The sequence below is a fragment of the Paenibacillus sp. FSL R7-0273 genome (assembly GCF_000758625.1).
In the GTDB taxonomy this organism is placed as follows: domain Bacteria; phylum Bacillota; class Bacilli; order Paenibacillales; family Paenibacillaceae; genus Paenibacillus_AQ.
The window spans coordinates 1,738,282-1,795,952 of record NZ_CP009283.1 but is presented as its reverse complement, the minus strand read 5'-3'; the positions used below and the strand labels follow the sequence as shown (position 1 = coordinate 1,795,952).

The 57,671-nt window shown below is 53.4% G+C and carries 40 protein-coding genes (2 of these 40 only partly in view); 15 read left to right on the top strand and 25 right to left on the bottom strand.

The genetic code is table 11. From position 1 onward, the window contains the following. Positions 1-1,147, top strand: the end of a protein-coding gene (locus tag R70723_RS07745) for a M14 family metallopeptidase (protein WP_047171057.1). The gene continues 2,405 nt to the left of window position 1, outside the view; only the last 1,147 of its 3,552 coding nucleotides appear in the window; its start codon lies beyond the left edge, outside the window; it ends in the stop codon at positions 1,145-1,147. Positions 1,148-1,282: 135 nt separating this feature from the next. Here the strand turns inward: R70723_RS07745 and R70723_RS07740 are convergent, their stop codons facing one another. From R70723_RS07740 to R70723_RS31955, 4 genes are all read right to left on the bottom strand, one after another. Continuing rightward, positions 1,283-2,239 carry a glycoside hydrolase family 43 protein gene (locus tag R70723_RS07740; RefSeq protein ID WP_039871117.1) on the bottom strand — a complete coding sequence of 319 codons (957 nt, stop codon included), beginning with the start codon at positions 2,237-2,239 and terminating at the stop codon, positions 1,283-1,285. 56 nt (positions 2,240-2,295) lie between these two features. Beyond that, a complete protein-coding gene (locus R70723_RS07735) occupies positions 2,296-4,110 on the bottom strand; it encodes a glycoside hydrolase family 43 protein (protein WP_039871113.1) in 1,815 nt (604 codons plus the stop codon). A gap of 28 nt (positions 4,111-4,138) precedes the next feature. Beyond that, positions 4,139-6,523, bottom strand: coding sequence for an alpha-L-arabinofuranosidase C-terminal domain-containing protein (locus R70723_RS07730; protein WP_039871111.1), 2,385 nt, complete (start codon positions 6,521-6,523; stop codon positions 4,139-4,141). A 332-nt stretch (positions 6,524-6,855) separates the two neighbouring features. Further along, positions 6,856-8,055: a sensor histidine kinase gene (locus R70723_RS31955; protein ID WP_052421224.1), complete on the bottom strand. Its 1,200-nt coding sequence runs from the start codon at positions 8,053-8,055 to the stop codon at positions 6,856-6,858. A gap of 195 nt (positions 8,056-8,250) precedes the next feature. Here R70723_RS31955 and R70723_RS07720 point away from each other — a divergent pair, with 195 nt between their 5' ends. Further along, the gene (locus R70723_RS07720) at positions 8,251-9,111 is read left to right on the top strand and encodes an AraC family transcriptional regulator (protein ID WP_052421223.1); all 861 of its coding nucleotides are present in this window, start codon (positions 8,251-8,253) and stop codon (positions 9,109-9,111) included. 25 nt (positions 9,112-9,136) lie between these two features. Here R70723_RS07720 and R70723_RS07715 read toward each other — a convergent pair whose 3' ends face one another. Continuing rightward, positions 9,137-11,521, bottom strand: coding sequence for a glycoside hydrolase family 95 protein (locus R70723_RS07715; protein ID WP_039871109.1), 2,385 nt, complete (start codon positions 11,519-11,521; stop codon positions 9,137-9,139). Between the two features lie 114 nt (positions 11,522-11,635). Beyond that, on the bottom strand, positions 11,636-11,854 hold the full coding sequence (locus R70723_RS07710) for a hypothetical protein (RefSeq protein WP_039871107.1): 219 nt from the start codon (positions 11,852-11,854) through the stop codon (positions 11,636-11,638). A gap of 137 nt (positions 11,855-11,991) precedes the next feature. Between R70723_RS07710 and R70723_RS07705 the strand changes: the two genes are divergently transcribed. After that, positions 11,992-12,549, top strand: coding sequence for a DEAD/DEAH box helicase family protein (locus R70723_RS07705; RefSeq protein ID WP_039871104.1), 558 nt, complete (start codon positions 11,992-11,994; stop codon positions 12,547-12,549). 13 nt (positions 12,550-12,562) lie between these two features. Next, complete coding sequence (gene rarD / locus R70723_RS07700) at positions 12,563-13,441, top strand: EamA family transporter RarD (RefSeq protein ID WP_039871102.1); 879 nt, start codon at positions 12,563-12,565, stop codon at positions 13,439-13,441. A gap of 66 nt (positions 13,442-13,507) precedes the next feature. Here rarD and R70723_RS07695 read toward each other — a convergent pair whose 3' ends face one another. After that, complete coding sequence (locus tag R70723_RS07695) at positions 13,508-16,186, bottom strand: glycoside hydrolase family 78 protein (RefSeq protein WP_039871101.1); 2,679 nt, start codon at positions 16,184-16,186, stop codon at positions 13,508-13,510. Between the two features lie 209 nt (positions 16,187-16,395). Between R70723_RS07695 and R70723_RS07690 the strand changes: the two genes are divergently transcribed. From R70723_RS07690 to R70723_RS07670, 5 genes are all read left to right on the top strand, one after another. Continuing rightward, positions 16,396-17,277 (top strand): AraC family transcriptional regulator, encoded by an 882-nt coding sequence (locus R70723_RS07690; RefSeq protein ID WP_039871098.1) that lies wholly within the window; start codon positions 16,396-16,398, stop codon positions 17,275-17,277. Between the two features lie 690 nt (positions 17,278-17,967). Then, complete coding sequence (locus R70723_RS07685) at positions 17,968-18,177, top strand: hypothetical protein (protein WP_039871096.1); 210 nt, start codon at positions 17,968-17,970, stop codon at positions 18,175-18,177. A 621-nt stretch (positions 18,178-18,798) separates the two neighbouring features. Beyond that, a complete protein-coding gene (locus tag R70723_RS07680) occupies positions 18,799-21,465 on the top strand; it encodes a cation-translocating P-type ATPase (protein WP_039871095.1) in 2,667 nt (888 codons plus the stop codon). A 130-nt stretch (positions 21,466-21,595) separates the two neighbouring features. Next, positions 21,596-22,477 carry an AraC family transcriptional regulator gene (locus R70723_RS07675; RefSeq protein WP_039871094.1) on the top strand — a complete coding sequence of 294 codons (882 nt, stop codon included), beginning with the start codon at positions 21,596-21,598 and terminating at the stop codon, positions 22,475-22,477. Positions 22,478-22,592: 115 nt separating this feature from the next. After that, positions 22,593-23,870: a glycoside hydrolase family 27 protein gene (locus R70723_RS07670; protein WP_039871092.1), complete on the top strand. Its 1,278-nt coding sequence runs from the start codon at positions 22,593-22,595 to the stop codon at positions 23,868-23,870. 66 nt (positions 23,871-23,936) lie between these two features. On the opposite strand, the gene R70723_RS07665 is transcribed toward R70723_RS07670, so the two are convergent. Further along, complete coding sequence (locus tag R70723_RS07665) at positions 23,937-26,273, bottom strand: glycoside hydrolase family 2 TIM barrel-domain containing protein (RefSeq protein ID WP_256704607.1); 2,337 nt, start codon at positions 26,271-26,273, stop codon at positions 23,937-23,939. 110 nt (positions 26,274-26,383) lie between these two features. Between R70723_RS07665 and R70723_RS07660 the strand changes: the two genes are divergently transcribed. Next, on the top strand, positions 26,384-27,208 hold the full coding sequence (locus R70723_RS07660; protein ID WP_039871087.1) for an AraC family transcriptional regulator: 825 nt from the start codon (positions 26,384-26,386) through the stop codon (positions 27,206-27,208). A gap of 111 nt (positions 27,209-27,319) precedes the next feature. Here the strand turns inward: R70723_RS07660 and R70723_RS07655 are convergent, their stop codons facing one another. Next, on the bottom strand, positions 27,320-29,257 hold the full coding sequence (locus R70723_RS07655; protein WP_052421222.1) for a DCC1-like thiol-disulfide oxidoreductase family protein: 1,938 nt from the start codon (positions 29,255-29,257) through the stop codon (positions 27,320-27,322). 452 nt (positions 29,258-29,709) lie between these two features. Here R70723_RS07655 and R70723_RS07650 point away from each other — a divergent pair, with 452 nt between their 5' ends. Next, positions 29,710-30,591, top strand: coding sequence for a hypothetical protein (locus R70723_RS07650; RefSeq protein ID WP_039871086.1), 882 nt, complete (start codon positions 29,710-29,712; stop codon positions 30,589-30,591). A 62-nt stretch (positions 30,592-30,653) separates the two neighbouring features. On the opposite strand, the gene phnE (R70723_RS07645) is transcribed toward R70723_RS07650, so the two are convergent. The 4 genes from phnE (R70723_RS07645) to R70723_RS07630 all read right to left on the bottom strand — a co-directional run bounded on the left by phnE (R70723_RS07645) (position 30,654) and on the right by R70723_RS07630 (position 34,264). After that, positions 30,654-31,460 carry a phosphonate ABC transporter, permease protein PhnE gene (gene phnE / locus R70723_RS07645; RefSeq protein ID WP_039871084.1) on the bottom strand — a complete coding sequence of 269 codons (807 nt, stop codon included), beginning with the start codon at positions 31,458-31,460 and terminating at the stop codon, positions 30,654-30,656. A gap of 16 nt (positions 31,461-31,476) precedes the next feature. Continuing rightward, positions 31,477-32,292, bottom strand: a complete 816-nt coding sequence (phnE, locus tag R70723_RS07640; protein ID WP_039871080.1) for a phosphonate ABC transporter, permease protein PhnE — start codon at positions 32,290-32,292, stop codon at positions 31,477-31,479. Next, on the bottom strand, positions 32,285-33,067 hold the full coding sequence (phnC, locus tag R70723_RS07635; RefSeq protein ID WP_039871076.1) for a phosphonate ABC transporter ATP-binding protein: 783 nt from the start codon (positions 33,065-33,067) through the stop codon (positions 32,285-32,287). The genes phnE (R70723_RS07640) and phnC overlap by 8 nt, the downstream gene beginning before the upstream one ends. Before the next feature lie 105 nt (positions 33,068-33,172). Next, positions 33,173-34,264, bottom strand: coding sequence for a phosphate/phosphite/phosphonate ABC transporter substrate-binding protein (locus R70723_RS07630; protein WP_039871074.1), 1,092 nt, complete (start codon positions 34,262-34,264; stop codon positions 33,173-33,175). Positions 34,265-34,458: 194 nt separating this feature from the next. Between R70723_RS07630 and R70723_RS07625 the strand changes: the two genes are divergently transcribed. Beyond that, positions 34,459-36,060, top strand: coding sequence for a bifunctional metallophosphatase/5'-nucleotidase (locus R70723_RS07625; protein WP_039871073.1), 1,602 nt, complete (start codon positions 34,459-34,461; stop codon positions 36,058-36,060). Positions 36,061-36,134: 74 nt separating this feature from the next. Here R70723_RS07625 and R70723_RS07620 read toward each other — a convergent pair whose 3' ends face one another. Next, positions 36,135-36,434: a heme biosynthesis protein HemY gene (locus R70723_RS07620; RefSeq protein ID WP_039871071.1), complete on the bottom strand. Its 300-nt coding sequence runs from the start codon at positions 36,432-36,434 to the stop codon at positions 36,135-36,137. Between the two features lie 325 nt (positions 36,435-36,759). Here R70723_RS07620 and R70723_RS07615 point away from each other — a divergent pair, with 325 nt between their 5' ends. The 3 genes from R70723_RS07615 (at position 36,760) to R70723_RS07605 (ending at position 40,131) form a co-directional block, all read left to right on the top strand. Next, positions 36,760-38,547 carry an alpha-glycosidase gene (locus tag R70723_RS07615; RefSeq protein ID WP_081957287.1) on the top strand — a complete coding sequence of 596 codons (1,788 nt, stop codon included), beginning with the start codon at positions 36,760-36,762 and terminating at the stop codon, positions 38,545-38,547. Positions 38,548-38,708: 161 nt separating this feature from the next. After that, positions 38,709-39,230, top strand: a complete 522-nt coding sequence (locus R70723_RS07610; RefSeq protein WP_039871067.1) for a DUF3231 family protein — start codon at positions 38,709-38,711, stop codon at positions 39,228-39,230. 46 nt (positions 39,231-39,276) lie between these two features. Further along, positions 39,277-40,131 carry a manganese catalase family protein gene (locus R70723_RS07605; RefSeq protein ID WP_039871064.1) on the top strand — a complete coding sequence of 285 codons (855 nt, stop codon included), beginning with the start codon at positions 39,277-39,279 and terminating at the stop codon, positions 40,129-40,131. A 45-nt stretch (positions 40,132-40,176) separates the two neighbouring features. Here R70723_RS07605 and R70723_RS07600 read toward each other — a convergent pair whose 3' ends face one another. From R70723_RS07600 to R70723_RS31950, 11 genes are all read right to left on the bottom strand, one after another. Then, positions 40,177-41,250 (bottom strand): SGNH/GDSL hydrolase family protein, encoded by a 1,074-nt coding sequence (locus R70723_RS07600; protein WP_039871060.1) that lies wholly within the window; start codon positions 41,248-41,250, stop codon positions 40,177-40,179. A 120-nt stretch (positions 41,251-41,370) separates the two neighbouring features. After that, on the bottom strand, positions 41,371-42,153 hold the full coding sequence (locus R70723_RS07595) for a response regulator transcription factor (protein WP_047171056.1): 783 nt from the start codon (positions 42,151-42,153) through the stop codon (positions 41,371-41,373). Positions 42,154-42,180: 27 nt separating this feature from the next. Then, positions 42,181-43,986: a cache domain-containing sensor histidine kinase gene (locus tag R70723_RS07590; RefSeq protein ID WP_039871056.1), complete on the bottom strand. Its 1,806-nt coding sequence runs from the start codon at positions 43,984-43,986 to the stop codon at positions 42,181-42,183. A gap of 33 nt (positions 43,987-44,019) precedes the next feature. Next, positions 44,020-44,889, bottom strand: a complete 870-nt coding sequence (locus R70723_RS07585; RefSeq protein ID WP_231574840.1) for a carbohydrate ABC transporter permease — start codon at positions 44,887-44,889, stop codon at positions 44,020-44,022. Between the two features lie 2 nt (positions 44,890-44,891). Further along, on the bottom strand, positions 44,892-45,803 hold the full coding sequence (locus tag R70723_RS07580; RefSeq protein WP_039871050.1) for an ABC transporter permease: 912 nt from the start codon (positions 45,801-45,803) through the stop codon (positions 44,892-44,894). A 103-nt stretch (positions 45,804-45,906) separates the two neighbouring features. Beyond that, positions 45,907-47,535: a type 2 periplasmic-binding domain-containing protein gene (locus tag R70723_RS07575; RefSeq protein WP_039871048.1), complete on the bottom strand. Its 1,629-nt coding sequence runs from the start codon at positions 47,533-47,535 to the stop codon at positions 45,907-45,909. A gap of 144 nt (positions 47,536-47,679) precedes the next feature. Next, a complete protein-coding gene (locus tag R70723_RS07570; protein WP_039871045.1) occupies positions 47,680-49,278 on the bottom strand; it encodes a glycoside hydrolase family 43 protein in 1,599 nt (532 codons plus the stop codon). A gap of 153 nt (positions 49,279-49,431) precedes the next feature. Beyond that, positions 49,432-49,833: a hypothetical protein gene (locus tag R70723_RS33945; RefSeq protein ID WP_039871043.1), complete on the bottom strand. Its 402-nt coding sequence runs from the start codon at positions 49,831-49,833 to the stop codon at positions 49,432-49,434. 55 nt (positions 49,834-49,888) lie between these two features. Next, positions 49,889-51,766 (bottom strand): S-layer homology domain-containing protein, encoded by a 1,878-nt coding sequence (locus tag R70723_RS07560; protein ID WP_052421221.1) that lies wholly within the window; start codon positions 51,764-51,766, stop codon positions 49,889-49,891. Then, positions 51,763-54,363, bottom strand: coding sequence for an Ig-like domain-containing protein (locus R70723_RS07555; protein ID WP_063837756.1), 2,601 nt, complete (start codon positions 54,361-54,363; stop codon positions 51,763-51,765). The genes R70723_RS07560 and R70723_RS07555 overlap by 4 nt, the downstream gene beginning before the upstream one ends. An 18-nt stretch (positions 54,364-54,381) precedes the next feature. Then, positions 54,382-57,671: the 3' portion of a pectinesterase family protein gene (locus tag R70723_RS31950; RefSeq protein ID WP_052421220.1), read on the bottom strand. The gene runs 1,408 nt beyond the window's last position; 3,290 of the gene's 4,698 nt are visible here — the last part of the coding sequence; its start codon lies off the right edge, out of view — the gene reads right to left on this strand; its stop codon occupies positions 54,382-54,384.

Sequence of the window (57,671 nt, the reverse complement as noted above, 5' to 3'; positions counted from 1 at the left end):
CGCCAGCGGCAAGCCTTTCATCGGGTATGGCCGTACGATCCTCAGCAGCGTTAAAGCTCTGAATATTCTGCCTGGTCTGGATTTTGCCAATCCGGTGAACAAGGCGAACAGAGCAGCCGCGCACGAGGGCTTGTTCAAAGCAACAATCTCACAGGACAGCTTGATCACTGCTCCTTATGATGAAAGTGAATACCTGTATACTGTATCTGCCGCCTACATCACAGCTGTTCCGGAAGGCGCTGAAATTCTGGCGAAATACGGAACCGGAGATGACTTCTTCAAAGCCGGCTGGTGGCCGAACAGCGACGCTGCCAAAGATCAGGTGCTGGCCCTGGATTACCAGACTGACAGCATTCATGTAACCCTGTTCGCCAATGACCTGCTTAACAAGTATCACCCGCAGAACCAGTTCAGACTATTGGCTAATGCAATCTACGCCTCCGCTCCGGCAGCTACAGAAGCTGACGGTTTGGATAACGGTGTACTGGAAGCCGAGCCGGTTAGTCCGGGCACAGGCGCACCTGCTGCAACTCCGGCACCGACTGCAACACCGGCACCAACCGAAACACCGCAGCCGACAGCAACACCGGCTCCGGCCAGCTTCACCGATCTGGGTAAAGTAACCTGGGCCGCATCTGCAATTGAAGAGCTAAGCGCTAAAGGCATTATTAACGGCGTAGGCAACGGCAGCTTCGCACCGCTCAAGGAGGTTACCCGTGCTGAATTCATCACCATGATCGTCCGCGCCTTCGCTCTGCCGCTGGACAATGCTTCGGCTGACTTCAGTGATGTAGCCGATACCAGCTGGGCATACAGCTATGTTGCCGCCGGCGTACAGAACGGTCTGGTTAACGGTGTAGGCAACGGCAAGTTCGAGCCTAACCGTTCCATTACGCGTGAAGAAATGGCGATTATCGCCGCCAATGCCCTGACGAAGCTCAAAGGCAAATCGGTTACCAATGCCGATGCTGCCCTTGCAGCCTTCAAGGACAAAGCAAGCATCGCTTCCTACGGTAAAGACGCTGTAGCGCTGCTTACCCAGGAAGGTATTGTTAAAGGGATGACAGCTGACACCTTCGCGCCAAAAGGCATTGCCAACCGCGCCCAGGCCGCCGTCATCATCAGCAACATCATCAACCTGCAATAATCTATACTATAAAAAGGGATGCCCCTTGGCCGCAATGGCTGAGGGGCATCCCTTTTTTTGTTTTGGATTAGGTGACGTTTTTTCACTTAAATATGCTGCCGGAGCGTTCCCGGCAGCATGCGGTTTATCTGTTTACTAGACTTCCAGTGCTTTGCCGTCAGGTACCGGCAGGCCGAAGACCGGCAGACCCTGCTCATCCCATTCCACCGGCTGTACACGGGCATGACGGTTTGGATCAAACAGGGGATCACCTGTAATCTCCTTATAGTTTCTGGCATGGTAGACGATCAGCTCCTGCGAGCCGTCAGCAGACACTGTAAAGCTGTTATGCCCCGGTCCATACTGTCCGGTCTCCTCGCTTGATGTAAAGACAGGAACCGGGGATTTCGTCCACGAGCCGGCATCCAGCAGATCACTGTCCTCCGCTGCCGTGAGCATGCCCATGCAATAATTATGGTTAGTAGCGCTGGCAGAGTAGGTCAGGAAGATCTTCCCGTTCTTTTTAAGAATGGCCGCGCCTTCATTAACCCGGTAGCCGATGATTTCCCAGTCATATTCCGGCCGGGTCAGCACAGTCTGACTGCCCTCCAGTGTCCACGGGTTAGCCATCTTTGAAATAAACAGGCTGGAATTCCCCTGGACCGACGGGTCCTCCTGGGCCCATACCAGATATTGATTTCCCTTATGCTCAAAGGTAGTCGCGTCCAGCGAGAAGGTATCCCAGGCTGTGTAGATCCGGCCCTTCTCTTCCCAGCTGCCTTCAAGCGGATTGTCCGCCCCGTTCTCCAGCACATACAGACGCTGTGCAAAAGGCGCATCATCGCTGCCTGCCGAGAAATAGACATACCATTTACCGCCGGTGAAATGAATTTCCGGCGCCCACACATAGCCGCTCATAATTCCGGTGATGTGCTTGGTCCAAATGACCACGGCCTCGCTTCCGGCCAGCTCCCCGAGAGTCCGCGCTCTGCGCAGCTCAATCCGGTCGTACTCGGGAACTGAAGCGGTAAAATAATAGTAGCCGTCACTGTGCCGGTAGATACTGGGATCTGCCCGCTGCAGGACTAATGGATTGGTAATGGTTTCTTTCATATATGGCAACCTCCTGGCTGATCTGTATTTACTTCATATCGCTATACATGCTGCTTCTACAGCTTCACCGGCTGCATCAGCCCGTCCCCGCCGAAGCTTAAGAGATCGATGCACGTTTCACGGTGAATGCCTTTATAATCATTGAACCGGGTGAGCGGTGTAACGAACCGGTGATAGGCAATCCAGTACTTTCCGCTATCCGGGTCCTGCAGGATGGAATGATGGGCGGTACCGAGCATGTTTTTGTCTTTATTCTTGCTGAGAACCGTATACTGGAAGTTTACAGGCCCGTACAGCTGCTCTGACGTGCCATAGTTGACATGGTAATCCTCGCTGCCGGTATCATCGCAGGACCAGGTGAAGTGATACAGCCCGTCCCGCTTAAGCACCGTCACGGCTTCGCGGAAATCGTGCAGGCCCTCCAGGTTCTGCATCGTGTCTTCGAGCACTGTAACCATATCAGCGCCCAGCTCAACGATGGCGGCATGACTGTTGCCGAACAGCAGGTACACTTTGCCGTCCTCCTCCACATATATGGACGGGTCAATCGCCTGCCCCATAACCAGCCCGAGACGCTTGATCTGCTCCAGGGTAATCAGCGGCTCCGGCTGTGCGGTGAAAGGCCCTATCGGCGTATCGGCAACTGCCACACCGATGGCGCTGTCCCCGTCCGGCTTTTTGCCGCAGAAGTAATAGTAGTAGCGGCCGTCCTTGGTGGCGATGCACGGAGCCCAGGCGCTGCTGACAGCCCAAGGCACATCATCGGTCGCCAGATCAAGGATTACGCCTTCATCCTTCCAGAGCTGCAGATCCTCCGAAGAGAAGACATGGAACTGTGTTCCCGACCAGCCGGTGAAGCCGTCTGTTGTCGGATACAGATAGTAACGGCCGCCGAACTTGGCCAGATCCGGGTCAGCGAATTGTCCCGGCAGCACCTGGTGGCCGTCCCCGAATGCCTGCAGCAGCAGGCTGGATTCTTCAAAGGTAATTGGCAGCACGCCGCCGTGGCGCTTTTTGCTGCTGCCAAGGTCAAACTCGCCGTCTTCAAGCACCCTGAATTCCCCGCTGCTGAGGTCTGAGGTCAGCAGCGGCAGATACCCTTTGCCTTCCGCATAGCGGTCCACAATCAGGCACCACTCCTCACGGCCGTTCAGCTTGAAGATTTCCGGGCCTTCCACACCCATGATGGCCTCCAGCACCGGAGCGTCAACATAGCTGAAAGCATCCTTATCCAGCGAGGCGCCTTCCTCTACCCGGATGTTCTTTGTAGTCTCATCCTTGGAATAGCGGTAATACTTACCGTTTGCCTCAATAATCGTGGTATCAATAATATGGTTCTCACGCTCAATATATTTCTCTGCCGGACTGAAGGTCCGGAAATCTTTGGTGCGCGCGCTGTAGATTTTGTGCTTACGGGCGTTCTCATGCGGTTCTTGTGTGGCAGAAGCCCAGAACACCAGGAATTCATCTGCAGCCTCATCATAAATAGCTTCCGGGGCCCAGACACAGCCTGCGCCTTCCACGCCGACTGTAACCGGCCAAGGCTCAGACCAGTTCACCAGATCGGCTGATTCCCAGACGATAATATCGCGGCTCCCTTCCTCAACAGCCGCACCCCAGCCCTTGCCGCTGGCAATGCGGAGATCGGTGGCAATCAGATAGAACTTGCCTTCCTTAGGCGAGCGGACGATAAAGGGATCTCTGGCTCCCTTTTCTCCGAGCTCTGAACGCAGAACCGGCAGGCCCCCGTTCAAGTCCTTCCAGTGCAGGCCGTTCTCGCTGTATGAGAAGTAGACCTGTTCACCGTCCGGCTGCTCCCCGATAAAATGAACTAAAAGATAGCCGGTGTATGTTAATTTGGATTCGGACAAGATAAGCCCTCCTTGCGGGAATAGTGGATTAATTAGAATGAATTCTGAATACAGTCACGGAATGTCCCGGGAATTCATAGGCAAAGCTGCTGCCTTCAAAACTGATCGTTGTGTTGGACGGGCTGACCTTCAGCGGCTCCTCAAAGCTGTTCTCGGCATCGAGGCTGACTCCGGACAGCTCATGGACCTCAGCCAGGTATGAAGCGGCTGCCAGCTCCTGCAGCTCTACCGTAACCGGAAGCGGCCTCTCCAGGACGTTTACCGCCTTGACGATCACATCGCCGGTGATATCCTCCACGCTTGCCGTATAATACAGCGGCTGAATGTCCGGCTGGCGGTCCTCCGCCGTGTTGATCACAGCACCGTCAACCGAGGCTGTAATCAGGCGGCCGCTGACGTGCAGCTCCAGCTCATAATCGGTATCCTTCTCTACCGTGAACAGGCTCTGGGTCAGGCAGGAGCCCCGTCCGTCAGTTACCGCACTCAGCGTGCTGTCCTGATTCTGCCAGCCGCCAAGCTCCCAGTTCAGCCGGTTCTTAGCGTCCTGCATGCCGTAGAAGATCAGGAAGGCGCGGACGCCGCCTGTTTTGCGGGCAGTCAGTCTGAGCGTGTAATCGCTCCAGCCGGTTTCCCCCAGCGTGAACGAGCGCAGCCCTTCCTCCTTGCTGACGGTACCTTCTGTGTCATTGAGCTCCACTGGTGCTTCTATCACCTTTTGCTCACCTGTCAGATTGTTGGTCAGCGTAATGTTGCTGTATATAACAGCAGATTTCTCGGCAGCCAGGACGATGCTGCCCTTCACCGGCTCCCGGACAGGCTCCGGCTTCGCCGGCAGATTCTCGGCATCGATCTCCAGCAGCCGGTCTCCGTGATGGTTCATGAACAGCTTCTGGACATAGTAGTTCGGTGTACCGAACGCTTCATGGTTGTTAAACCAGATCATATCCGGCTTCCAGTTAACATAGTCGACATTGCACAGCATCGGCGCATAGCAGGCCAGGCCGATAGCATGGGCATTGCGCTCCAGCCGGGTCATGAATGCGGCTTCCACCAGCGCATTATAATAGGTGTTGCCCCAGGATGCATATTCACCCAGGAACACCTTAGGCTCATCAGCCTTGAAGCTGTCGTACCGGTCCATATTGGCCAGGAACCACTCCGGGGACTGGTAGTAATGCTCGTCAACAAGATCTGAGCCGTGTTCTCTGGCCGAAGCCCAGCCCCGCTCATATTCACCGCCGGCAGCGAACGGGCCGCTGCTGTTAATCACCTTAATATCCGGATACTGCTGCTTAATGGCCTTATGGAAATACGGATACCGCTCAAAGAATGGCTCGCCGACCTCCTCGTTGCCGATCGCAATATATTCCAGGCCGAACGGCTCGGGATGACCGAGTGAGCTGCGGATCGCTCCCCACTCCGTGGATGCGTCACCAATGGCAAATTCAATCAGGTCCAGGGCATCCTGAATCCACGGCCCCAGCTCGTCAAGCGGAACGATGCGCTTATGGTGCGGGTCATAGCCGCCCGGCAATACAGGGATCGCCTTGGCCCCGATATCTTCGCAGAACTGGAAATACTCATAGTAGCCGAGGCCCAGGGTCTGATTATACTGCCAGTTATTCCGTCTCGCCGGACGTTCAGCAAGCTCGCCGATCGTATTCTTCCAGCGGTACATTGAATTCCGGTCATCGGGATTCAATGATCCGTCATGAACAAGACAGCCGCCGGGAAAACGCATGAATTTCGGCTTCATATCGGCCAGCAGGACGGCGATATCCTCGCGCAGCCCGTTGCGGCGTCCAAGGTAGGTCTTCTCCGGGAACAGGGACACCAGATCAAGCTCCAGCCTGCCCTGCCCGCCGGTCAGGATGACCAGCCTGCAGGCATTATCGGTGCAGCCAGCGGTCAGAACGGCTTCGTATTTCCGCCAGTCAGCGGAATCCACAGCAAGCTCAGCTGATGCGCACACCTCGCCGTTCCGGTCCTCAATGAGGACACGTACAGGCACATTGAAGCTGTCCGTGCGCCGTGCATAGACGGAGAACAGATAATTTCCGCCTTTCTTTACGGGAATACCGGTGTTAAAGCCGGCATTGGACAGGCCGACACCGTCTCCCGGCTCGATAATCTGGATAACCGCATAATGCGGGTTTTTGGAGTGAAACGGGGATTCGCTCTCCACTGTCAGCTCCGCACGCCCGCCGCCGCGCTCCACCTTGTCCCAGGCAGTCAACGCATGATAGCTGGGATGGTCGATCGGGTCAAATTCAAACGAGCGGTTCTGAACCAGCTCTGCATACAATCCCCCGTCTGCGGCATGATTAAGGTCCTCAAAGAAAATACCGAACATATCGCCCAGCGCTGCTCCAGTCTTTTGCGTGTACACCTTCAGCTTGGTCTGGTTATTCATTGATCCTGTTCCTCTCTAATAAAACTTTTATTTAGTTAACATTTATATTAATATATTTATAATTACAAAAGTATTATAGGCAGATGATCCAGGCGGAGTCAATCCAATATTATTGAAACGATCGATTTTTTTGCGAAAAATCAATTATTATGATTCCTGTCAACGCCATTTAATTAATATTTATATTAACTATACACTTTTAAATAGCGAAATCTCTCAACTGTCTGTCTCTGCCCGGCTCTAAAGATCGCAGTAAAACTGTAACAAAGCAAAAAGACCCGCCGTCTGGCAGGTCTTCCTAAATATCACCTATATCGCATATGCGCTGCCGTCTATAAGACAGCCTCATCCATATACACCGGGTCATTAACCAGGGGCAGGCTGACCTTTACACTCGTCCCTACATGAACCTTGGAATCCACCTGGATCTGTCCGCCGTACGTTTCAATCAATTGCTTGCAGATGGATAATCCGATACCGGTTCCTTTTTGCTTGGTGGTAAAAAAGGGATCAAAGATCCGGTTCAGCTTATCCTCCGGAATCCCCACGCCGTTATCGGCAAAAATCAGCACAATCTGGCTTGTCTCCGCCTGCACTGTAATTGTAACGTCGATTCTGCCGCTGTAGATCGTGAAGGAGTCAATACTGTTCTTTAAAATATTCAGAAAAACCTGCTCCAGCTGTGAGGCGCTGCCCAGGGTCAGCAGCTGCTCTGTAGAATAGTTCACATTCAGAACGATATTATCGCTGAGTATCAGCTGATTCACGATATTGATCACTCGATGGACAACCTCGATCACGTTAAAAATTTCACCGTCATTCGTGACGATATCCCCTTTACGGGACAGCACCAGAAAATCGGTAACCAGCTTGTTCAGATTGTCGATTTCCTTGATGGTAATATCAAGATAGGTGCGCAGCTCTGCCGCCTTGATTACAGGCTCATTCAAGCGGTTGTTGACAAGCTGGGCAAAGCCCTTAATTGAAGCCAGCGGATTACGGATTTCATGGGCCATGCCTGCTGCCATCTGTCCCATTACCGCGATTTTTTGTTCATGCAGACTGTCAATTTCCTGATTCTTGTTGGACAGATAGCCTTGGGCGAAACCGGTAAAGCGGGCCCAGTTGCATTCGACCAGACGTTCATTGAACAGCAGGCGGCCCGCAGAATCATCCACCTGATCCTCTATAATCCGGAACATCACATTCTGGGCCGTAAGGTTCAGATCCTTGCTCATTTCCAGCATCAGATCATAATGCTTGCCCAGCAGCTCTGCCATGAACACCCCTTGCTGGGCGCCTTCGCGCTGCTGTACATCCAGATACCGCACGTAATCCTCGGCTTCCATAAAAAAGGCCTCAATCATAAGCACCAGAATATCCCTGAAGCTTGAATCCAGCATCTCCTTATGCATAGTAATAAACAAGGCAAATTCCGTATTTTTGCCGGCTAGTGACTGGTAATGCCTGTCCAGAATGATGGGAACGGCAGAAATTAACGATGCACGCAATTCATTTTCACTGTAAGCCATTTTTATCCACCTTCATGTTATAAGAAATCCATATTTGAACTGTACGACGTGCAGCCATTTTTGTAAATATTGGATTTATGGAAGTTTAAGGGCTGTAAGCCCTTTCCTCAAAAAAATAGCCGAATTTAACTAATGCATGCTAAAATCATTACCGATGCTTAGTGAATCCACTGCACAGGAAACGGAGCGTAAATAGTGAACAACCAGCAATTAACCCGGATGTACATGGAGAATCTGGAAGTACGCGTAACCGCTGCAGGCTACAACCAGGTATGGAGTGACTGGCGGGAGCTGGACTACACGCCTGACTACAATAAGTTTTATCTGATCTGCGAAGGGGAGGGCTGGCTGAAAATAGGTGATACGGAATACACCCCGCAGCCCGGAGAGTGGTTCCTGATGCCTCAGGGCGTCAAGCAGTCCTTTTCGTATACTTCCGGACCGCGGTATACCAAATACTGGTGCCATTTTACCGCACGGATCGGGGAACGCAATTTGTTTGACCTGCTGCAGACACCGGTGATGATCGGCACGGGGCAGGACAGCGGCGCGGCTGAGCTTTTCCGCGAATTACTGAAATACCATAAAGACGATTCCGTTACCGGCCCGCTGCTGGTCAAAGCCGCCATGCTGAGGCTCATCTCCTATTACCTGGAGCAGGTAGCCGTGACCCGGAGCGGTCTCCGGCCGGCTGCCGTATCCGAGCCGCTCCAGCAGGTGATCTCGCATATCCAGCGCTATTATCACCGGAATCTGACGATTGAAGAGCTCGCGGAGCAGGCACACCTGCAGCCCAATTATTTTATCCGTGTATTCAAAAGGCAGTTTGGAACTTCACCGATCCAATACATCAATAAAAAAAGGCTCGAGGAAGCCAAGCTGCTGCTGGTGACCACCAACCTTCTCTTGGCGGAAATAGGCGAACGGGTAGGAATTCCCGACATCTCTTACCTGTCAAGAACCTTCAAGGCGGCCACCGGCTTCTCGCCCACGGCCTACCGGCTGACCTTCAATCCGGAGCAGCGATTTGTACACGCAAAAAAACCTCAGCAATGAGGTTTTTTTGATGTTTTACTGACTATTATATAACCGAAATAATATACCGCTTACCAGCTTCAGCTGTAAATTCTGTGATCCCGTCTCTGGCAGCAGTCTTAACCCTTGCATTTCCGGCTTCAGTAACTTCAATATTACAGCGGGCAGCTATGCTGCAGGTTTGGGTACGGGATGCTGTAACCGCCGCACCTGACAAGCCTCCGTTAATCCAGTCTATGTCCACTTCATAGCCGCCTCTGGCCCTCAAGCCCTTAACAAACCCTTCAGGCCAGGAGTCCGGCAGCGCCGGCAGCAGCTCCAGAAAGCCCTGGTGTGACTGCAGCAGCATCTCGGCAATGCCCGAGGTGGCCGCAAAATTGCCGTCAATCTGGAACGGCGGATGGGCATCGAACAGGTTCGCATATACGCCGCCCTCAGCCGCCCGGTTATGATCCGTCTCATTCTCCCTGACAAGGTTCAGCAGGTTTGTAATCAGGCGCTCGGCCCGGTTGCCGTCCTTGAAACGGGCCCACAGGCTGATCTTCCAGCCCAGGCTCCAGCCTGTTCCGCCGTCCCCCCGGATCTCAAGCGCGGTTCTGGCAGCACGGAACAGCTCCGGCGCAGACTCCTCTGAGATCAGACGGCCCGGATATACGCCGACCAGATGGGAAACGTGGCGATGATGGACATCCTGCTCCTGATAATCCGCAGCCCACTCCTGCAGCCGTCCCTGCTGCCCGATGCGCAGAGGCTGCAGCCGCTCCTTCGTACGCCGTAGCTCGGCTGCAAATTCTTCATCTGTCTGCAGCAGCCCGGCCGACTCTATGCAGCTGTCAAACAATTCAGCGATCAGCGACAGATCCATTGCGGCTGCCGCAGTTACAGCATGCAGTCCCCCTCCGGCATGGAACTTATGCTCCGGTGAGGTGGACGGGGAAGTAATGAATGCCCCGTCTTCATTTTCAATCAGCCAGTCCAGGCAAAACAGCGCGGCATCCTTCATGACCGGATAGGCCTTATTGCGCAGATAATCCTCGTCACCGCTGAACAGATAATGCTCCCATAGATGCTGGGTCAGCCACACAGCACCCATCGGCCAGAACGCCCATACCGGATCTCCGTCCCCGTAAGCGCCTGCCGGTCCGCTCTGGGCCCACAGATCAGAATTGTGATGGGCTACCCAGCCTCTGGCGCCATAGTTAATCTCTGCTGTCTTTCGTCCGTTAACAGCCAAAGCGCCGATGTAATCGAGAAAGGGCTCATGCAGCTCCGCCAGATTACACACCTCCGCCGGCCAGTAATTCATCTCTGCGTTAATGTTCAGCGTGTAATTGGAGCTCCATGGAGCCCGGGTCTCCTGATTCCAGATACCCTGCAGATTGGCCGGCTGTGTACCCGGGCGGGAGCTGGCAATAAGCAGGTATCTGCCGTAATGGAACAGCAGCTCCACGAGGCCCGGATCACTGCTTCCGTACTCAGCAATCCGCCGGTCCGTGGGCAGCTCTGCCGGAGCTGTGCTAGCTCCCAGCTGCAGCTTCACCCTGTCAAACAGCGAGCGGTGATCCTGCAGATGCTCCTCCCGCAAGGCAGCGTAGGACTTCCCGCTGACAGCACCGATGATTCGGGCTGTCACTTCCCCGGGGTTCCGGTCCGGGCTGCTGGCCCGCAGCAGCGGATCGAAGCTCGTCGCTGCACTGAAGTACAGGGTAACCGAGGTTGCCCCGCTGATGTGCAGCCCCTCTGCTCCCGCCCGCAGGCTTCCGCCGTCAAGCACGGCCGCCAGCCTTCCGTGGAACCGCAAGCTTTTAGCTGTTTCAGGATCGCCGTATTGTACGGGTTCAGCAGTCTTATAATAATTCGGGTCCACCTGCTCCGGTGCGCGGCCGGCTATGGTGTACTGGTCCCCCTCCGGCAGGGCGCTGTAGCGGAGCTGGCTGTCAAGCCCTGCACGTAAGCTCAGCGCGCCTTCCCGGCTGGCGGTCAGCCTGACAGCAATGACCTGATCCGGGTGGGACGCAAACACCTCACGCGTATATTGAACACCGCCGATCTCGTATTGTATGGTTATCACTCCTGACGCCAGATCCAGCTTCCGGCTGTAGCTTCCCCGGTGAACCGGCCTGCCGTGCTCCATCATGATATTCAGATTGCCGAGCGGCAGGTACGACTGGGTGTAGGGCCCGAGCATTTTCCGGCACAGCTGGTCTGCTTCCCCGTGACGCCCTTCTGCGATCAGTGCCCGTACCTGCGGCAATACCTCCTTAGCCCCGGGGTTGTTCCACTCGCGGGGATAACCTGACCAGAGCGTATCTTCATTCAAAGCAATCCGTTCCTGTTCAATCCCGCCGAATACCATAGCGCCAAGGCTGCCGTTACCTGCAGGCAGTGCCTCTGTCCAATATACAGCAGGGGTATTAAATTGAATGTTCACTTGTTACAGACCTCCATTTATCCGGCTGATGTTACTGCTCTCAACTTAATCGTAACAGCCGAGGGCAGCCGGATGAATGTCCGATCTTATCTTTCTTTTGCATAAAACTATCATTCACCAAAAGTGCGGAAAGCCGAAGATCCAGATCACTGCACCAATCAGCATCATGACAATACCGGCAATCCGGGACATAATGAGCGGAAAGCCCTTCGTATACTTTTTGGTCTCCGCTGTACCGGGTTTGGCGATATTCACGGTCACCGTACTCTGCACAAGGTATAACAGTCCTAACATAAACAGGGCCAATCCTGCCAATATCCGGAGAATAAGCATGCTTCAGCCTCCTTGTTCTTCCTATAGTTATTACCGCGTTACTGTTCATTACCCTCTGTCTCCGTGACTGAAATAATGCTGCCCGGCCCTTTCGCTTATGCTATTATGTATCCAGACCATTCCGGGAGGATGAAAAGATGAAGCTGATCATTATATTCGGCCCGCAGGCATCCGGAAAAATGACAATCGGGCATGCGCTGGAAAAAACCACAGAGCTGAAGCTGTTCCACAACCATATGACAATCGAGCTGCTGGCCCCTTATTTCGGCTTTAGCGCAGAGATGTGGAGGCTGGTCACCAAATTCCGCCAGGATATATTCGAGGCTACTGCCGGCAGCGGGCTGTACGGAATGATTTTCACCTATGTATGGGCCTTTGATCTGCAAAATGATTGGGATTACATAGATTCTGTCTGTACAATTATCGAGGAACGCGGCGGTGAAGTGTACTTTGTGGAGCTTGAGACTGCCCTTGAAGAGCGGCTTGAACGTAACAAAACACCGCACCGGCTCGAGCATAAGCCTTCCAAACGGGATACTGCACGCTCTGAGCAGAATTTGTTAACCACAATGGAGCAGCACAGGCTGAACTCACAGGAAGGGGAAATCACCAGAGAGCGTTACATAAGAATCAATAACACCAATCTGTCTGCCGATGAGGTAGCCCGGAGAATCAAAGAGGAATTTCAATTGTAAGGGAGAAGTGAGCATGAACAACGGGCTCGTCAACGCTATTATCGCTTATATTATGTGGGGGGTCCTGCCGCTTTACTGGAAGCTGTTTAACAATGTGCCTGCAGGCGAGATTCTCTCGCACCGGGTTGTCTGGTCGTTTGTATTCATGGCTATTCTCGTCGCCATCCAGCAACGCTGGGGTGACATGAAGCGGATTGCAGCCAACCGCTCCCAGCTGCTGTCACTCACAGCCAGCGGACTGCTGATCGCAGCGAATTGGCTCATCTTCATCTGGGCGGTGAACAACGGGCATGTCGTAGAAACAAGCCTCGGCTATTATTTGAATCCGCTGTTCAATGTGCTGCTGGCGGTCGTCTTTCTCCGTGAAAAGCCAAACCGCGGCCAATGGCTGGCCATTGCGATTGCCGGTGCCGCGGTGCTGATCATCGCCATCAACTACGGACGTTTTCCGTGGATTGCCATCTCGCTTGCTGCGTCGTTTGGCTTGTACGGCCTTGCCAAGAAAAAAACCAGACAAGAGGCTTCCGTAGGCCTGCTGTCGGAGACAGCTGTCGTTCTGCCCATTGCACTCGTCTACTGGATCTATCTGGCGGCCTCCGGAGAGTCCACAGCCTGGACACTGTCCTGGCCTATGTTTACCGGATTGCTTCTCTCCGGTGCGGTGACGGCCCTGCCGCTGCTCTTTTTTGCGCGGGCGGCTGCCCGGCTGCCGCTAACCACACTCGGCTTCGTACAATATATCGGACCGACGATCATGCTGATATTAAGCATATTTGTATTTAAGGAGACGGTCTCGCCGGTTCTGCTCACCGGCTTCGCGCTCATCTGGACAGCGCTGGCCGTATACGCTGCATCATCGGTTCGCGCAGCAAAGCTTGCCAAGGCAGGCTAAACTCAATAAGCGGCAGCTGAGGACTTTATCCCAAGTCCTCAGCTGCCGCTTTTTTAATGTGTTAGATCAGTCTGCACTTTTATTGAGCGTGAACCGGTAGCTCCCCGATCCCACGGTCAGCTTCCGGCCGCCGGCGTTATCTTCCACTGCTATAACCCCGGTCACCTGATCCAGCTTCTCCCCGCCCTCCGTAATCTGCCCCTGACAGCCGTCCGGCACAATCACCTCGGCTGTAGTATTGGCCGGAATCTCCACGCTCAGCTCCAGAGAGCCGTCCGCCTGTCTGCTCCAGGCTGACTTGACCGGACCGTAAATGGAGCTGTAGGAGGCTTCCGCCCAGGATAGCTGTGTGCCAGGCTGCGGCTGGATACGGATTTTTTTATAGCCGGGCTCGATTAGCTCGATACCCCCGGCAATCCGGTACAGCCAGTCACCGACAGCCCCGTAAGCATAATGGTTGTAGGAGTTCATATCGTCGCTCCAGAAAGAGCCGTCCTGCTTAATTCCGTCCCAATGCTCCCAGATCGTCGTGGCTCCCTGAAGGACAGAGTACAGCCAGGACGGATACTCCTTTTGCAGCACCAGCTCATAAGCCAGATCCGTATAACCGAAGCGCGACAGAACCAGGCACAGGTAAGGCGTTCCTACAAAACCGGTCGTCAGATGGTTTCCGTTCTCTTTTACATGCTCAGCCAGCATCGCCGCCGTACGCGGGCGGTCTTTTTCCTCCAGAAGATCGAACATTAAGGCCACTGCGTAAGCGGTTTGTGTCGGCGAGGCAACCCTCCCGTTTGGTGTTACGAATTCCTCGCGGAATGCGCGGATAATATTGCTCTGCAGCTGGCGGTATTTCTCCGCTTCCTCAGGCTGTCCGGTTACCTCGGCCGTCTTGACCAGAAGCTCTGTGGAATAGGCAAAAAAGGCAGTGGCGATCAGATCCTTAGGCGTTGCTCCAATGTAGCTGTTCTCCTTCGCATCCAGACCGAGCCAGTCTCCAAAATGATGGCCCGTATTCCACAGAAACTCCTGATCTCCCTGGGCCCGGATGTATTCCACCCACCCCTTCATGCTCGGATACTGCTCCTCCAGCACGCGGACGTCCCCGTAGCACTGATAAAGCGTCCACGGACAGATAACGGCGGCATCCCCCCAGGCCGAGGAGCCATAGCCTGCGGCCGGGATGTCGGGAATGACATGCGGCACCCTGCCGTCCGCCTCCTGATCCGCCGCCAGATCCCTCAGCCATTTTTCAAAAAAAGGCACGACATTCATATTAAAAGCGGCCGTGCGGATGAACACCTGGGCATCGCCCGTCCACCCCAGTCTTTCATCACGCTGCGGACAGTCGGTCGGCACATCGAGGAAATTCCCCTTTTGCCCCCAGAGAATATTATGCTGCAGCTGATTAACCAGCTCATCCGAGCAGCGGAAGCTGCCGGTCAGCTCCAGATCCGAATGGATCACACAGCCGGTGAACTGCTCCAGCAGCTGTTCCTGCGGCACACCTGTCACCTGCACATAGCGGAAGCCCTGGAAGGTAAAATGCGGCTCAAACGTCTCCGGTCCTCCGCCCCTGCAGATATACTTTACCGTCTGCTTCGCCGAACGCAGGTTGCCGGTATAGAAATTCCCGTCCCGGTCGAGCACCTCGGCATGCCGCAATGTGATTTCTGTCCCGGCTCCAGCGTCAACCGTGAACCTGACCCAGCCGACCAGATTCTGGCCCATATCGAGCACCGTTTCGCCAGCCGGAGTGTTTAGAACTGCGATAGGCTTGATGGTTTCAATAATCCGTGACGGCTCATTCTCCTGGGCAACCAGCGTGGCAGGCGGAGCCTCCGTAAGTACAGCAGGCTGCCATTGGTGCTCCGCGAAGCCGGGGGAAGCCCATCCGTCCATTTCGAGACGCGCATCATAGATTTCCCCGTGATACAGCTCCGACATCAGCAGCGGACCGGATGAAGTGCGCCAGCTGCCGTCTGAGATCAGCATTTGTTCTGTTCCGTCAGCTAACGTTGCATGCAGCTGAATGAGTACAGCACGCTGTCTGCCGTAATGGTCCTTGTTTCCGTCCCAGGACAGATAGCCTTTATACCACCCGTTGCCTACGATGCAGCCAAGGGCATTTTCACCGGCAGTGAGCAGCTGTGTTACATCATAGGTCTGGTACTGCAGCCGTTTATTGTAGCTCGTCCAGCCGGGGTTAAACTGTGTATCATCAGCTGGTACGCCGTTTATATATAAACGGTACATGCCAAGGGAGGTCGCATAGATCCGCGCTGAAACGGCCCTGTCAGGAAGCTCAAAGGCTGTGCGGAAATAGTCACACGAATCACTGCTCACTACGGGTTGCCCCGGGGCGGATGCTGCCGTTATCCAGCTCGCATGCCAGTTTTGCTCAGACAGCTGGCCGGTTTCCCAGTATGCCGCTTCGCTCCAGACTGACGCGTTATCTTCAGAGTCCCATATGCGCACTCGCCAATAATAACGGGTACGCGGGAGCAGAGTCTCACCCTCATATCCGATATGAACACTGGAATCTGCGTTGACCTTTCCGGTATCCCATACAAGCCCGGCTTCTGCTCCAAAAGCCGGATCACAGCCTGCCTGAATCTGATAAGCAGACTGGATGAATCCTCTAGCCTGCGCCTGGATCTGCCAGCTGAGCCGCGGATTGGGGTCATCGATCCCCACAGGATTTTTTCTGTAATTCACCATCAGGTTTAACACTTTGGACTGGGTCATTTAAGCCGCTCCTTATACTTGGGATGTAAGCCTTAAGCCGTTCCCGGCTGACGTCAGCTTCCGGTTCCGGCATTCCTACGTCTATTGTATGAGGCAGATTAATAGCATATGGAGGCTGTTCCGGACATTGTTATAGGGCGATCTGGACAATCCGGTGCTGATTGCGTAGGATGGAGTCAATTAACCTACGTTGCAGAGGAGTAATCCGTATGACTGTCAGACGCAGCCGCTTCATAATGTCCGGCGAGGAGTTCTTCGGGCCCGGCATTCCCGTCTATGTAAACCGGGCTTACGAAAACTTCGAGCTGCATGAGCATTCTCATGCGTTCGTCGAGATTACCTATGTCAGTGAGGGATCAGGGGTACATTACATTGACGATGAGGCTATCCCGGTAGAGCATGGCACCCTTTTCTTTATTCCTGTAGGGCGCAGCCACGTATTCCGGCCCAGAACAACCAAAAAGGACCGTCCGCTGATTGTATACAACTGCCTGTTTCCGTTGACTTATATGGAAGGGCTCCGGGGAGCCTACCCGCAGGCTGCAGACATCTGTGATTATTTCACTGTAGAGCACATCCCCTGGTTCTCTGTAAAAGACACTACGGGCTCCTACCATATGCTGTTCCAGGAGCTGTACAGCGAGTTCTCGGCCAGGCCACCCGGTTATCTGGCTGTCATTGCCGCTCTTATCGTCCGGATGCTGACCGGACTCTACAGGCAGCAGCTGCAGTCCGGGACCTCTGCAGGAGCCAGACCGCAATGGACCGCAGTCGATGAAGCGATCGCCTGCATCAAAGCCAATTACGCCGGCGGGGTGACGCTCGGCGGGCTGGCGGCAGCTGCCAATCTCAGTGAGCGCCAGTTCAGCCGGCTCTTCCGGCAGCAGACCGGCATGAGCTTCACCGGCTATCTGCATAACATCCGCATGGACGCCGCCTGCCGTCTGCTGACGGACCCCGGCTATAGCGTAGCCGGGGTCGCCGCAGCCGTCGGCTATGCCGATCTGAAGTTTTTTCACCAGCTGTTCAAGCGCAAGATCGGCATGGCCCCCCGGCAATACCGCCTTAGCGTGCGGGCGGATCAGGGCTGAGTATGGGCGGGGCTGATTGAGGCGCGGGGCTGTTTCGTGGGGCGGGTGGACTAGTTTGAGGGCTCGGCGCTGGCTTGGGGCGCGGGTGGACTAGTTTGAGGGCTCGGCGCTGGCTTGGGGTGCGGGTGGACTAGTTTGAGGGCGTGGAGCTGGCTTGGGGCGCGGGTGGACTAATCTGAGGGCACGGGGGGTGTCTCGTGGCTCGGGTGGACTAGTCTGAGGGCCGGGCGCTGTTTCGTGGCTCGGGTGGGCTAATCTGAGGGCACGGGGGCTGTCTCGTGGCTTGGGTGGACTAGTTTGAAGGCGCGGCGCTGTTTCGTGGCTCGGGTGGGCTAATCTGAGGGCACGGGGGCTGGCTCGTGGCTCGGGTGGACTAGTCTGAGGGCGCGGGGGGGCTAATCTGATGGCGCGGGGGCTGGCTCGTGGCGCGGGTCGACTAGTTTGAGGGCACGGGGACTGGCTCGTGGCGCGGGTGGACTAGTTTGAGGGCGCGGGCCTGGCTTGGGGCGCGGGTGAGTAGTCTGAGGGCACGGCGCTGTCTTGGGGCGCGTGTGGGCTAGTTTGAGGGCGCAGCGCTGTCTTGGGGCGCGGGTGGACTAGTTTGAGGGCGTGGGGGGTGTCTCGTGGCTCGGGTGGACTAATTTGAGGGCGCGGCGCTGGCTTGGGGCGCGGGTGGACTAGTTTGAGGGCGTGGGGGGTGTCTCGTGGCTTGAAAACTGGGTGCTGGGATTTGGCGCTGAAATCAAGGGCATTTTTGCCTCTTATTCCGCCATTTTGCTCGCTTGGGCTGAAATCAAGGGCATTTTTGCCTCTCATTCCGTCATTTTGCTCGCTTGGGCTGAAATGAAGGGCATTTTTGCCCTTTATTTCGCCTTCTCGCCCGAGGCCAGCGCATTTTAAAGGGATTTTTCCCTTTGATAGCGGGCTCCAACCGGGGTTCTGGCTCATTTAATGGGATTTTTCCCTTTGATAGCGGGCTCTAACCGTGGATCTGACTCATTAACGGCATTTTTCCCTTTAATAGCGGGCCCCAACCGGGGTTCTCGCTCATTTAATGGGATTTTTCCCTTTGATAGCGGGCCCCAACCGGGGTTCTGGCTCATTTAATGGGATTTTTCCCTTTGGTGGCCGACTACCATCCAATGGATCTCCCCCTCTAATAGCTAAGCTAAGGCACGCATCAGGTACAGATATTCACCACACTCTATTCCCCTTTTCATCCATTTAAGCATTTGTTTCCTCTCATCCATGACTTTAACACCCGCTAAAGACCGCTCTAAGGAATATTCCTTTCATGAAACTTTTTTCATGTAAGCCCTTTCAACCTTGAGGAACGGGTTTCTCCTGAAACCTCTCCCCTTTCGAAACCGTAACTTTTACAAACAGGTTCCAAATAGTGATTATTGGGCAAACTAAGGTATCAAACCTGAGTAGAAGATGAGTTTAACGGGTATTAGTCCAATAAATCGAAGCTTATGCGCTAGACCAAAGACACCGCAATGCAGAGAGGAGAAATCATTAGTGGAGTATTACCGCAAAAGTGTATCAGACAGCTTACAGGAGCAGCAAAGCTCGGCAAAAGGGCTAACATCAGCTGAGGTCCAGAAGCGGCTGGAAAAGGATGGTTATAATGAAATAAAGGGGCGGGACAGAGATCCCCTGTGGAAGCTTTTCCTGGAAAACTTTAAAGACCCGATGGTGGTCGTGCTGCTGATTGCAGCAGCCATACAAATTTTCATGGGACATGTTATGGAATCGCTCATTATCTTCCTGGTGCTGATCCTAAACGCCGTAATCAGTGTGATTCAAACCCGTAAAGCGGAAAGCTCACTGGCTGCCCTGCAGCAGATGTCTGCCCCGGAGGCCAAGGTGCTGCGCGACGGAGCCCCCCGGACGGTTCCGGCCCGCGAGCTGGTACGCGGTGATATCGTTATTCTCGAGGCCGGGGATTTTGTCCCTGCCGACGGCCGGATCATCGAATCCGGAAGCCTTAAGATCAATGAGGGTATGCTGACCGGGGAATCCGAAGCTGTCGAAAAGCATATCAACACCATTGACCAGGAAGCCCCGCTCGGTGACCGCCGCAATATGGCGTTCAGCGGTTCCCTGGTGGTGTACGGACGCGGTGTTTTTCTTGTAACAGGTACTGCCCTGACTACTGAAATCGGTAAAATCGCCGAGCTGCTCGAAAGCGCCGAAGCCAAGCAGACGCCGCTGCAGCGCAAGCTCGAATCCTTCAGTAAGCAGCTCGGTATTGCTATTCTGATACTGTCGGTTATTATCTTCGGTATCCAGGCGGGCCGTGTATGGCTGTCGGATACAAACGTGGATACTACTGAAGCCATCTTTAACGCTCTTATGTTTGCTGTCGCTGTAGCGGTAGCGGCAATTCCCGAAGCGCTCTCCTCTATTGTGACCATTGTCTTATCTGTAGGAACGAACAAAATGGCCAAGCAGAACGCGATTATCCGCAAGCTGCCGGCTGTTGAGGCGCTCGGCTCGGCCGGTGTCATCTGTACAGACAAAACCGGTACCCTCACCCAGAATAAAATGACGGTTGTCGATTATTATCTGCCGGAGGGAAAGAAAGACCAGTTCAAGCTTGAACATCATGAATGGTCTCCTGAGGCCCGTAGGCTGCTGCATATTGCCGTACTCTGTAATGATTCCAATATCAATGAAGAAGGCAAGGAGCTGGGCGACCCGACCGAGGTTGCGCTTATCGCCTTCAGTAACAGCCTGGATAAGAATTATCAGGAAATCCGCGATAACTTCCCGCGGGAAGCCGAGCTGCCGTTTGACTCCGAACGTAAGCTGATGAGTACCCTGCATACGTTTGGCGGACAAAAGAAAATGATTACCAAAGGCGGACCGGATGTGCTCTTCAGCGTATGTTCGCATGTGCTGATCGATGAAGTTGAAGTGCCGTTTACAGAGGAGCTGCGTGAACGGTTCTTTAAAGTCAATGAGGATTTCTCCAGCAGGGCGCTGCGCGTTCTGGCGTATGCCTATAAAACGGTACCGAACTCCACTACGCAAATTACGCTTGAGGATGAAAATAATCTGGTGCTCGTAGGCTTAACCGCGATGATTGACCCTCCGCGTGAAGCTGTATACAGCGCCATCGCTGAATCCAAAAATGCCGGCATCCGTACGATCATGATTACTGGTGACCATAAAACCACCGCCCAGGCCATCGGGCGCGATATCGGCCTGATGAGTGATACAGATATTGCCATCACCGGCCAGGAGCTGGATGCCTTATCCGATGCCGAGCTCGACAGCAAGCTGGAGCAGATCGGCGTATATGCCCGGGTCTCCCCGGAGAACAAGATCCGGATTGTCCGCGCATGGCAGCGTAAAGGTAAAATCACAGCCATGACCGGTGACGGTGTAAACGATGCACCGGCCCTGAAGCAGGCTGATATCGGCGTGGCAATGGGCAGCGGTACCGATGTTGCCAAGGATGCGGCCGCGATGATTTTGACCGACGATAACTTCGTCTCGATTGTTAACGCAGTCTCCGTAGGACGGACAGTGTTCGATAATATTAAAAAAGCGATCGCCTATCTCTTCTCGGGCAACCTTGGTGCCATTATCGCCATTCTGTTCGCCCTGATCTTCGACTGGATCAACCCGTTCACGGCGATTCAGCTGCTGTTCATCAACCTGGCCAATGACTCCCTCCCTGCGATTGCACTGGGTATGGAAAAAGCAGAGCCTAATGTGATGAGCAGAAAGCCGAGAGAGCTTAATGAGGGCATCTTCTCAGGCGGACTGATGCAGGCAATTATTACCCGCGGCGTGCTCATCGGAGCAGCGGTTATTGTCTCCCTGTATTTGGGTCTTCAGCATTCCGACGACATGGGTGTAGCGATGGCATTCACCACGCTGATCCTGTCCCGTACGCTTCAGACCTTTGCCGCCCGCTCCAATACTCAGACTTCGGTTGAAGCCGGCTTTTTCAGCAACAAATATGTTATCGGTGCCGTTCTTGTCTGCTTTGCCTTCTATGGTATTGCAGTACTGCCGGGCATCAGACAAATCTTCTCTATCCCGGATACGTTCGGAATGTCCCACTGGCTGACAGCAACAGGTCTGGCCCTGGGTGCCGTTATCCTGATGGAGCTGACCAAGCTGGTCCGCAGAGCGTTCAGCCCCAAAAAGGCGGAAGGCGCCCGCGCATAATAACGGACCCTATACGTCATATTAACTATAGACAGCACAGCGCTGCTCCTGCTTGCGGGAGCAGCGCTGTTTTTTGCAGAAGGGTATGATACAGTTACAGTCAGATCCTATTCCTGCAAGGAGGCCCGCTATGGAGATGTCAAAAGGCACCTACGGCTTCCGGTTCGCCGAAGATAAAGAGCTCAAGCTATGTGTGCTGTATGCCGCCGGCAGTGATTCCATTACCACGCCGGCTTACCGCTGGGACGGACTGGAGCGGACAGACGGTCCGCTTCTGCTGTTCCAGTACACCCTCTCCGGCGAGGGTGTTTTTGAATCCGGGGGCCGGACCTACCGGGTTGCCGCCGGACAGGCTTTTCTGGCGGAGATTCCCGGACCCCACCGTTATTATTATGATACGGAGGCTTCGGAGCCGTGGGAGTTCATGTTCCTGCTGTTCCGTCCCGAGCTGATTCTGCCCCACTGGCGCAAATTCCTGCGCGAAGCCGGCGAAGTCCCTTATCTGCCGCCCGACTGCGCACCAATCCGGCTGCTGAAGCTGATTGTCGCCGATGCGGCGGCAGGCCGGATCTCCGACCCGCTGATCGCCTCCTCCTCCATCTATCAGTTCATGACAGAGCTGGCCAGGATGCAGGTGACGTCTCTGCGGGACAAGGATAACTGGTCTGATAATGTAAGGCGGGCAGCTGAATATATAGAGCAGCACTATGCGCAGATGATCAGCATCGATCAGCTGTCAGAGCATGTGGCCCTGTCCAAATACCACCTGATCCGCCGGTTCTCAGCTAGTACCGGACTGACTCCCGGCGCTTATCTGACCCGGGTCCGCACTGAGAAGGCGATGGAGCTGCTCCGGGGAACCAGCCTCAGCATTGAAGCCATTGCCGGGCAGATCGGCTATTCCAGCGGCAGCTATTTCATCAAGGCCTTCCGCAGCCTGACCGGACTTACGCCGGGCGAATTCCGCAGCGGAGGCGAAAGCCTGACCTACCGCAGGCTGTTCTTCGATTAACCGCAAACCGCAATATAGTGCTATCTGGCTTGTAAGATTACTATAGATATTGCAAATCTCCTGCCTTATGATGATCTTATTGAGAGCAATAATCCATCAGTAAAGGAGATTTACAATGACACATAAGCTTGCAGCACCTACACCTCCGCTTGGCTGGAACAGCTGGGACTGCTACGGCGCAGCCGTAACGGAAGCCGAAATCCGCGGCAATGCAGAATATATGGCAGAGCATCTCAAAGACTACGGCTGGAACTACATCACCGTTGATATTCAGTGGTATGAGCCCTATGCGAACTCCTCCCAATACCGGCCGTTCGTGCCGCTGGTAATGGATGAATACTCCCGGCTCATGCCTGCGGAGAACCGCTTCCCTTCGGCAGCGGACGGCCAGGGCTTCAAGCCGCTGGCTGATTACGTGCACAGCCTCGGGCTGAAATTCGGCATTCATATTATGCGCGGCATTCCGCGTCAGGCTGCACACGCAGGAACGGCATTGCTCGGTACAACGGCGACAGCACGGGAGATCGCCCATACCAACTCCATCTGCCCATGGAACACGGATATGTATGGAGTAGACGCCTCTAAGGAAGGCGCTCAGGAATATTATGATTCCCTCTTTGAGCTGTATGCACAGTGGGGCGTCGATCTGGTCAAGGTGGATGACATCGCCGCTTCCAGGCTGTATGACACCCATCAGCCGGAGATTGCCCTGATCTCTAAGGCGATCGAGCGCAGCGGACGGCCGATGGTGCTGAGCCTGTCACCGGGCCCGGCTCCGGTGGAATACGCCGACTTCTTCGTGGAGCATGCCAATATGTGGCGGGTCACGGATGATTTTTGGGATCTGTGGCCGCTGCTGCTGGACATGTTCGACCGCTGCCGCAAGTGGCAGGGCGTACCCGGGGACGGCAGCTGGCCGGACTGCGATATGCTGCCGCTCGGCCATATCGGCATCCGCTCTGTAGACGGCGGCGGCGCAGACCGCTGGACCCGGTTCACGCGTGACGAGCAGCTGACGATGATGTCGCTCTGGAGCATTTTCCGCTCGCCGCTCATCTTCGGCGGCGAGCTGCGCGACAATGACGAGTGGACACTGTCATTGCTGACCAACCGCGAAGTGCTGCGCATCCAGCAGGAGAGCCACGGCGCCAGAGAAGCCCTCTGCAAGGGCGAGCTCATCGTATGGACTGCCGAGCATAACGACGGCACCCGTTATGCTGCGGTGTTCAACACCGGCGAAAGCCCGCTGCAGGTGGAGCTGGCTCTGGAAGAGATCGGCCTCAGCGCAGCAGCCGGCACCGAGCTGTGGAGCGGTGAAGCGGCTGAGCTGGCCGCAGGTACACTGCAGACAACCGTACCGCCGCATGGCGTGAGATTGTATAGCTTTGTGTAAATAACAAAGGGTATCCTGACAGCCGTTAGCGGCGGCCGGGATACCCCTTTTTTAGTAATACAACCCTTACACTACATTAATGACCAGCTGTGCCGGATACATTCCCTCCGAGTAGGCTGACAACACGATGCGCCCCTTCTCCCCGGTCAGCCGGATAGCCGTGCTGAGACAGCCATGATACAGATGCATCCAATTGCGGTCATACGGCTCGCTTGAGCTGAGGTCGCTATTGTCCACAGCAATGATCTCCGCAGGTCCCGTAACCTCAAAGGTCACCTTGGAGCTGTCGCGGAATACCGGCACACCCTCAGTGTCTACCGCCCGGACAGTGAGCAGCTTTTGCGATACCTCCTCCGCTTTCAGATGCACAAGCTCCTGATCAAACACCAGCCTGACCGCAGGCCCTGCCGTCTGCAGCACATATTGGCTCACTTCCTCGCCGCCGATATACCCCTTTACAGTAATTGTACCTGGCTGATAAGGCAGATAGCCGGTAATCATCCGGCCCGGGTAAGCAGCCGGCTTGCCCACATGAAAGCTTTTACCGTTCAATTCAAGAGTGACCTCTTCACAGTTCGTAGCAATCATGTATGGAATCACCGTCTTGTTGAACTGCGGGAAATTCCAATGGCCGGCATACCGCGGCGTATCCCAGTGCTCCTTGGTGCCCTCGTCCTGCAGGGAATAATCCATGACGGCCAGATAGGCCATCGGCTTATCAGACCAGTAGCATTCATACAGATAAGACAGCGGCTTGCGCACATTATTCGTATAGAACAGCGAGCCCGCCCAGCCTTTTGCCGGATAGCCCATCGATTCCCCGAGGTAGTCAATTCCTGTCCACAGCATCCCGCCGATCACATAATCATGCTGCTCCACATCCATCCACGGAATATCTGCCGTAAAGTTCTGCATCTGCTCGCGGTGGCCGCGGAAAAACTGATAAGTCTCCGTACCCAGAATCAGCTTATCCGGCAAAGCCTCATGAATCTCGGGATACCATTGCTCCTGGTAATTGCAGCAGACCACATCGACAATTTCCCCGATCCGGCGGATCCGCTCCACCCGTTCGGCCACATCATAAATTTCCGTATCATCCGCCTCGTCAACAAACTGCTGGATATCCTCGATTTTGGACACATCTACATTGCTCTCAACCTTAAAATGCGGGTTCATCGCATACGACACCGGCCGCGTATCATCCAGCGTCAGCAGATGCCCTCTCAGCATACTAAGAATCTTCAGCATGGAGGCCTGACCCTGATGCTCCACCTCATTGCCGACACCCCACATAAAGATGCACGGATGATTCCGGTCCCGCTTCACCATACCCTCCAGATCACGCTGCCACTCGGTCTCGAAATAACGCCCATAAGCCCCGCCGGTCCATTTGTCAAAAGGCTCCTCGTACACCAGCAGGCCCAGCTCATCACACAGATCCAGTAACTCTGCCATAAAAATATGGTGGGAGGTGCGGATGGCGTTACAGCCGATTTTTTTGAAGGCAAGCAGCCGGTCTTTCCAGATCTCCGCCGTTACAGCCGTTCCGAGACAGCCTGCATCCTGGTGGATACACAGCCCCTTGACCTTGGCGAGCTGCCCGTTGATATACATTCCCTTGTGCGGAACCATTTTGATCTCCCGGATGCCGACATTCAGGCCGTAATGGTCAACAGCTTCATCCCCCTGCAAAAGCGACAGCTCCAGACGGTACAGCTGCGGCTGCTCCGGACTCCACAGCTTCGCTGATGGAACCTCAAACCGGATAACGCCCTGATCGTCGGACTCTTCAGCGTAAGAGGTGTCTGCGTCTGAATCAGTGAGTACGGCTTTTACGAGGGCTGTTGTGCCGGTTTTTACAATGACAATGCCAGTACTGCCTTCAATCTTCGTTGTTACTTGAACTTCATAAGGCACCAGATGCTTCTGCGGCAGCTCCAGCAGGGTTACTTCACGGTAAATGCCTGCACCCGAATACCATCTGTCCGCCGGGAACACGGTGTTATCTGCCTTAACCTGAATCAGGTTATCGCCTTCATGAATCAGGTCTGTGATATCCAGTTCAAAGCTGGTATAGCCGTATTTATGGCCGCCTGCTTCTTTGCCGTTGACCCAGACTGTACTATTTTCATAGATTCCGCCAAAATGCAGCTTATACACATAGCCTTCCTTAATGCCGCTGATGGTCAGCCGCTTTCTGTACCAGCCTGTTCCCCAGCGGTCCCTGAAGCCCTGAGCCTCTCCCTGCTTCATCTGCGTATTTACCGGAGCGGTGATCGCCCAGTCATGCGGCAGCTTTACGGGTGCGAAATTTCCGTCCTCAGGCTGCTGCAGGGTGAATTCCCAGCCGTCCATGATTTTGGTTTCAAGTCTGCTCATTGTGTTGTACCATCCTTTATCTATATTTGTAAACGCTACACAAACTTTGTTATATTTATATTGTAGTGATGTTATTCCCTGCGAACAATCTAAGGATATTCATAAAAACATTAAAATATTAAGGTCGTGATCCTATGTACAGGCGGCTTCTGCCCCTCATCACGGAATCAGACAAGGAGCTTCCCTACTACCTTGTGGATGCGGGTGTTCACTGGGAGCAGGAGCCGATTGTCCGTCCGGACGGCTACTTATATCAATGGATTCAATGTGTGGAAGGCGAAGGCGAGCTGATCACCGGCGGCAGAACCTTCCGGGTAAAAGAAGGCACAGCGATGCTGCTGCTCAAGGGGGCTCCCCATGAGTATTATGCGGTCAGCCCGTCCTGGCGGGTGAACTGGATTGTGTTCGACGGCCATCAGGTGGAGAGCTTTCTGAAGCGGACGGCGGGGATTACCGCTCCGGGGGTTTACTATATTTCGAAGCCTGAGATTTTTACGGCCAGAATCCAGAGCATTATGGATATTCAGCAGTCCGACTATGCCCTGCGAAGCCTGGAATGGTCCGCACAAATCTATTCCCTGCTCATTGAAATGGTCCAGTATGCCTCTGTCCACCCGCACAACAGCGCATCCAGCCTCAATCTGAAGCTGAAACCGCTGTTTGACTATATCGAGCAGAATGCCCACAAACCGCTGACACTGGAGGAGATGGCCGGAGTGGCCGGCATTACGCCGCAGCACCTGTGCACTGTGTTCAAGAAGACGACGAACATCCGGATTTTCCAGTACATCCATTCGGTGCGGATCAAGAACAGCAAGGAGCTGCTGCTGCGCAGTCCCAATATGCCGGTAAAAGACGTTGCCCTCCTGTCCGGGTTCGAGGACCCCAACTATTTCTGCACCGTGTTCAAAAAGCACGAGCAGCTCAGCCCCAACCAGTTCAGGAAGTTGTATTACTGAGCTGGTTCGGGGGCGTTGGATGCCGGGCGGATGCAGCTGAGGATGGACGCACAGCAGCCGCAAACGCGAATGCGCCTGCGGCTGCTGTAACGTTGCGATGCTATTGGGATGCTACTGCAATGCAGCTGCAGTAGCATTTACCGCAGCGTCCACTGCCTCACCCCAGGTCCCCTGCTCTTGGCTGCCGGCAGCGCCGTCCAGCGCTAGCTGCAGGCTGCCGCCGCTGGCTGCAATTTCGCCGATCCGGCTCCACGGCTGGCCCATATTGTCCCGCAGCAGGCCGGGGCGGAAGTCCTTCATGGACACCTCAATCGGCTTCCGCTGGATTTCAATATGCCCGTTGCCTGAGTGCAGGTCCGTACCGCTGTCTTTCGCCCAGAAGGCGGCGTAACCCAGCATGCTGCTGCTGGCCTGCCCGTATGAAACATCCGGCTTGACCGTGGCGTAGGCCCAGTTATCCCATTGCCGGCCGACCTTATATCCCCGGGAAAAGCCTTCCTCGTCCATTATCGGCAGCGGTACAGATGAATCACCGTCTACATAGACCAGCCGGGTCTGAAAATCGTACTCCGCATAATGCGTCTCCGTATACACACCATGGTTAGTCCAGCCCAGTACAGGATAGGTTATCCGCTTGTAGACTGCGGCCATATCCCTTAGGGTAGCCGTCAGGCTGCTGTTCTCACCGGTAAGATACTTACCGTAGGCCGGTGTTGCAAAGGAAATGATAAGGAATGAAACGGCCCACAGCAGCAGGAAGGTCCCGGCAGGCCAGAACTTTCCGCTAAACGGAGTCCCCGCCTTCTCCGGCGGAGCCACAATCCCTATGCCGCAGGTGCTGTCTGTGCAGCCGCCCTCGCGTTTGCGTTTGGCTGCCACCTTCCCGTAAATGCGGGCGGCAATGCCATGAAACGGCGGCAGGCCAAGCAGCAGACCGGCCGGATAAGCCCAGCCCATCGACCGCAGAACCGCAGCGTAGGTGTCCACACCTTTATGCAGCCTGGTTCCGTTCTCCACCGCATAAATATCATGGAGCAGGTCGGCCTCGGGGATGTCAGCCAGAAGCTTTTCCTCAGCCGCAAAATCCTGCAGCGCCTTCCACTCAATCGCCTTGCGGAAATCCAGTGCCGAGAGGATGCCGACGGTCTGGCGGCACAGCGGGCAGAGCCGGTCATAATAGACGGCCAGCCGTTTGTGCTTCGCCGCGATCCACCGGTCATACAGCTTACGGTAGGCACTCTCCGGAATTATCGCCAGATGAATCGTAATTACCAGCAGGCTCATTACCGGAATCGGGAAGACTACCAGCACTCCGGCATGCAGGAGTATTCCGGCAACACTCATCCACACCCGGAGCGGCTTAAACCACACCAGGAAAATGTACAAACCTTCATAGAGAAGCAGAGAATAACCGAGGATACGCACCAGCCACTCATGATTGATCAGCCAGGAGACATCATAATAAGTAGCAAATGGAAGGGATGCCGGAGCCCATAAGCCCAGTCCCGAGAGATACATATCGGAGGAAAGCTTGTAGAGCATCGAATCGAGATAAAACAGTCCGATCAGCAGAATCAGAAACGCGGTATGGACAAACCGTACCTGCGGACGCGGCAGCTTGCGCACACGGACTCTGGCCTGACGGCGGCGTTCCATTAGACTTTCTATCGACACGCACGCTGACACAGGCATGAACATTAACAGGAACGCTCCTGTCAGAAACAGCGAGTCCACCTGCCAGTTATTCGCTTCATTCACCACAACAAAGCCCAGCAGATACACACTGATTGCATAATTGACAATGGCAGCCGGACGGGTCAGATATCCGATTAACAGCAGCACCAGCGCTATTATCCATAACACAAACAATGCGGTTAGAAAGGCCGGTACGGTCGCAGCCAGGCTGTCTTTTTGAAAAATCAGTTCTCTGAGCGTCATCATCTGCAGCAATTCAAGTATCATTACAAGTGAGAATCCGATCCGGAACACCGCCAGCGGAAAGGCCTGCTCCTTCCGGTCATACAGCCTCTCTTTAATCCTCTTCAACATCGCATAACCCCCTTGCGCCTGTCTTGGTGTTCAATCAATCATTAAATATTGATCATTAATCATTAACCGATTACCTGCCGGGCAAACAACGGGATTCCTTCCACAATATCAACTATATGTCAGCAGAGCAGCTGTCCGGACTCAGATAACCTTATTTCGCCAAAATCGCCCATTTGACCAGGCTAACGGACACCAGCACTCCTATTAGGAGTAAATTATGTTCCTGATCCTGAAAATCCAGGCAATAAGAGCAGTACGGTCCGTTAGCCCGGTGGAATAGCCTCTATAATGAAAATAAGGTCACCCCGGTCCGTTAGCACCTGCTTTCACTATTGCTATTGATGCTACGGACTCTAATGGATATGTGATATATTACATGTTAATTAGATTATCAGCGTCCTGCGGGCAGAAAGAGCTCCCGGACAGCGGCGCTGTCCCAGAAAGGTGACATTATGAACGAGATTACAACGGGTAGGATCGAGGATGATAACTACAGAATATTGACCCTGCTAAGCCGCTTTTTAAATAACAGGCCGGACTACATCAGCCGGGAAGAGATTGCGGAGATTACCGGGCTCGGTGTATCTGCGGAGTATGCCTTCGGTGTTCTTTTCGCGGCTGCACTGGGCCTGGATATTGCGGATAATCCTGCGGATACGGACCTGTACAACCACTATTTCAGCAAAATGCTGCACAGGCTCGATGTCCGGGAGTACTACGATAACCCCTACTTCAAGAACATTCAGATACCCGCGGCCACGATTGGCGGCAGTGAGCTAAAAATGGAGCTGTACAAGCCTTACGAGGCTTTTGTCTGCAATGACATCATCACTACCTCAGCAGGACGGATGATACCGCAGATCGGCTTTTTCGAGACGGAATTCCGCTTTCCGGCGGTGCTGGAGAATAACCGGATCTGGATGACGATTACCCCGAATGAAATCGAGACGATGAAGGAGGCTGTCGCCGGGGCGTCCGGCAATGTGCTGACCTACGGGCTGGGGATGGGCTACTATGCCTATATGGCTTCGGAAAAAGCTGAGGTGCGCAGCGTTACAATCGTGGACAGCAATGAGGATGTGATCCGGCTGTTCCGCACGCATATCCTGCCCCAGTTCGGCAATAAGCATAAGATTACAGTCATTCAGGCCGATGCCTTTGAATATGCGGAGCAGCAGATGCCTGGCGGGCAATATGATTTTGTCTTTACCGATCTTTGGCATGATGTCTCGGACGGCATGGATATGTATCTGCGGATGAAGGAATATGAGCAATTAAGCCCGTCCACACAGTTTATGTATTGGATTGAACAATCTATTTTGTGTTACCTGTAACCCCCGTCTGCATATAAAAAAGCGCTGTGAACCGGAAACACCGGCTCATAGCGCTTTTTTGGTTACCCCTTTACCAGCCTTGCACGGATCTTGTTGGAGAAAAACTCAATAATGAGGATAAATATGACCAGTCCGATCAGAATCGAGCCGACCTGGTCCCACTTGTAGCTCCGCATGGCGAAGATCAGCGGGGCCCCGATGCCGCCGGCGCCAACCAGCCCCAGAATCGAGGCCTCCCGCATGTTCATATCGAAGCGGTAGATCATTACAGACAGGAACGTCGACAGAAGCTGAGGTACAATGCCGAACCTGATCTTCTCAAAGGTGCTGCAGCCCACCGAGGTCATCGACTCCAGAACCCGCTTATCCAGCTCCTCAATAGCATCCACATAGAGCTTGGCCAGCATCCCGATGGAGGTTATGCCGACCGTCAGCACTCCGGCAAAGGCGCCAGGACCGGTTACCCGGATCAGCATTAAGCCGTAGACGAGCGCCGGTACGGTACGGATGACGATCAGCACCAGTCTCGTAAGCCAGGATACCGGCTTCGGTACGATGTTGGAGGCAGCAAGGAAGGCAAGCGGTACCGCAAGCACTGCGCCTACTACGGTTCCAAGAAAGGCTATAGCCACTGTCTCCAGCAGCAGATACAGCACGCTTTGCTTCGATACATTGAACAGCAGCTCTGTATCCGGATGAGTAAGCCCGTATATAATATTTTTGGCAATTCTAAGACTGTTCTGCTCGATCTGGTTGAAATTCACTGCCGTGAGCGACCAGATGAACAGCGCACCGACAATGACCGCAATGGTGCTTAGATATAATGAACGGCGGGGAGCGGCTCCCAGCTGCTTTTCAATGGTATTCATGAATGTAACGTCTCCCTTAAATAAGCTTCTTGCGGAAATGCTCGCTGACTCTTTCAATCAGATACACAGTCACAATCAGAACGAATATAATCATACCGACCGCAGGATAATCCCGCCAGCCAAGCCCCTCATTAATCAGCAGCCCGATGCCTCCCGCCCCGACATAGCCGAGAATTGCCGCATAACGTACATTTCCTTCAAAGCAGTACAGTGAGGTTGAGATATAACCCGGAAGCACCTGCGGCATAATTGCGAACCGAAAAGCCTCAAGCCTGGTCATCCCGAGTGACTCCATCGCTTCAAAGGGACCCATATCCACATTCTCGATCTGCTCGTACAGCAGCTTGCCGACATAGGAAATCGTAAACAGCGTTATTGCCACTGTTCCGGCCATCGGTCCAAGACCAAATACGAAGGTGGCAATCAGTGCGGATACGAGCGTCGGCAGCGTCCGGAGCAGGCTGAGCACCGCTTTGCTGAGCACAATGAGCACCTTGGACTGGACAATATTAGCGGAAGCGGCAACAGCAACCGGAAGTGCCACTACGGCTCCGATAATGGAGCCCAGCAGAGACATCTTGATCGTATCCAGCAGGGGGGACCAGATCCGGGACAGGCTCTGCCAGTCCGGCGGAATCATTGCAATGATAATCGTAAAAAATTCATGAATCCGTGTAACCAGCAGCCGGAGGCTGAAGCCCGTGAATTGTGCTGAGGCTATCGTGCAGATAAGTAGCAGCAGAACGACAAGCGGCGTGCGCGAACGCTTCTGCAGCACAATTTTACCGCTGGGAAGCTCAATTTTACGGGGAGGAAAAAGTTTATCATACATAGGCCGGCTGCTCCTCCATTGCTGCTTTTTCCGCTTCCCACTTCCCGCCGTAAATCTCCTGCAGAATCTCCTGGGTTACCCCGCTTGTTGCACCGTCGAACACAACCTCACCCTTGCGGATTCCGATAATACGGTCCGCATATTCAAGCGCGATCTCGACATGGTGGATATTCATAATGACAGAGATGTTCATCTCCTGGTTGATCTTCTTGAAGTCGTCCATCACAATCCGTGCCGTAACGGGGTCAAGGGAAGCAATCGGCTCGTCCGCCAGAATGATATCCGGATTCTGGGCCAGCGTCCGCGCCAGGGCCACCCGCTGCTGCTGGCCTCCCGACAGCTGGTCCACCCGGACAAAGGCCTTGTCCAGAATGCCGACCTTGTCGAGCGCCTCCAGCGCCAGAATCTTGTGCTCCTTGCGGAAGATTCCCGTCAGCTTTCTCCACCAGGGCAGCCCCGGCACGAAGGATACCAGCACGTTGTTCATTACGCTCGTGCGTGTTACCAGATTAAAGGACTGGAAAATCATCCCGATTCTGCGCCGGAATCTGCGGATATGCCGTCCTCTGAGCTTGGACACGTCTACCTCGTCGACCAGCAGCTGGCCGCCGGAAATATCATGTATACGGTTAATGCAACGGATCAATGTCGATTTGCCGGCACCGGAGAGGCCGATTACGGCAACGAATTCACCTTGCCCGATTGTCAAATTGATATTGCTGAGAGCAGTCGTGCCGTTATTATAGGTTTTATTCACATCGATAAACTGAATCATGGGGGCATCCAATCCTTTTGCACATATTTTATAAAGTGGAAAAAATGAGAGCATCATGAAATCATGATGCTCTCATTTCAGGTTTCACGGGTATGGACTTGCTGTTTATTTCATGCTGCGGATCAGTTCCTGCGCCTGGCGCTCACCGTCATAATCGGACGACTGGGCTACTTTGTAGCCTTCATGCGAGTAGATGGCAATAACTTCTTTACCTTCTGGCGTTTCGGAAATCTCCATAAAGGATTCCTGCAGCGCTGTCTTCAGCTCATCCGTCATAATCGGGGAGTTTTTGCTTACGCTGACAGTGTCATTGTAGATTGGCTGCGTTACACCGATTACGTTGGTCTGATCCCAGATCGGGCCTGTACCGCCGTACTCGCTGGTCCACTTTTCTTCGTTGTCGCGGCGTGCGTCAGCAAAAGCAACCACGATGTCAGCCTGTCCTGCAGCAAGACGTGCAAACGAGCTTCCGTAGGAGTCCGACTGGGTTACTTTGGCCAGATCGGTCAATCCCTTCTGGTATTTCTCCTGCAGCCACAGTGTTGGATAGATGTAGCCTGCGGAAGAAGAGGTGGACATTACTGCCCAGGTTGCGCTGTTCAGGTCTTCCCATGTCAGCTCTTCGCCTTTGTTTACTTTAGCTGCAAGCTCCTGGCCTTTAGCGGAAGGTCCGGCAATAAGCAGGGAACGGTAGTAGGAAGCCTGCTGATCATCAAGCCCTGTAGTCGGCTTGTTGTCGTTCCAGTCCTTTGGATTCTCGGAATCATTAGAAAGGGCTTTACGGGTGGATGTCAGCAGAACCTCAGCACCGTCATCGTACAGCGCGTAAGTACCGCCTGGAATCAGGCCGACATCAGTTGTTCCGGCACTAAGTGCTTCGCCGACTGCTTCATAGGTGGTTCCGACATCAATTTGAACGTCTCCTACAGTGAAGCCCTTGGTGCCCAGCTGAGTTTTCAGCAGCTCCTTTAACGGCTCAGTGGCTGTAATGATCTGATCCGGGTCCTTTGACGGAACAAAGCTGACCTTCAGAACATCAATTGCCGTGCTTGTCTCCTGCTGTGCTGTTGCTGCCGGTGTTGCATTATTTGCAGCTGCATTCGCAGCTCCGTTGCTGCCTGTGTTGTTGTTGCCGCAACCTGCCAATAGCCCGATTGCAAGTACTCCTGTGAACAGATGCTGGATTCTTTTTTTCACTTAAAGACCCTCCACTTTTTTTGTCTTTTACAAGACCGGATTTTATGAGTGCTTAACCACTATATAATTCATTTGTTAACGATCTGGCATGAATTTGTAATCACTATGATAAAACTTCCAGAGTCTGTTGATTCGCGAAATAGTGTGATAGAATAAGCAAAGTTTTCTAGATTAGCCTGCAAAGGAGAGACAAAATGCCAGCTCAGCACTATGAAATTGTGTTGTTAGAAACGAGCGATCTGCATGGATTTATCCTGCCAAGCAGCTATGCTACCCGGAAAGAGGCCGGACACGGGCTAGCCCGGATTGCCGGTATAATCAAGGATATCCGGCGCTCCGCCCCTGAGACGATACTGATTGATAACGGCGATTGTCTGCAGGGCACCCCGCTGACCTATTATCATGCTAAGGTAAATGCTTCATTGCCGAATCCGGTCATTGCGTGCCTGAATGAGCTGGGCTATGATGCGGCTGTCCTCGGCAATCACGAGTTCAATTACGGTCTGCCGTATCTGCGGAGTGCGGCAGAGGCTTCAAGCTTTCCGTGGCTGTCAGCCAATATCGTGGATTCGTCTACAGGACAGCCTGCCTTCGGCAAGCCGTATATTGTCCGGGAGCTGGAGAACGGCCTGCGGATCGGCATTCTGGGGCTGACCACCTCATATATTCCAGTCTGGGAACAGCCGGGCCATATTGAAGGCCTGCAATTCGAAGATCCGGTAGCGGCTGCGCAGAAATGGATTCCTCTTATGAAAACGGAGGGGCAGGCAGATATAATAATCGTTTCCTATCACGGGGGGTTAGAGCGGGATCCTGAAACCGGACAGGTAACGGAGCCGTTGACCGGGGAGAATGCGGGCTATGCACTTTGTGAGCAGGTACCGGGTATAGATGTGCTGTTCACGGGCCATCAGCACCGGGTTCTAACGGCTTGCATTAACGGGGTGCATGTTATTCAGCCCGGGAATGAGGGCCGGTTTTTGGGGAAGGTGACACTGCAGCTGGAGAAAAACCATGAAGGGTGGAGCATGACCGGCTGCCGGTCCGAGCTGATCTCTGCCGGGGAGCATGCGCCGGACCCGGGAATCCTGCAGCTTGTCCATGAAATTGAGGAGCTGACGCAGGCCTGGCTGGATCAGCCGTTCGGCTTCCTGGACGGGGATATGACGGTTCACTCCCATGCGCAGGCACGGCTTCAGGAGCATCCGTTAATTGAATTTATCCACCGCGTGCAGATGAATGCCTCCGGGGCAGGCATCTCGGCTGCCGCCCTGTTCGATAACGTGTCTCCGGGCTTTGGGGAATGCATAACCATGCGCGAGATCGTGGCTAATTACATCTACCCTAATACATTAAAGGTGCTCCGTGTGTCGGGAAGCGATATTAAGGCGGCTCTGGAGCAGTCGGCAGAGTACTTCGAAATCAATGCCGAGGGGCAAATTTCAGTGAATCCGTCGTTCCTTAGGCCCAAGCCCCAGCATTTCAACTATGATATGTGGGAGGGCATAGACTATGTTCTGGACATTTCGCAGCCTGCCGGCCGGCGTGTCGCCCGGCTTGAGCAGAACGGGCAGCCGCTGATGGCCGACGCCGAATATGATGTGGTCATGAATAATTACCGGGCCGCGGGCGGCGGGAATTTCACCATGTTCCAGGATAAGCCGGTCGTGAAGGACATCCCGACTGACATGGTCGAGCTGATCGCCGATTATATTCTGGAGCGGGGACGGATTCCGGCAACTGTCAATCATAATTGGAGTGTGGTAAACGGCATGAACGGGAATCCCCGTTCCTGAACATCCGCTCCTTCCGATCAAAAAAAGCGTTCAACCCTTTTGCAACGGGTTGAACGCTTTTTAATGTGTAATGCTTATTTTTCAAGGAAACCGGTAGATGGATTGGTGATGAAGAAGCCCTCCTGCGGCACGTAGAAGTATTGAATCCATACCCCGTCCAGCAGCGGCTCACGTGTATCCAGCAGCACCTCGATATCCTTGTCGGTTGCTACAATCTCATCATGCTCAGCCGGTGTATCCAGGGTCACATCATAGTGGCCGTGGTCCCCGTGATTCTGGGTAATCACTACGCGGATTTTCTTGCCTTCCGCTTCCGGTGTGTTCAGCATGTCCTTCAGGACTTTAGCGGCGTTGCGGTTAATTTTACATTTCATCCTCTGGCGACCTCTATTCTTCATAGTTTGCAGTAAGAAATCCATTATAACATATTATAAGGTACTATATATAATTTAGTGTATCTGCTTGAACATGAGCATTACTTCACCTGCATCCAGAAAATACAAATTCCTGTGTTTAGTTCCTCCGGCGCGGGTTATTTATAATGTAGCACTTTATGAATTCACAAGGAGGCATACAATTCCGGCAGCCCGGTGAATCCGGGCTTTTTTTGACGGCAAATATAGGGCTCGGGCTTAACCCTTTTTACAACGGTAATACTGCTAATCATAGACCAACAACACAGATCCGGGAGGGACTGCAATGATTTCTAATGAACAAGCCATCAGCTGTGCTAACCTTACAACCAGCATTCATCTGGAAAGCCTGCATCATGTCCCGCACAGCAACTGGTCCTATCCATATGACAAGGATACCTTTCATTTACGCGTCCGGACCAAAAAGCAGAATGTGGAACGCATCTATGCGCTGACCGGTGATAAATACGACTGGGAAACCTACCATCACGAATATGAAATGCAGAAAGTAGGCACTGACCGTCTGTTTGATTACTGGCAGACAACGGTAAAGCCGGACCACCGCCGGTTCTCCTATGCCTTCCGCTTTCATTCCGGTGCAGAGACGATATGGATGACCGAAAACGGGATTTTCATAGAAGAGCCTGAGGCTCCGGGCGGTTTTTTTGACTGGCCTTATATCCATGAGGTTGATATTTTCCAGGCGCCCGAATGGGCTAAATCAGCTGTATTTTATCAGATTATGCCTGAGCGGTTTGCTAATGGCGATACAAGCAACGACCCGGAGGATATTTCGCCATGGGGCGGAAAGCCTGCTACGGACAATTTTTTCGGCGGGGATCTGCAGGGGATCATCGATCATCTCGATTACCTGGAGGACTTGGGCATTACGGCCATTTATCTGACGCCTATTTTTGAGGCACCTACCAATCATAAATATGACACCACCGATTATATGACAATCGATCCGCATTTCGGTGATACAGAGCTGTTAAAAAAATTGGTGGATGAAGCACACTCCAAAGGTATCCGTATTGTTCTTGATGCCGTATTTAATCATATCGGCTCCAACTCTCCACAGTTCAAGGATGTTACCCTGCACGGGGAAAAGTCCAAATATGCGGACTGGTTTCATATCAACGAATTTCCGGTACAGGTCAAGGACGGCAAACCAACTTACGATGCCTTCGGGTTCTTTGCTGAAATGCCCAAGCTGAATACAGCCAATCCGGAGACACGCGAATATCTGCTGAATATTGCCGAGTATTGGCTCAAGGAGCTCGGGATGGACGGCTGGAGGCTGGATGTGGCCAATGAAATTGACCACAAGTTCTGGAAGGAATTCCGCACCCGGATCAAAGCAATTAACCCGGACGCCTATATTATCGGTGAGAACTGGAACGATTCCCTTCGCTGGCTGCATGGCGACCAGTTTGATTCTGTCATGAATTATCCGCTGTCAAATCGACTGATTGAATTTCTGCAGGGCGATGATATGGATGCGCAGACCTTCTCAGAATATATCAGCGGCTTACTGATGCGGTATCCGCAGCAGGCCAACGAGGTGCTGTTTAATCTCTTGGCCAGCCATGATACCCCGCGGCTGCTTACACAGCTTGGCGGTGACAAAAATAAGCTCAAGCTGGCGGTTGCCTTTCTGCTTACTTTTACCGGAACGCCTTGTATTTATTACGGGGATGAGATCGGCCTTGATGGTGAAGGGGACCCGGATTGCCGGAAATGCATGATCTGGGAGGAAGAGCATCAGGACCGTGATCTGCATCATACCTACAAGCAGCTGATCAGGCTCCGCAAGGAGCATCCGGTGCTCCGTACAGGAGAATTCCGCTTCCTCCAGAGCAACCAGCAGGAACGCCCGCTGATCTACGAGCGTTATAATGCTGAAGAGCATTGTACGGTCTGGATGAATCCATCCGCTGAACCGGCTGCCCTGGTGCAGGCCCTTGAGGGCAACTGGAAGGATGCCCTTTCCGGAGAAGCTGCTGCTGCAGACAATGGTGAGATCAGGCTTAAGCTTGAGCCCTTCAGCTTCAGAGTTCTGTTCAAAGACTAAGACCGGCAAATATTGCGATAACAAGCTGCTGTATTCCTCTTTAGGAGTATAGCAGCTTTTCTTTTTCCAGAATTACGGATAAATCCTTCTGCAAAATCTGTTCATTTTAGGGCATGCTATCGTTGTTCCATATTTCACTTTAATGACAAAGGAGCATAACCATGACAGGAATTTTAGGCGGCAACCCCAAAGACGAGCCGATGCATTACGGGGAGATTTTTAGCGTATGGACAGCCTCGACAGTAGCCAAAGGAGCTTTATCCTGCTACCGTGCTTATATGTACCACGCCGGTGATCATGATCTAAAAAAAATCCTTGGGGCGATGATTGATCAGGCTGAGCTTGAAATCAGCGAATTGGATTCGTTGCTGGCTGACCAGGGACTGGCGTCTGCGCCAGCGATGCCGCAGCGTCCTGAAGCCCGGCTGGAGGATATTCCGGTTGGAGCAAGATTTACTGATCCTGAAATTGCAGCCATGCTGGCTGCCGACAGCGCGGCCGGACTGGTAGCCTGCAGCCAGGCTATGGGTCAATCCATCCGTGAGGATGTAGGCGCATTGTTCGCCAAATATCATCTCACCAAAGCCGCGCTTGGATTGAAGGTTCTTCATCTAACCAAGAAAAACGGCTGGCTGATCCCTCCTCCGCTCCAGGTAAAAAGACCTGAGGCCGTAAAGGCGTAACTGCTCTTCGGGGATATAAAAACTCAAGCACAAAGGAGGGGATCAATTGTATTTCTACAAGGAAGGCCTGATCAACGACATCGTGGTTGACAAGCCCGATCCTGCGGCTGCAAAGGTACTGCAGGAGATTCTGGGCGGTCATTACGGGGAAATGCGGACCATGATGCAGTATTTCTTCCAGAGCAGCAACTTCCGCGGCAAAGACACCCAGTTCCGCGATCTCATGCGCGGCGTATTCCTGGAGGAGATTGCCCATGTGGATCTGGTTCAGCATACCATTAACCAGCTCCTCAATGGCTCCGGTGAGAATCAGGCCGGTAATGCCGGCCAAGACGGTGCTCCGCTGGATGAAGCGGTGAAGCATGCCAATCCCCATCACTACATTATGGGCGCGCAGGCATCGCTGCCGGTGGATGCCATGGGGAATCCCTGGCTCGGTAACTACGTCTACAGCCACGGGAATCTGATCAGTGACCTGCTTGACAATGTAGTGCTGGAATCAACGGGAGTGCTGCAGAAAACCCGGATTTACGAGATGAGCTCCAACAAAACGTTCCGTGAGACGCTAGGGTTCCTGATCGTGCGCGATAACGCACATCAGAATGCATTTGCCAAGGCACTGGAAACGCTTGGAGTCAACTGGGGGAATCTGTTCCCTGTTCCCAATTATGATATCAACAAATATCCGGAATGCCGTAAGTTCGTGGATATGGGCTATCATAATGTGCAGTTTAATTTCAGTCTGGACCCGTCCAGAATGGCAGAAATCTTCCAGGGCCCTTCCCCTAGCCGCAACAAGGGGAATCTCGAGGTTACGGCTCCTCCGCCGGGCTTCCCGGTTCCGGTTATGCCGGAGATGCCGAACGAGCATAGTCCGGGACTTCAGGATATGTTCAACTGATTATTGCTTTAAGAGGCCTGCGGTTTCCGCAGGCCTCCTTTTGATTTATTCCCAATTCATAAGCTCTAGGATATGAGCAGCCAGCTTATCAGCCGCTTTATGATGAGTAACCCCGGACGGGTGAGAGTCCGAAGCATAACCGTCTGCCGCCTGCTGCACTTCAAACTTCATCGTAGAAAGATTGGTGTCGCCGGATTCAGCAGAATATCGGCTGACTGCCTGCTCCACATAAGGATACAGTCTATCCCCCATGATTCCCAGCGTGCACAGGATCTTCGCATGCGGATTACAGCGCCGGACTGTTCGTAGAAACCCGGTATATTCCCGGGCGTACTCAGCTTGCCGGCCGGGATCATCTTTGGTATAGGAATCATCATTTGTACCCAGATTAATAACGATCAGGTCGGGTACAAGCCTGTTGAAATCCCAGGGAAGCTCCTGGGGAAGAAAAGCATCAGCAAATCTTCCCTCGGATTTCCCTACCTTCTCATAGTAATCCGGAAGCAGATGTGTAAGCAGCTTCTGATCATTTTCCGTATAGCCTGTGATGATGCCATATCCGCTGTAGGATACCATACTGTAGTCTACCTGAAGCCTCTGGGCAGTCAGATACGCATAGGCCTTGGTAACATCTTCAGTAGCTGTGCTAAAAGAGTGCGTCCCGTCCTCATCATCCACGCCATAGCCGCAGGTAATGGAATCGCCGATAAATTCGATTGAATGTATGCCAGCCGGAGCCGGCTTAATGCCTTCCGCAGCATCGACGGTGATGGCCTGAATCCCTGCGGTCGACATTGCCGCCTCGGACAGCTTGATGACGGATACAGTAACCTCCTGCTCGGTGTCGCTTTCAAACACAGTGTACGTAACCACCGGCTGGTTAAGCTGATCATCAATCACGCGCACGCCATTTACACAGATTGCGATCCGGGCCAGGTTATTGCCGGTAAGGGCTATGGCATCCGCCTGCAGCGTAATTTCCGCTTTCCGGCCGTAAAAGGTGAACTCAACGCCGCTACCGGAGAGAGCCAGCCACCGCACCTCCTTATAATAATGCGTCCGCCCGATGAGTTTTACATTATCCTCCGTTGCTCTATGTACCTGAATGGTTTCTGTCATACCGTTAGTAACCTTCCTTCCAAGCTTCTATACTCGCAGTATGAATGTACTCCCAAGTCCGGTTTTTTGGCAACAGCTTTTAAGAAACAGTGAGGCTGAATTCATATAAATGTGGATTCATTATCTTTTCTGCTGCATCCTGCGGTATTCACTGGGCTTACAGCCGGCGATTTTCTCGAACACTTTGGAGAAATGCGTTGTGTCATAATAGCCGACCTTCTGGCCGACCTCGTAAATCTTCAGCTCACTGTCCGCCAGCAGCTGCTTCGCCTTCTCGATGCGGATCATGGAGACATATTCGAGGTAGGTCTGTCCGGTTTTCTCTTTGAAAAGGGAGCTGAGATAATTAAGATGCAGATAGAACCGGCTGGACAGATCGGCCAGACTGACGTTCTGGTCGTAATTCTCAATCAGGTACTGTTTGATTTCCGCAATTACATCTCTCTTCTTCGGGTCAGGCTCCGGGTCAGCCGTTTGTCCGGAGGAGGTCAGTGCGTCTGTTCTTTTCAGCTCCTCCTGTGTCCTTGCAGTCTCGATTTCCCGGATTACCTTTCTGACACACTGCTGCAGCTCAGTCTCTTCTATGGGCTTGGTCAGATAGCTCTTGACGCCAAGCTGCATCCCTTTACGGGCATATTCGAACTCCGAATATCCGCTGAGGATGATGAACTTCGCAGAGACGCCCTTCGCCGTCAGGCTTTCGATCATTTCCAGGCCGTCACGCTCCAGCATGCGGATATCCGTGATCACAATATCAGGACACTGCTGCAAAATAAGCCGGTAGCCCTCCGTTCCGTCATTAGCGGAGCCAATTACCCGGCACTCCGGTAAATAGGCGCCAATGATCACCTTCAGCCCTTCGATAATACCCATTTCATCATCTACCAAAATAATATTATACATCGTGAAGTCCCCCCAGCTGTGCAATGCTTATCCGGCCAGCGGAATGATCAGCTCGACAACGGTGCCTATCCTGTCACCGGCATAAATAACCAATTCATACCGTTCCCCGTACTGCAGCTTCAGCCGTTCCGCAATATTGCGCAGGCCAATGCCCTGCTCTGTATCCGGCCCGTTCTCCTCTTCAGGATCGTACGCCGTAAAATTAATCCTTTGCAGCTGCTGATTAATATCCCGGGCCTGCTGCTCCGTCAATACCCCTCCGTCATCAATGAACCGGATCCGCACATCTCCTGATTCGAGGATATGCTCCTCAATCCGGATATGGAGCTGCCTGGCGTAATTCCGGAAGCCGTGCTTAATGCTGTTCTCCACAATCGGCTGAAAGACAAGCGGGATAACGGGCGTGTCCAGCACGCGGTCACTGAGCTGTACATCCAGGATGAACCTGTTGTCATAACGGATATTCTGCAGAAAAATATAATGGGCTGCATATTCGACCTCATGCCTGACCAGATTGCTGTCCCTGTCCTTGCCCATCGACAGGCGGAACATGCGGGCCAGAATCTTGATCATCTCAGCAATATCGTTCTGCTGCTTAACGACCGCCTTCATCCGGATCGATTCAAGCGTGTTATAGAGCATGTGTGGATTAATCTGGGACTGCAGCGCAAGGAACTGCGCCTGCTTGCGCTTTAGCCCGGCGATGTAAACGTCTTCAATAAGCTCTTTAATAACGACAATCATTTTGTTATAGCTTTGAACCAGGCCGTTAATTTCATCATGGGAGCCGGAGCCCGCCGGCAGCAGGGAATACTGGCCCATCTCCACCTGCTTCATGCTGCGGCGCAGATTAATAATCGGCTTCGTTATCCGGTAGCTGAATAACACCGAGATCAGGAAGATAAACAGCAGGCTGATGATGATTGACACCATCGTCACATGCTTGATGCTGCGGATCTTGGCCAGCAGCTTGTTTAGCGGAATCTCGGCTCTGACCAGCAGCTGCTCTGCATTCGCCGTTCTCGACAGGATGATTTCATCCTTCCCGGAGCCTTCCGGCGGGTAAACCTGGCCGATAAGCGGATCCCAGGAGACTTTGCCGGTCGCCGCACCGGAATGATAGAGAATCCCGCCCTCCGGATTCGTGATAATAAGCCGGATGTCGTACTTGTTGCCCAGCAGGCGGAAATCATCGCTCAGGGCAATCAGCTTGTCAGGGTTCATATCGAGCAGGATCATACCGGCGTAAGAGCCGTTAAAATTCCAAAGCACCCGTCCGACCGTGAAAGCAGCCCCTTCCTTGTTACGGCTGTAGTACGACCGGTCATGGACCGGGGTCAGAAACAGCCGCTTCTCATTACGGGACTGCTTGAACCAGGTCCGGCTCTCCAGCTCCTCTGCACTGACTCTGTCCAGAGCCCTCGTATAGTGATAGAGTGTCCCTTCGGCATTGACCAGCATCACTGTATCAATATCCGTATAGGTCGTTGTGATCCTGGCAAAAAAACGCTGGATCGCTGCCCGGTCATTGATCAGCTCATCCATATTGTCCGGCTCCGGGCCGGACAGAATCTCCATAATGTCCTCTTCCAGAAAAACCGATTTCGTAGACTGGTCATGACGCTCCACAAAGCTGTCCAGGTTCATGGTCGCCTGTGAAACATACATGGCTGCAAATTCACTGGTAGCGTCCTCAACGCTTTTGGCCGACAGCTGGTAAATGGTAAGGCTAATTAAGAGAATCGGAACGACAGAAGCCACGAAATAGCTGATAATCAGCTTATTCCGCAGCTTCATCTCACCGATGCGGTGAATGATATTTTGGATGAACATGCAGCCCCCTGCTTCCACATGCCGGAATTTGCGTTATCCCTTTACAGAGCCGAGCATGGCTCCCTTCACAAAATACTTCTGAAGATAAGGATACACCGCCAGGATCGGTATAACCGCAAACACAATCGTGACGGCCCGCAGCGTTCTTTCATTGTAATTCAGCAGCGCCGCATTGCCAACCAGCGGCAATTCGTTGTTACTGGTAATGAACTGTCTGATCTTGATCTGCAGCGGGAACCAGTCCGGGTTCTGAAGGAACAGCAGCGGATGCTGGAACTGATTCCAGATTACAACGGCATAGAACAGGCCCAGCGTGGCGAGTACCGCCTTGGACAGCGGAAGCACCAGGCTGAACAGGGTCCGGAAATAGCCCGCCCCCTCTACAACAGCCGCTTCTTCCAGCTCCTTCGGAAACTGCAGAAAGAACGTCCGCATAATAATCAGATTGTACGCCGTCAGCACATGCGGAATGACCAGCACAAGCGGATTATTGTAAAGTCCGATGCTTTTTACGGTCAGAAAATACGGAATCAGCGGTGCTTTGAAGACCATGGTTATAACAGCAGCAATCATAATGATGGTACCCGGCTTGAACTCTTTTTTAGCTAAAGGATAAGCGGTTAACGCTGTTATAAGAAGACAAAGCGCCGTTCCGATCGCAGTTGAGGTCAAGGTAATGAAGAAGGACCTCCACAGGTCAGGCCGGCCTACAATATACTTCCAGGAATCCAGGGTGAAGCCGCGCGGCCACAGCGTGACCAGATTCATCTCGACAGGCAGCTTGGAGCTGAAGGAGACTGAAAGTACAGAAATTAAAGGAATTAGGGCAATGACGGATAGGGTACAGAGAAAGATGACGGTTGCCGTCTGAAATACCTTTTCACCAAAGGATAGCCGGATCATGATTACCAGAGCCCCCCGTCCGATACTTTTTTGGATAAGCGGTTAAAGCCAAACACCAGTGTGAAACCGATCACGGCCTGGAACAATCCGACGGCTGTCGCGAAGCTGTAACGCGCTTCCTGAATCCCCGTCCGGTACACAAAGGTATCAATGATATCGCCAACTGAGTAGGTCATCGGGGTCAGCAGGTTGTACACCTGATCAAAGCCCAGCTCCATGAAATTGCCGATGTCCAGCAGGAACAGGATAACGATAGTCGGCAGCAGCAGCGGCAGGGTGATATAAAAGATCTGCTTGAACCGTGAAGCCCCGTCGATGACGGCCGATTCATAGACACTCGGGTCCATGGAGCTGATGGCCGCCAGATAGACGATCGTTCCCCAGCCTGCTTCGCGCCAGATTCCGGTTATAACGTAGATTGGCCGGAAGAAATGCTCCTGCTGCATCAGCAGGTTGGACCCGTAGCCAAACCATTCCCGGACCGTATTGTAAATCCCGCTGAGGGAGAAAATATCGAACGTAATGCCCGCAATGATAACCCAGGACAGAAAATGCGGGATGTAGAGGGCGGTTTGCACGCCTCTTTTCAGCAGGGAATTACGCACTTCATTAATAAGCAGGGACAGCACAATGGGAACCGGAAAGATCAGCACCACCTTCATAAGCCCCAGCAATAAGGTGTTTGTAAAGATGCGGTAGAAATCCGGTGAGTCAAACAGCAGACTGAAATTTTTGAAGCCTACAAACGGGCTGTGCGTGATCCCCTTGAAGATCGAATAGTCCTGAAAAGCGATTACCGAGCCGCCGATCGGGATGTATTTAAAAATAATAAAGAATGCAATACCCGGTATGACCATGAGATAGAGCGGCCAGCATTGTCTTATATTTTGAATGAGCCCTGATGCCTTGTTCATTGGGGATTCCCTCCACCCTTTCTCTGTCGTAAGCCTGGCAGCGGCAGAAGAAAGGCGCCGCATAAGGGCGCCCTTCTGCCACAGATAAACGGATCATGCTGCTTTACTGATGAACCCTCGCGTACCATTCACGCGCTTTTTCCGTAACCTCAGTACCGCCGGATTTGTACCACTTGTCGACAAACTCATCGAATTTCTCAATCGGATAAGTGCCGATCACAATTTTGGTTGCATATTCGTACCATAGCGTGTTGTTCTTGATGTCCGGGTAGTTGTCATACACGCTGCTCGGCAGGCCATCCCCGCCGATAACCTTGACGTACTGCTGGGATTCCTCCATGTTGCGCGCAGCCTGCTCGTATTGCCACATATCGTTGTCTGAGCCGTTCTCCAGAATCAGCTTCTGGGCAAATTCCAGATCAGCGAACTGGTTGAACGGGTTCAGCCGGTTCTGCTGGACGCTGCGGTCTTCCGGCAACATGATTTTTTTACCGTTCTCCACCTTGTAGTGCATGCCCTCAAGGCCCCAGCGGAGGTCAGACCACTTGGACTGGTCGGCAAGCTCATCCAGCAGCTTCAGGCTGGCAATCAGATGCTCCTCATCCTGCTGGGCACTGACGACCCAGGCCGGGCTGCCTGTACGCTTGGTCGAGATAAAGCCTTTGCCTTCATACCCTGGTGCTTCCAGAACCGGAAGGACGGAATAGTCAGCCTTGGCGCCGGTTGCCTGCTCAATGCTGGCGAGGAAGCCATAGACCCCTTCACCCCAGTGGTAGTAGTTGCCCACAACGCCGGAATAGATTTTCCCGTCCCAGGCAGACTTATCGTTCAGGAACGTTTCCTGATCGAGCAGCTTATCCTGATACAGCGTATGAATAAAGGCCAGGGCATCCTTCATATTCTGTGTAACCGCGGCGTAAGTCAGCTCCCCGTCGTACACATCCCAGTCGGGGTAGCCCTCAACAATCGCTACACCGTATTCATTGAACAGGTGATCCATCCAGCGGGCATTCTCACGGCCGCCGGTCGGAACCTCGTCCGCTTTGCCGTTGCCGTTCGGGTCCTGATCCCTAAACGCTTTCAGTACCTTTACGTATTCTTCCTGTGTCGTTGGCATCTGCAGGCCCAGATTATCCAGCCAGTCCTTGCGGATCAGTCCTGTTGTTTTCTCATAAGCATTCACACTGGGAATCCAGTAAATATGCCCCTGTCCGGTAGGATCATTCGCTTTGATTACATTCCAGACATCCTCCGGAACCAGCTTCCACATATTCGGGGCGTATTCCGGCAGCAGCTCGGTCAGATCGGCAATGGCGCCGTTCTTGGCCAGATCGTTCTCAATCCCGTTCCATGGCTGGAACAGATTCGGAATTTCGCCTGCGGCAATTTTCAGGTTCAGCTGGTTGAGGTACTCGGTACCGCCGTTCCATTCCACATAGGGGCTGATCACACCCACGCCTAATCTTTCTGCATAATCCTTATACAGCGGGCTGTCTTTATCAATGCCTTTAAAGCCGCTGTTCACCCACCAGACATTCAGATCAACGGTCTTTGCACTGTCTGTTCCGTCTGTGGCCGGAGTATCTGCAGCGGCAGTAGCCGCTGCCCCGTCCGCCGGAGTACCGCCCGGGGCACCATTTCCGCTGTTGCCGTTCGAGCCGCAGGCTGAGAGTATGCCGATGCTTAACATTCCGGCCAGGGTAAGGTTAAATAATTGCTTGCGTGAAACCATCTGTTATCCCCCTCATACTTAGGAAATCTAATGCGTATCCGCTTGGTTAGCTATTTCTTCGAATCCGCTTACCTAAAGGATATAGTAACGCTTACATTTGTTAAACCGGGAGATTTAAGGGGGTCACTAGGGCATTTTTACGGTTTATTGCTGTACTGAGAAATAATCGAAATCAGCATGCCTGCGCCCGCCTGACAGATCCTGGACGCACAGGCCTACGAAGGTTCCCGTAAAGCCCCAGGAACGGAAATAGCCGTTCTCGCCTATGGTCGCGGCTTCATCGGACAGCCTGCCGGCATCCAGCTTGGGCCCTATGCTCTGCCACTCCTCCCCGTCAAGCGAATAATAGAATTGAAGCCCCGGTCCGTCAAAAACAACCTTCAGTCCGAGCCGTGTGATTCCGTTCAGAGCCAGCGGCTCCTGAAGACATTCATCATAACGCCCCTGCACCGTAGAGCTGAGCTGAAGAACCGTACCCTTCTCCTCATCTGCAGTCATATGCAGATAATAATTGCTTTCAGTGTTGTAATACGCAACCAGTCCGGCCATTTGCTGAAAGTGCTCAGGCTGAAATTCCATGCAGGTCTCAAAAGAGGCATGAAAGGACTCCAGCCGTCTGGCTGCAAGGCTCTGGCGGTGCAGCGAATTCAGGGACTCCCGCCCCTGCAGCCGCAGCCAGCCCGGGCGTTCAGTGAGCGACAGCCAGCTCCCGTCCGGATAATCGCGGAGCGTGCTGAGGTGAACAGACAGCCGCTCAGACTCAAAAGGATCACAGGCTTCTTCAGCCGCGAACACATGCGGCGGCAAATCCGGCGGCTGGACCGCTGTCTGCGGACTCATGGCAGGGTCTGCTACTCTAAGCCATCCATCTTCCGTCCAGCTGCAGCGCTGGAGTGCCGTCTCCCGTCCCAGGCTGCATTCACCGGCTTCGTTCAGCGGTCTGGCGCATAAATGGGCCAGAAACCACTCCCCTGTCTGTGTCTCAATCAGACTGCCGTGCCCCGCTTTTTGCAGAGCCAGCTCCGGCTTGCCCTTGGAGGTCAGGATGGGATTCACAGGGTCGACTTCATACGGGCCGTCCAGCTTGGCTGAACGGGCAACCGTAACGGCATGACTATAGCCGGTACCGCCTTCTGCCAGCATTAAATAGTAATAACCGCCCTTTTTGTACACGTGGGGTCCCTCTGTACATCCAAGCTCTGTTCCTGTAAAGATCAGCTTGGCTGTGCCAACGAGCTTCTCCTCCGCTACGCTGTATTCCTGTAGATGAATGCCATGGAACCGGTTCTTGCCTTTACGGTGATCCCAGACCATGTTAAGCAGCCACTTGCGGCCGTCTTCATCATGAAACAGGGACGGGTCAAACCCGCTGCTGTTCAGATAGACCGGCTCCGACCACGGTCCCTCGATGCTGGCGGCGGTCACCAGGTAATTAGGCGTGTCTTTGTACACACCCGTCATGCTTTTAACATTGGAATAGATCAGGTAGAATTTCTCGCCGTCATGGCTGAGACACGGTGCCCAGACACCGCCTGAGTTGGGGACGCCGATCAGATCAAGCTGGCTCGGCCGGGTCAGCGGATGGGTCAGCAGGCGCCAGTTGACCAAATCCCTGGAATGGTGAATCTGCACACCGGGGGCCCATTCGAAGGTCGAAGTGGCGATATAATAATCATCACCTACCCGCAGCATGGATGGATCAGGGTTGAACCCTTTGAGTACAGGATTATGGATCATCGTTATAAACCTCCATTGTCATTGATTCCGTATCAGCAACGGATCGTAAGCGTTATCATGATGAATGATACCTCAGCGCAAGCGCATATGGCTAGGATACATTAGCACCGCACGGTCATAAACCGGGAAACTTAAGGGATTGTACGGGCAAACTTAAGGTTAGAAAAAAATCACTCCATCGGGTGAACATTCCGGCTTACTTGAGGCCCGGTTTATATACTGGAACCCTCTCAAGTTTGTGCGCAAGGCGAATGTCCGCATACTTTCCGGCCAAACAACGGGATTTATACCGTTGTTGCCGCCACTCCGCTCACTTTCCAGCCAAACAACGGGATTTTTGCCGTTGTTGCCGCCACTCCGCTCACTTTCCAGCCAAACAACGGGATTTATACCGTTGTTGCCGCCACTCCGCTCACTTTCCAGCCAAACAACGGGATTTATACCGTTGTTGCCGACGCCCCGCTCACTTTCTGAGAATTCATCATAAGGGCTATGTATATCAACGAATTCATAAAAGCGTGCTATCAAGTCTGTCTGATGATCACTAGTATAATTTCCCAAACAAAAAAAACCGCCCCCAGACACGGAGGCGGATAAGTTCTCCCAAACATTCAATTTACAGCTTATTCATAATCCTGTACACAATAACCGCAGCTTCTGCTCTGGTCGCATTAGCATGCGGATTGAGCTTGCTGCCGCTGCCGCTGACGATCCCTTCCTTCACCATCGCGGCCACATCCTCCACCGCATAAGCTGCAAGCTTGACCCGGTCGCTAAAATTAAGGATATCGTCAGCGCTGCCCGCCGGCATTGTCGCCCCGCTAAGCGAAAGGGCTCTGCTGCCGAGAACCATCAGCTCCTGGCGGGAGATTGGCGTATCCGGCTTGAAGAGGTTATTGCCCGCTCCGTCTGTGATCCCCAGCTCCCTGGCAATCCCCAGCGCTTCATAGTAGTATTTCGCAGGACTAACATCGCTGAAATGTTCATTGAAGCTGGCTGTAAGTCCCAGGCTTCTTACCAGAATAACCAGGAAATCCGCCCGGGTAATGTTCGCTTCGGGGGCAAAGGACGTATCCGAAATCCCGTTAATTACCCCTTTGGAGGCCAGTGCTTCTATGGATTGCTGCGCCCATGTAAATTTTGCAGCATCAGCAAAAGTCTTGAAAGCATAGGAAACGGCAAACTTGCTGAAGTGCGTGGTACTAAAGGTTACCCTCCCTGCCGCCGCGTCAAATCTGGTATTAGGTATCTTGGCTGCCTTCTCCGCCGGATCAATATACCAGACTACGAGATGTTCACCGCTGTTAAGTTCGTCCTGCTTAGGTGTGTATGGAACAGATACTTTAACCGGTGCATTTTTGTTGCTCCATTCAATGGCTGCACCGTCAACCTTCGCAGTCAGCTCGATGACCGGTTTACCGCTGGCGCTTTCTCTCAGCGACGGTTCAATTATTGCCGTCGCATCCGCTAAGCCGATAACCACGGAAACAGTGGAGCTGCCTGCTGTAAGCGCAGCTTCGAACATATTCCCGGGCAGCTCGACAGTTCCAACCGGAGTAACCAGCCGGATCACCTGCTTCGGATCTCCTGCAAACAGGCTGGCCGGCAGCACCGGCTCATACGCCTTGGCTCCTTCTGCCTGCGTTATAATGATCTCCACAGTCCTGATTCCTCTAGCATCCGCTGCCGCTTTGGACAAGGCTGTGCTGACGGCTGCTGCAGAAACCTCTGCCTTCGCGACAGCCGTTGCCGGATCAAGCACGGCAGTCAGCGTGATGGCAGAGCCTGCTGCTGCAGGTGAAGGCTTCGGCGTCGCTGCTGCTCCGGTCTGTCCGCCTGGCAACGGCGGCGGTGTCGCTGCAGGTGTGGCGGTCGGCGCCGGTGTTGATGTTGGAGTCGGTGTTGGTGTCGGCGCTGTCCCGCCGCCGACCTTTACCACCAGCTCCACGGTTTTGGGGCTTCCGTTCACATTACCGGTAACCGTGAATTGGCCGGCTGTACCGGTATCCGGCACTCCGGACCATTTCACCCCTACCTCCCGGTTAGCCCCGCTGTCGAATACAGCAATAACGGAGCCGGGCAGTACAAGCTTGCCGCCTTTGGCGACTGTAATAGCCTGCAAGGGCCTGAAGCCCGTTATCGTCTCGGTATGCTCAACCGTGAAAGCCTGCAGCTCTGCCTTCCCGCTGCCGGCCGAGCTCACGGAGCCGTAATACTCTCCCTTTGGAAGCACGGTCTGGAAGGTGTGCTGTCCGTTTTTAAGCTCAGCCTGATCCACATAGGCGATGGACCCGGTCTGCTTTTGCATAATCAATACCGTTACTGTGTCCTGCTCATTGGCTGTACTGGTAACCTTGATTGCTGCTGTATTATGATCTACCTCCAGGCCGGCCGTTAAGGCTGCAGCTGCCGATACACCGATACTACCGAACGGAAGCACCAGCAATGAGAATATGATCCATGCTATGCATGCTCTGAAGATCCTCTTGTTCATAAGCCTCCTCCTAACTGCACGGACTTCTCGTTGGAAATGAGCTGTCCTTCTTGCACATTATTGATGACATAAGCCTTTATCTGCAGCCCAGTAAGCTGTAAGGGAGTGCTGAACATGGCTTTTACAGTCTTGGTCCCGTTCACCCCAAAGGCTGACTTCACATAAGACGAGGAGAGAATATTGCCCTCTGCGTCACACAGCTGGATAACAACGACCCCCTCCGGGACAGCAATGGAATTCCGCTCAACAGTAACCGCAGCTACAGCGGTCAGCCCGGGAGCCGGCTGCGCTGCCTCATTTCCCAGAGCATCTGTAAGCTTGATATCCGTTACCGTAAAGGAGCTGCTGAGCTGCACATTCGAGAATTTAGCCGTGTTGTAGTACTTATCCCCAATCGCAGGCTGGGTCCCGTCGACGGCAAATCCGATATAAGCCTCCTTATCCATAGCAAAGGTATCCCTGAACAGCTCTTTCCAATGCTCACCGTCATAGGAGGTAAAAGCGGCGATGGTATCCTCTACACGCTCCAGCTTCAGCCAGATCGGCAAGGTGTTATCGGTTAAGCTTGGCAAATAATCCTGCGGATAATCGGCATTGTTCAGTGTGCGGATAGTCTCTCCTTTGTTCATCCGCGATGAGAAGTAGGTGGCATAGAACGTATCATCCTTATCACCGTTTCCAAGCTCATCCCGGTCTGCCTTCACGATGGAGGTGCTGATCAACGCTGCAACTGCGTCCGGCTCCAGGCTGTCCCGGATCATCAGGCCCGAAATGGCGTTGTTGTCCAGCAGGGCGATGGAATCCAGTCTGGCGGTTAAGGATGCATTGCCGCTGACCGGCTGGTATACATAATGGAAGCTGTCACTGCGGCCGGTGATTTTTCCGGACCCTTTCACGGTCAGCGTACCGGAACCGTCCAGGCTTCCGCTACCCTTCACCGGCGTATTGCCGATATCCGCGGAAGTCCAGCCCGTACTCACCCCGGGACCGTTGACATGAACCGGCAGGGAGGTGGACTGGGTTGCATTTCCCTTCGTATCAAAGGCACGCGCTGAGATAAAATAAGTGCCGTCCTCCACATTGTCCAGAGTGAAGCTGTATGGGGCCTTCTTCACTTCCCCTACCAGCACATCGTTTCTGTAAAATTGCACCTTGGCAATTCCGTCCCTGTCTTCAGCCTCTGCATCAATCCGGATGGCACCGCCCTCTGTAAACAAAGCGTTATACACAGGTGATTTCAGCTTGACCACAGGATTGTCTGCAGCATGGGTCATATCTGCCAGACTGTTCAGATAGTTCTCCAGATTGCTGTACCCGTTCGGACTGATGGTTTTGCCGTCCGCTTTATCCAGCTTATTCAGGCCATTAGCCTCTTCCCAGGCATCCGGCATGCCGTCATGATCGCTGTCCAGCGGAGCTTCAGCAGACTGTAATTCCGGATAACCGCCCACCTCATATTCCCGGTTGATCGTCCGGCCGGTTCCGTCTATTACATCCTGCACGGCCCGGGCATCTGCGGCATCTCTTCTTGGCAGCACCGCACCAGCCATGTCCAGCACATCCTGATAGGCCTGTTCGGCATCCGTGATCTTTACGGTTGTATAGCTGTCATTCTGAAACGGCGTTTTGGAGAGAACCGTAGCCGGGATTGCATTCTGAATCCCCTTGCTGTTGTCCGCGCTGATCTCCGGGCTGCCGTACATGTAATTCCCGTCCACAAAAAACTCACCGTCACCGGGATTGATAATTCTGCCTTTTACAGACTGGAGGGTAGACGGTCCCGGCTTGTAGTAGTTATTAATGACATTGGACTGCAGCGTGGTTAAGCCGCCATAGGTGTTGTTAAAGCCCCAGTTGTAAATCACATTGTTAGACATCGTGATATTGCCGGGCGTATTGCCGTTTCCGATTCTCGGCATTCTGCTGGTATGGCTGGTAAGCAGATTATGGTGGAAGGTTGTCGCATTGCCGCCCCAGATCCCGCCGTACCCGTGTTTTCCTTTTACATGCCCCGATAAAGTAAGGCTTTCGCTGATGATACTCCACTGCACGGTCAGATTGTTATTCTCATAAAAGGATAATCCTTCGTCCGTCGACCAGCCGGCCGAGACATGATCAATCATCACATAATTTGAGCCCCGGCCGCCCAGGGCATCCGGCTCACTGGAGATGTTAGCCGAACCGGGTCTGAATCTTAAATACCGGATAATAATATTGGTTGCACTGCTGATGTCAGTGTTAAAGCCGGCAATGCAGATCCCGTCTCCCGGAGCGGTCTGTCCGGCAACCGTAATGTTTTTTCTGTTGGTGAAGCCGAGCGAACTGGCCAGGTGAATCGTCCCCGATACCCGGAATACGACCATTCTGTTATCTCCGCTAATTGCCTCTCTCAAGGACCCCGGTCCGGAGTCATTCAGATTGGTTACTTCATAGACGTCATAGCCCCGGCCGCCGCTGGCATACATCCCCCCGCCCTCGGCCCCCGGAAACGCCGGTATAGCTGCCGGCGCCTGGGCAGCATGAGCAGGCACGGCATCGGCCAGGAATGAAGCGCCCAGCAGCGCACATAACGCAGTTGAGATCATCCTTTTCTTCATGGTTCATCCTCCTGCAGATTAATTGGATTGTAACTCGGCCGTTTCAGAAACAGGCTGCATATCAGTCATGTTGTCCCAGACAAAGGCTTTGAGCGTATAGCCGTCCACATCATCAGGAAGCCTCAGCCGGGCGTAAAGGGTATCCGTCTCACCGCTGTACAGGGTCTCTGACGTACTGATGAATTTGATCAGGTTGTTATGTTCGTCATATAGGCCGATAAACAGCAGGACATCTTTGGTGTCAGCGATATAATTTTCAGCTTCTGCCTGTATCCAAATTTCCCGGCCTGCTTCGAGCACAGTAACAGCTTGCCCCTGTGTATCATAGAAGCCAATGCTGCCCGCTCTATACGTATAAGTGACGGTATACTTAATAACGGTTTCATTGCGGTACGTATCGGTAGCCTTGATTTCAATTTCATTCAGGCCCGGCACAAGAATCAGCTTCGCACTGAACGTATCTCCTTTGTGTAAAAGTAAATACTCCTCCGTCCCGTTCAGCTTTTCTGGAATTCCGTTATTTCTGATTGTCAGGATGCTCTCCTTATCCACATTCCCGCTTAGCGGCAGCAGGGCACTGAACACCCGGGCGGCCGGCTCAGCCGAAGTCATCGTAAGAACCGGTGGCATATCCGCCGAAGCAGTAGGCGAGACACTTACCACCTGTGACGGCACGCTTTCCCCGCTGGCATTCTTTGCAGTGACGGCAAAATAGTACGTTCTGTCATTTTCCAGACCTGTAACGAAGGATTCATACACAGAGCCTCCAACGGTCAGCGCTTCTGTAAACGGCCCTTCCGGACTTTTACTTTGTTGTACCGTATAGGAAGTGGCTGTATTTAACGCATCCCAGGTAATCCGGGCGCCCGCATTATAAGGCTTGGCCTGGACATTCTTCGGTGCGACTGGCTTGCCGGCATTGGCATCGAACAGCACCGTTCCATCAGCCATCACAATTTTGACATCCTCGAATACAGCTGTAAGGGAAGAAGATGCATTGGCGGCATTCACCATCAGCCCCACGTACAGCTCCTTGGGGTTCCCGTTCTCATCCAGGCCTAGCTGGCTGGCGGTAGCTGTACTGACCGCAAGCGTCTCCGAGGCAACCGGATTAGCCGGGATCGGCAGGGTGCTGACGATGGACAGGATTTTGTCGCCGGTTTTGGTGATCTGCAGGTAGGCTGTTCCCTTCACCGGCATCACGGAATTGGAGCCGTTGGAGGAGCCGCTGTACCGGAACATTTTTCGTCCGCCTGTAGCGGTGGCCGCCTGTGTGTAATGGTAGCTGTTCGGGTCCAGGCTCTCTCTGAGTGTTAAGCTCATCGCCCCCAGCTGGCCTTCACTGTAGACCGCTTTGGCACTGATCGTGTAATCACCCTTGACCTTGACTGCCTTCATATAAAATTGATCCAGTCCGGTGGCATTCTTGTTGATTCCCGTTCCTGAACCGGTCAGCGTGAACAGGTTGGTATCCTCATCAAAAGTTGATGACCCTGGTGTACCGGGACTGCCGATGTCATAGCCGGTGAAATCCTCCGGTTTAATAACAGTAACGGGCGGAGCTCCGGCTCCCGGAGTTACCGCAGCTTCATTGGAATCCGGGCCTTCCCCCTGCTCATTGGAAGCGGAGACGACAAAATGATAGGCTGTTCCGTTGGTTAACTCCGAATACGTGTAAGAGGTAACCGTGGCCGGGCTGACCGTATGAAGCATGTCGTATCCGGTACTGCCGGCAGACCTGCCTTTGACGGTATAGTAGGTGGCCCCTGTTACTGTTGACCAGGAGATGGTTGCCTTCCCGTCGCCGGGTTCAGCCGTTATGACCGGCGCAGCAGGAAGTCCCTGCTCAGCGGTAGTAATCTCTACAGCATTGCTTTCCGCCGTATTTCCGGCAGTGTTAACGGCCGTCACTTTAAAGGTATAGCTCGTCAGCGGGGCCAGATTATCCGCCGCATAAGTGGCTTCAGTTGTTGTGGCGACCTTGCGGCCATCCTGATATACCTCATATAGGATGGAGCCGATGCTGCTGACAGCACCCTGCCAGCTGATAACTGCCCGGGATTCGCTGACGGAGTCAGCCTGCAGCACAGGCGGTGTCAAGGTACCCGGCTCATAATAGTGAGGCACCCAGTCCGCGCCGAAATATTGGGTTACATCGACCACAGCCGATGCGGCGCTAAGCACCTTCCCTTTTCTCGCTGAAGTGTCTACCGGCACGCCGTTATAGGTCGTGTTGTATTCATAGAAGTCTGCCTTTTCCGGAACGGAGCCCCCCATGCCGGCCCACCCCTCCGGATAGATGATGGAGCTGTTCTCCAGTCTGGTATCCAGAAAGGTCACCTTGGCATCCTGTCCCCACGGTCTCCCGAAATCCCCGGATGCCTTAAAGTTATTAGTAGAGCTGCCAGTGACTGTGCTGTCCCTGAACAGATAGCCGTGAAAGGACGGATCAGAGGCGGAAGAAGGCTTGGCTGCTGTAATATGGCCTCCCGAATCCTGGTCGCTGTAGCCTGTGAAGTTAAGCGTGCTGTTATCGAATACAATGTTGCCCGAGCCGAAAATATAGTCGGTGTTGCCTTCTATGAAGCTGTCCTTGTAATACTGGCGGGTGTTGCCCGTGAACAGCGTATCCTGGTTGGACAAAAATTTGCATTTATAAAATTCAGCCTGATCGGCTTCGACCGCGATGGCAGCCGCCCGTTCTGTTGCCCCTCTCGATCTGGCATCCAGTGAAGCTGTTCTAGGAGTAAGATTGGTAGGCGTGTTGATCGTTGTGACCTCGACCCCGTCCTCCAGCTCCTCCTCGGTGATGTACTTGTTAAAAGAATTCTCAAACACGATGTTCTCTGCCCTGAAGCCGGTTGCTGCACCCGTAACAAACACGGTGGCACCCCATTTAAAGCTGCCCGGATTGCCCTTCAGGTATCTATCAAAAGCCCGGTCCTCATTGTACAGCCCATCCGGCCCTGCGCTGTAATAGTCGTAACCAACCCCGTAGTACCAGGTGATTTTAACCTCCTTACCCGGATCGGCATTGACGAGGCTGATGTAAGGAGTGGCGATTTTCAGCTGGGCCCGGTAAATACCGGGGGCAATATGGATCGTAATCCGCTCAGCCTCGCTGGAAGGATTCATTCTCGCGGCTGCTGCCAGTGCCTCCTTGACCGAGCCGAAATTGTGCTCCTTGGCGCTGTCGCCCACATACAAATCCTGAACCAGCGGAAGAGCAGCCGGAGCCTTGGAGGTTGAGAATTTGAGATCCTTTACCGCGCCGCTTCCCTTGATAACGGTGTGCCCTGCAGTCGTGT

Coding starts and splice junctions, on each gene's coding strand:
- R70723_RS07650 (WP_039871086.1), top strand. CDS start 29,710: ATGAACGAGATTACAACGGGTAGGATCGAGGATGATAACTACAGAATA.
- R70723_RS07555 (WP_063837756.1), bottom strand. CDS start 54,363: ATGAAGAAAAGGATGATCTCAACTGCGTTATGTGCGCTGCTGGGCGCT.
- phnE (WP_039871084.1), bottom strand. CDS start 31,460: ATGAATACCATTGAAAAGCAGCTGGGAGCCGCTCCCCGCCGTTCATTA.
- R70723_RS07615 (WP_081957287.1), top strand. CDS start 36,760: ATGATTTCTAATGAACAAGCCATCAGCTGTGCTAACCTTACAACCAGC.
- R70723_RS07675 (WP_039871094.1), top strand. CDS start 21,596: ATGGAGATGTCAAAAGGCACCTACGGCTTCCGGTTCGCCGAAGATAAA.
- rarD (WP_039871102.1), top strand. CDS start 12,563: ATGAACAACGGGCTCGTCAACGCTATTATCGCTTATATTATGTGGGGG.
- R70723_RS07740 (WP_039871117.1), bottom strand. CDS start 2,239: ATGAAAGAAACCATTACCAATCCATTAGTCCTGCAGCGGGCAGATCCC.
- phnC (WP_039871076.1), bottom strand. CDS start 33,067: ATGATTCAGTTTATCGATGTGAATAAAACCTATAATAACGGCACGACT.
- R70723_RS07695 (WP_039871101.1), bottom strand. CDS start 16,186: ATGACCCAGTCCAAAGTGTTAAACCTGATGGTGAATTACAGAAAAAAT.
- R70723_RS07620 (WP_039871071.1), bottom strand. CDS start 36,434: ATGAAATGTAAAATTAACCGCAACGCCGCTAAAGTCCTGAAGGACATG.
- R70723_RS07625 (WP_039871073.1), top strand. CDS start 34,459: ATGCCAGCTCAGCACTATGAAATTGTGTTGTTAGAAACGAGCGATCTG.
- R70723_RS07580 (WP_039871050.1), bottom strand. CDS start 45,803: ATGAACAAGGCATCAGGGCTCATTCAAAATATAAGACAATGCTGGCCG.
- R70723_RS07670 (WP_039871092.1), top strand. CDS start 22,593: ATGACACATAAGCTTGCAGCACCTACACCTCCGCTTGGCTGGAACAGC.
- R70723_RS07560 (WP_052421221.1), bottom strand. CDS start 51,766: ATGAACAAGAGGATCTTCAGAGCATGCATAGCATGGATCATATTCTCA.
- R70723_RS07660 (WP_039871087.1), top strand. CDS start 26,384: ATGTACAGGCGGCTTCTGCCCCTCATCACGGAATCAGACAAGGAGCTT.
- R70723_RS07595 (WP_047171056.1), bottom strand. CDS start 42,153: ATGTATAATATTATTTTGGTAGATGATGAAATGGGTATTATCGAAGGG.
- R70723_RS07710 (WP_039871107.1), bottom strand. CDS start 11,854: ATGCTTATTCTCCGGATATTGGCAGGATTGGCCCTGTTTATGTTAGGA.
- R70723_RS07690 (WP_039871098.1), top strand. CDS start 16,396: ATGACTGTCAGACGCAGCCGCTTCATAATGTCCGGCGAGGAGTTCTTC.
- R70723_RS07590 (WP_039871056.1), bottom strand. CDS start 43,986: ATGTTCATCCAAAATATCATTCACCGCATCGGTGAGATGAAGCTGCGG.
- R70723_RS07575 (WP_039871048.1), bottom strand. CDS start 47,535: ATGGTTTCACGCAAGCAATTATTTAACCTTACCCTGGCCGGAATGTTA.
- R70723_RS07705 (WP_039871104.1), top strand. CDS start 11,992: ATGAAGCTGATCATTATATTCGGCCCGCAGGCATCCGGAAAAATGACA.
- R70723_RS07585 (WP_231574840.1), bottom strand. CDS start 44,889: ATGATCCGGCTATCCTTTGGTGAAAAGGTATTTCAGACGGCAACCGTC.
- R70723_RS31955 (WP_052421224.1), bottom strand. CDS start 8,055: ATGGCTTACAGTGAAAATGAATTGCGTGCATCGTTAATTTCTGCCGTT.
- R70723_RS07655 (WP_052421222.1), bottom strand. CDS start 29,257: ATGTTGAAGAGGATTAAAGAGAGGCTGTATGACCGGAAGGAGCAGGCC.
- R70723_RS07600 (WP_039871060.1), bottom strand. CDS start 41,250: ATGACAGAAACCATTCAGGTACATAGAGCAACGGAGGATAATGTAAAA.
- R70723_RS07610 (WP_039871067.1), top strand. CDS start 38,709: ATGACAGGAATTTTAGGCGGCAACCCCAAAGACGAGCCGATGCATTAC.
- phnE (WP_039871080.1), bottom strand. CDS start 32,292: ATGTATGATAAACTTTTTCCTCCCCGTAAAATTGAGCTTCCCAGCGGT.
- R70723_RS07730 (WP_039871111.1), bottom strand. CDS start 6,523: ATGAATAACCAGACCAAGCTGAAGGTGTACACGCAAAAGACTGGAGCA.